Origin of the sequence: Comamonas sediminis (assembly GCF_041107495.1) — a bacterium.
In the GTDB taxonomy this organism is placed as follows: domain Bacteria; phylum Pseudomonadota; class Gammaproteobacteria; order Burkholderiales; family Burkholderiaceae_C; genus Comamonas; species Comamonas sediminis.
This window is the reverse complement of the sequence record NZ_JBGBDC010000008.1, coordinates 223,587-281,137: the sequence shown is the minus strand read 5'-3', so window position 1 is coordinate 281,137 and position 57,551 is coordinate 223,587. Positions and strand designations below refer to the sequence as shown.

Below are 57,551 nucleotides of genomic sequence, written 5' to 3'. Positions count from 1 at the left end.
CCGGTGCGGTCGGCCAGGATGCGGTTCATCTGCTCCTTGGTGCGGATGATGTCGCGGGCATGGATTTCGATGTCCGTCGCCTGGCCACGGGCGCCGCCGAGTACCTGGTGGATCATGATCTTGGAGTTGGGCAGCGAGTAGCGCTTGCCCTTCTCGCCAGCGGCCAGCAGGAAAGCACCCATGCTCGCGGCAAAGCCCAGGCACATCGTCGAGACCTGTGGCTTGATGAACTGCATGGTGTCGTAAATGGCCATGCCGGCCGTCACACTGCCGCCAGGCGAGTTGATGTAGAGCGAAATCTCCTTGTCGGGGTTTTCACTTTCCAGGAACAGCATCTGGGCGACCACCAGGTTGGCGGTCTGGTCGTTGACTTCACCGACCAGGAAAATCACGCGGTCCTTGAGCAGGCGCGAGTAAATGTCAAACGAGCGCTCACCACGGCCCGATTGCTCGATCACCATCGGGATCAAACCCAAGTTCTGAATATCTTGTGCGCTCATTACATCTCCGTTCAGGATAGGTGGAAGCTAGCGTCAATGCACTGTGACTGCGCTAACTGTACCCCAATAAAATGGGGCCTGCGCCCAAAAGCACAAGCCCCTGTTTTCAGCTGGCCGCCGCGCTGGCGGCCATGGCCGCCCCGCGCGCTTATCAGCCTTGCTGGCCCATCAGTTCGTCGAAGGACACGGTCTTGTTGCTGACCTTGGCCTTGCCCAGCACGAATTCAGTCACGTTGTTTTCGATCACAACGGCTTCGACTTCGGCCAGACGCTGGCGGTCACCAAAGTACCAACGCACGACGTCTTCCGGCTTCTCGTAGCTCGATGCCAGCTCGTCGATGTGGGCCTTGATCTGCTCAGGCGTGGCTTCCAGCTTGTTGGCCTTGACCAGTTCGGCCACCACCAGGCCCAGACGCACGCGGCGCTCGGCTTGGGGCAGGAACACGTCAGCAGGGATTTCCGCCTTTTCAGCGTCCTTGATGCCGCGTTGCTTCAGCTCTTCACGGGCGCCTTCCAGCAGACGGCCGACTTCGGCGTCAATGCTGGCCTTGGGCAGGTCCAGCTCAGCCTTGGACACCAGGGCTTCCATCACGGCTTGCTTGTTGCGCGACTGAACGCGGAACTTGACTTCACGCTCCAGGTTCTTCTTGATGTCGGCGCGCAGGCCTTCGACGGAGCCGTCAGCAATGCCCAGGGACTTGGCCAGTGCTTCGTTCACTTCGGGCAGGTTGGCGGCTTCCACCTTCTTGACGGTCACCAGGAAGTCGGCGGTCTTGCCAGCCACTTCCTTGCCGTGGTAGTCCTCAGGGAATGCCAGCGGGAAAGTCTTGGATTCGCCGGTCTTCATGCCGCGCACTGCGTCTTCGAATTCCTTGAGCATCTGGCCTTCGCCGATCAGGAACTGGAATGCTTCAGCCTTGCCGCCAGCGAAGGGTTCGCCGTCGATCTTGCCTTCGAAGTCCACGGTCACGCGGTCGCCATCAATGGCAGCCGTATCGGCTGGGCGCTGGGCGAAGGTGCGACGCTGCTTGCGCAGGATGTCGATGGTCTTCTCGATGGCAGCGTCGTCCACGTCGGCAGCCAGCTTCTCGACTTCCGCGGAAGCCAGGTCACCGATCTTGACTTCGGGGAACACTTCGAACACGGCATCAAATGCCAGCTCACCCTCAGGTGCGCCTTCTTTTTCAGTGATCTTGGGCTGACCGGCCACGCGCAGTTCGGCTTCGTTGGCGGCCTTGGCAAACGCCTCGCCGACCTTCTCGTTGAGCACTTCGTACTGAACGGAATAGCCATAGCGCTGTGCCACCACGTTCATCGGCACCTTGCCGGGACGGAAGCCGTCCATCTTCACGGTGCGGGCCAGGCGCTTCAGGCGGCTGTCCACTTCGGTTTGCACGGATGCGAGAGGCAAGCTCAGCGAAATTTTGCGCTCGAGCTTTTCAAGGGTTTCAACATTCACTGCCATGGTTAATCCTAGTTAGGCACGAACCCTTCCGGCCACGGTGTGCAAACGCCATTCAAGCCAGCCTGCAAGCGGCAAAGCTTGCGTCCGATGCGAGGACTGTCCGTGTCACATCGGGGATGGCATCAACGGGGATTGGCACCGTTTTACAACCTGGGGTCCCAGTAGATAGGCGACTGGCCCTAAGCCCAGCACACCCAAAAATCAAACGATGACAGCGCATTCAGTAGCAAGCAACACCTGGCGTGACCCGGCAAAAACCACCGTTGTCACGAAAGCGGTGCAGCGCAAGGCGCCATCGACCGAAACCGAACATTATATATAAAGCCAGCTCTTTTCCTGGATGCCAATACCGCCATGGCGCAGGGTCAGACCCTGATACCGGCAGCCGCTGGCGCAAAACGCCAAGAAAAAAGCCGAATCTCCTGTTGGAAATTCGGCTCATATGCACTGCAACAGCAGATGGTGCTTGCACCTTCTGCTATCAAATTTTGGTGCGCGGGGCGGGACTCGAACCCGCACACCATTGCTGGCGTCAGGACCTAAACCTGGTGCGTCTACCAATTTCGCCACCCGCGCGGTTACAGCTGCAGCCGGCTTGCCAGCCAACTGCCTGCTTTTAGGTCAATCCACGATTCTAATGCAAGCCATTGCTGCCTTGGGCAAACCTCGGCAAAAACTCGCTAAGGGACCCTCTGCATAACTCCCTGCCGTGGTCTGAACGCGGTCTCGGGCGATCTGCTGCGTTGTCTTCCTTGTCAATAGCTCGCTATTGACTGCAAAAGACGCCTTGCATCTCATCCCGATCCGCGTCCATCCCGCTTGGCGAGGGTTATGCCGAGGGTCCCTGGCAAGCCACTCAAACGGCAGCCGACAGTGGCACGTCGCTGTGCTCCTTTTTCACGCGGAACCAGGCCGCATACATCGCCGGCAGCGCCAGCAAGGTCAGCACCGTGGCAACGACCAGGCCGCCCATGATGGCGACGGCCATCGGCCCCCAGAAGATGCTGCGCGACAGCGGAATCATCGCCAGCACGGCGGCTGCAGCGGTCAGCGCAATCGGGCGCAAGCGGTGGGTGGCCGCTTCGACAATCGCATCCCAGGTCGACAGGCCGGCGGCATGGTTGGCCTCGATCTGGTCGATCAGGATCACCGAGTTGCGCTGGATCATGCCCATCAGTGCGATGACGCCCAGCAAGGCGACAAAGCCAAAGGGCCGGTTCAGCAGCAGCAGGGCCGCAGTCACGCCTGCAATGCCCAGGAAGCCGGTGATATAGACCAGCACCGAGCGGCTGAAGCTGTGCAGCTGCAGCATCAGCAAGGTGAACACGATGAACACCATGATCGGCATGCCCGCCATGATGGAGTCCGAGCCCTTGGCGCTTTCCTCCACCGCACCGGCAATCTCGATGCGGTACTGGTTCAGGCCCTTGTCGGCCCAGCCCTGCTGCAGCTTCTGCAGATCAGGCCAGAGCTTTTGTGTCACCGTCGGGCCTTGCAGGCCGGCGGCCACATCGCCTTGCACGGTAATCGCATACTCCCGCCCCTGGCGCCACAGAATGCCCGGCTCCCAGACAAAGCTGGGCTTGGCAATCTGCGACAGCAGGATGGCCTGGCCGCTGCTCGATGCCACATAGGCATTGCCCACATCGGTGACGGCCTGGCGCTCATCCACCGGCTGGCGCAGCACCATGTCGATCAGCTTGTCGCCTTCGCGGTACTGGCCAATGGTGTTGCCCGACAGCTGGGTGCGCGTGGCCTGGGCAATGCTCTGGTTGCTCACGCCCAGCGCGCGGGCCTTGCTCTGGTCCACTTCCAGGCGCAGCACCTTGATGGACTCGTTCCAGTTGTCATTGACGCCCCGCATATCGGACGAGGCCTCCAGCTTGGCACGCACCTCGCTGGCCAGCGCACGCAGCAGCTGGGGGTCCTGGCCCATCACGCGGAACTGCACCGGGTACGGCACCGGCGGGCCGCTGGGCAGCAGCTTGACGCGGGCCCGCACCTCCGGAAACTCCTGCGCCAGCAAGGTCGGCAGGCGCTTCATCAGGCTGTCGCGGTCGGCCAGGCTGTGGGGCAGCAGGATCAGCTGCGACACATTGGACTGCGGGAAGATCTGGTCCAGCGGCAGGTAGAAGCGCGGCACGCCCGAGCCGATCCAGGACGTGACGGACTCGATGCCGTCCTGCGCCTGCATGCGCTGCTCGATGCGCCGCGTCACCTCTTCGTTGGCAGCCATGCTCGACCCCTCGGGCAGCCAGACATCCATCAGGATCTCGGTGCGGTTGGAATCGGGGAAGAACTGCTGCTGCACCTTGCCCATGCCAAACAGGCCCAGCGCAAACACCAGCACCGTGGCGCCAATCGTCAGCCAGCGGTGCTCCACGCACCACGAGACAGTGCGGCGGAAGCGGTTGTAGAAAGGCGTGTCGAACATCGCATGCTCGCCACCTTCACCACCTTCACGCTCTTGGGGCGCATGCTTGGGCCTCTTCAGGAACACCGTGCCGAGGTAGGGCACAAAGTAGACCGAGGCCACCCAGCTGATGACCAGTGCAATCACCGTCACCGCAAAGATCGCAAAGGTGTACTCACCGGTCGTGGACTTGGCAATGCCGATCGGCATGAAGCCTGCTGCCGTGATCAGGGTGCCCGTCAGCATCGGCTTGGCAGTGATGTCATAGGCCGCGGTGGCCGCGCTCAGCTTGTCATAGCCCTCTTCCATCTTGCGCACCATCATCTCGACGGCAATGATGGCGTCGTCCACCAAGAGGCCCAGCGCAATGATCAGCGAGCCCAGCGAGACCTTGTGCAGGCCAATGCCCCAGTACCACATCGCCAGGAACGTGGCGCACAGCACCAGCGGAATGGTGATGCCCACCACCAGCCCCGGGCGCGGGTCCAAGGTGATGCGGCGCCACAACGGATCCTTGCCTTTGCGGATGTGCATGCCCAGGCTCAAAAAGCTCACGGCCAGCACAATCACCACCGCCTCGATCAGCACACGCACAAACTCGTTGACCGACGTGGACACGGCCTTGGGCTGGTCCTGCACGTTCTCCAGGCTCAAGCCGGCGGGCAGAGTGGGCACAATCTTGTCCACCGCCTCATGCAGGTGCTTGCCCAGTGCAATCACATCGCCGCCCTTGCGCATCGAGATACCCAGCGCCACGGTCGGCTGGCCCTGGTAATGCACCTTGGTCTTGGCCGGGTCCAGGTAGCTGCGGTAGATGTCGGCGATATCGCCCAGCTTGAGCTGGTTGCCATTGGGCCCACGGATCGGCATGGCCTTGACGTCGTCGAGCTGGCGGAACTCGCCTGTGACCTCGACCTGCACCCGGTCGGCACCGGCCTGCACCTCGCCCCCGCTTTGCACGGCGTTTTGCTGGCCGAGCTGGGCAATGACCTGGTTCATGTCCAGCCCCAACTGGGCCAGCTTGCTGCGCGAGATCTCGATATAGAGCTTCTCGTCCTGCACACCAAAGAGTTCGACCTTGGCGACATCCTTGACCCGCAGCAGGCTCTGGCGCACGCTGTCGGCATACTCCTTGAGCTCGGCGTAGCTGTACCCCTCGCCCTGCAGCGCATAGATGACGCCATAGACATCGCCGAAGTCATCATTGTAGAAGGGCCCCAGCACGCCCTGGGGCAAGGTGGCGCGCATATCGCCCACCTTCTTGCGCACCGCCAGCCAGGTCTGCGGCACATCCTGCGGGCGCGTGTCTTCGCGCAGGTTCAGGATGACCAGCATCTCGCCGGGCTTGGAGTAGCTGACGATCTTGTCGGCATTGGGCACGTCCTGCAACGTGCGCTCGACCTTGTCGGTGACCTGCTCGGCCATCTGCTGGGCCGTGGCGCCTGGCCATGCGGCCGAGACCACCATCGCACGGAAGGTGAACGGCGGGTCCTCATCCTGGCCCAGCTGAAAATACGCGCCAATGCCCAGCACCAGCAGCATGATGAGCAGATAGCGTGTGAGCGGCACATGCTGCAACGCCCAGCGCGAGAGGTTGAAGCCCTTGCTGCTGCTGTGCTTCTCGCCATCGGGACCGGGGGCCGGCGAGGACGGACCAGCGTCTTGCGGCGTGTTCTGAGGTGTTTGCATGGTCACCTCTTATTGCTTGGGCGCAGCTGCGGCCGCACCTGCCGCAGCAGGCGCATTCACCACCGGTGCATCGGCCTGGGTCTGCGCAGGCGCGGAGGCTGCGTACTTGGACTGGAACACCGTCACCTTCTGGCCGGCATTGAGCACATGCACGCCGGCTACCACCACCTTCTGCCCAGCCTGCAGACCGCTTTGGATCACGGCGTCATTGCCATCCATGCGCGCCACCGCCACCGCCTGGGGGTTGACGGTAGAACTGGCAGGGTCAAACACCCAGACCTGGGTGCTGCCGGCCTTGTCCCAGAGCGCCGACAAAGGCAGCTTGATCGCCTCGGCCGCCTTGTCAGCGCCAGCGGCGCGCTCGGGCGGCAGCACGGTCACCGTGGCGCCCAGCTTGGGCAGCACCTCATTGGGCGCCGCATCCAGCGAGGCCTTGACCTGGTAGGTGCGGGTGGCGGCATCGGCGCTGGCTGCCACTTCGCGGATATGCGCGCCCAGCAACTGTTCCTCAGGCCAGACCTTGACCTGCACCGGCTGGCCGGGCTTGAGCTGCGCAATGCGGTCTTCGGGCACCGCAAACACCGCATCACGCGCACCATCCTTGGCCACACGCAGCACCGGCGTGCCGGCAGACACCACCTGGCCAGGCTCCACATTCACCGCAGTCACCACACCGGCCACCTCGGACACCAGGCGGGTATAGGCCGTCTGGTTGCTTTGGCTGGCCGCGTTGGCCTTGGCCTGGTCCAGCTGTGCCTGGGCCGATTTCAGCGCCGCCGCATGGCGCTCCATCTCGGCCGCGCTGATGAAGTTCTTGTCGCGCAGCTCCTTGAAGCGGCGGTAGTTGGCCGCTTCCAGGTCACGCTGCGTGGTGGCGGCCTGCACTTGCGCCTGCGCCCCCTGGGCCGCCAGCGCGTAGTCAGCACCATCGAGCTGGGCCAGCAGCTGCCCAGGCTTGATGGCCTGGCCCAGCTCCACGTTGCGGCTGAGCACCTTGCCCGCCACCCGGAAACCCAGTTGCGCCTCGGTACGGGCACGGATATCGCCGGCGAACGCCGACTGCGCCTGCAGCGGCGCGGCGCCCACGGTTTGCAGCTTGACCGCACGAATCGGCTCGGGCGGGGACTCCTGGCGTGAACAGGCCGTCAAGCTGGCCAATGCCGCCATTGACAGCAGCAGCACTGCGGCACGCGCGCTGGGCGCTCGAAGAGGTAGGAACATGGTGTGCATGCGGGCGGTGAGAGGCCAAGAAGACCCTGGCCCGGCAGAAGAAAAAGAGGGAAATGCACCAAGGACCCTCTGCCCAACACCCGGACGCGCGCTGTGCAGAGGGCCCTTAATGACCAAACGGTCACTAATTTAGACAGTTCGCTCCCGCCTGTCAATGCTTGGCAGCCACACTGTGCGGGATGCGCTAGCATCGGCGCTGTGAAAGATTCCACGCCCTCCTCTTCTGCGGCTGCCGCCACGCCCGTCACCCACTACGAGAATTTTCCGGTGGCCTCCTGGCTGTGTCCGCCGGCACTGCGCCCTCCCATCGCCGCTATCTACCACTTTGCGCGCACAGCCGATGACATTGCCGACGAGGGCGACGCCGATGCCCCCGCCCGCCTGGCCGAGCTGCAGGCCTACCGCGATGCGCTGGCCCATATTGCTGATGGAAAGCCGCCACAGGCGCGCTGGCAGGCCGTGTTTGCGCCGCTCCAGGCCGCCATCGTACAGTGGCAGTTGCCGGTCGCCTTGCTGGATGATTTGATCAGCGCCTTCATGCAGGACATCGACAAGACCGCCCGAAGCGCGCGCTATGCCGACCGCGCCGAGCTGCTCGACTACTGCCGCCGCTCGGCCAACCCGGTGGGGCGCTTGCTGCTGCATCTGTATGGCGTGAACGACGTCGCGTCGCTGGCCCAGAGCGATGCGATCTGCAGCGCGCTGCAGCTGATCAACTTCTGGCAGGACCTGGGGGTCGATATTCCGCGTGGCCGCTACTACCTCAATGATGCCGACTGCCAGGCCGCCGGCATCACCGCCGCCGCGATGCAGCAGCGCCAGGACAGCCCGGCGCTGCGCCAGCTGGTGATGGACCAGGCCGCCTGGGCCCGCCGCCTGATGGAAGAAGGCGCGCCGCTGGTGCACCGCGTGCCGGGCCGCGCCGGCTGGGAGCTGCGCCTGGTGGTGCAAGGGGGCTTGCGCATTCTGGACAAGGTCGAGGCGCTGCAAGGCCAGAGCCTGTGGCAGCGCCGCACCATTGGCAAGGGCGATGTGCCGCTGATGCTGTGGCGCGCCTGGCGCATGTAAGCCGCTATCTGCCCGCTATTCGCCCGCTGCCGTCCCCACAAAAAAAGGCCGAATCCTGCGATCCGGCCTAAAGGGGTTATGGGAACCCCCGAGGAGAGTGTTTACGGGCCTTGCGGCCAGGCGGCTCAGTGCTCAGCCGTCCTTTGCCCAAGTGGGGAATGTGTTTGACATGGTCTAACCTTTCTTAACCCAGTTGCACGGGTACAAAAATCTTCTGGCCATTGCGCTCGATCAGCAGCGCCACCGACTTGTCGGACTGGGCGATCTGCTTGCGGAGATCCTCAATCCCGTTCACCGCCGCGCCGTTGACGGACAGCACCACATCGCCGGGTTGCACGCCGGCCAGCGCTGCAGGCCCGGCCGCTTGCTCGACGATCAAGCCCTGCTGGCTGCCGCTGGCCTGCTTTTCCTGGGGCGTCAGCTCGCGCAGCGCCAGGCCCAGCTTGCCCTTGCCGACCTTCTCATTGCCGGCCACCTGCTCGCCCTTGCTGACATTGCCGCCCAAGGTGGCTTGCAAGGTCGTGGCCTTGCCGCCGCGCCAGACTTGCAGCTCGGCCTTGGTGCCGGGCCGCGCCGTGGCAATGGCCGCAGGCAGGTCGTTGGACGAGACAATCGCCTGGCCGTTGTAGCCGGTGATCACATCGCCAGGCTGCAGGCCGGCCTTGTCGGCGGGGCCGCCTTTTTCCACACTGGCCACCAATGCGCCTTCGGGCTTGGGCAGCTTGAAGGAATCGGCAAAGGCCTGGTTGACCTCCTGGATCACGACGCCGAGGCGGGCATGGTCGACCTTGCCGTGCGAGACGATCTGGTCCTTGATGTTGACCGCCAGGTCGATCGGGATCGCAAAGGACAGGCCTTGGTAGCCGCCGCTCTTGCTGTAGATCTGCGAGTTGATGCCGACCACCTCGCCCCGGGCATTGATCAGCGGGCCACCGGAATTGCCGGGGTTGATCGCCACATCGGTCTGGATGAACGGCACCGAACTGTCATCGGGCAGCGCACGGCCCTTGGCGCTGACCACACCGGCAGTCACCGAGTTCTCGAAGCCAAACGGCGAGCCAATGGCCAGCACCCATTCACCTTGCTGGATGGCCTTGGAGTCACCAATCTTGGCAACGGGCAAATCCTTGGCATCGATCTTGATCACCGCGATATCGGTCTTGGGGTCCGAGCCCAGTACCTTGGCCTTGAACTCGCGCCGGTCGGTCAGCTTGACCGTCACCGTCTTGGCGCCCTTGACCACGTGGGCATTGGTCAGGATCGTGCCATCGGGGCTGATGATGAAGCCCGAGCCCTCACCGGCCATCGGCACCTCTTGCGGCACCTGGCGGCCAAACCCGCGCGGCATGCCTTGCTGCGGCACGCCAAAGCCGAACTGGCGGAAGAACTGCAGCATCGGGTCATTGGGGTCGATCTGCTGGCCCCGGTTGGCCGAGGGCGCGGCGTCGGCATCGTCGCCGTCATCCTCATCGTCCGAGACCTTGCGCGTGCCGCGCACACTGATGTTGACCACCGCAGGCCCGGCCTGCTGGGTGATGGTGCTGAAATTGGGCAGGCTGACCATCGGCGCCGCAGCCGGGGCCGCTTGCGCCACCACCGCAGGCGCGCCTTGTGCATGGGCGCTCCACTGCACATGCTGCAGTGCCGAAGCACCCACGCCGCCCAACACACCTGCCGTCAGCAAAGCAGCTACCAGTTTGCGCGAACCGAGTTGAAAAGAAGGAACAGACATTTTTTGTACTCCCAAATACCACTTGCATGGTGTCGATGGGGCTAATGTGCCTGCCCAGACTTAGAAGAAACTTAGACGCAAGGGCCTCAGGATTTTTGGTACGGAAAATAAGGCGGCGCCTCACCGATGGCCAGCATGTCCACTTCCAGAATCGCCAGCCCGGGCGCGCCCGCCAGCTGCGCCACCGCCTCTGCCAGGCCATCGGCCCGGTCGAGCTTGCGGTAGGCCATGCCGGCCGATTGGGCGAGCAGCGCAAAGTCCGGCGGTGCCAGATCGCCGTAGACGCGCCGGCCGCCAAAGTTGGCATCCTGCATGTGCTTGATCACGCCGTAGCCCGCGTCGTTCATGACGATGAGCAGCATGTCCAGCTGCTCCTGCATGGCGGTCCAGAGCTCGCAGACATTCATCATGAAGCCGGCATCGCCGCTCAGCACCACGGTCTTGGCGCCCCTGGCCGCAAAGGCGGCACCTATGCCCAGCGGCAGGCCCTGTCCAATGCCAGCGCCCACCGGGTGCATGGCGTCGCGGGGGCCATAGACCTCGAACAGGCGGTTGCCCCAGGTGGAGTTGGCGACGGTGATATCGCGCGCCCATACCGCATTGCGCGGCAGCTGGCTTCTGAGCTGCTCGGCAAAACCGGCATAGGGGCCCAGGGTGCCGGCAAACGCCTGGCGGGCGCGCTGCTTCATATTGGCAAACTGCTCGCGGTAGCCGGGCTCGGCCTGGTAGTTGCCCAGCGCCGCCACCAGGCGTTCGAGCACATCGCGGGCATCGCCACAGACAAACTGCGCGCAGTCATAGCTGCGGCCTTCGGCGGCGGGGTCCAGGTCGATCTGCACACGCTGGCTGGGCAAGGCCAGGCTTTGGTCCACGGTCTCCTGGCCTCGCAGCCGCGAGCCCACTACCACCATCAGATCCACACTCTCGTAGAAGGCGATCACCTCGGGCGCGCCGGTGCCGTTGAGGCCGCCCAGGTTGCAGGCATGGTCCTCGGGCACAATGCCGCGCCCGGCCCAGCTCGATGCCATGCCAAAGCCCCTGTCCAGCAGCTGCTGCAAGGGCGCACCGCAATCGATGGCACCGCGCCCCACCCAAAGCATGGGCCGCCGCGCCGCACGCACGCGTTCGGCCAGCTGCGCGATGTCGGCATCGCTGGCCCGGGGGCGCGCGGGCATGGGCGGCAGCGCCAGGCTTGCGCCCGCATCGCTTTGCGGGATGGGCTGCTTTTGCACATCGATCGGAATCTCGATGCTGACCGGCCCCATCGGCGCCGCCAGCGCCTCGGTGGCCGCCTGCTGCAAGATGCGCAGTGCGTCTTCGGCCCGCTCAATGCGGTAGCTGGCCTTGCAGACCGATTGCAGCATGCCGAGCTGGTCGCGCACATTGTGGGTGGCGCCGGTATCGCGCCCCAGAAACTTGCGCGGCACCTGGCCGGTGATATGCAGCAGCGGCGTGGAGGCAAACGATGCCTCCAGCAAGCCCGACACTGTATTGGCCGCGCCCGGCCCGGTGCTGGAGACCAGCACACCCAGCTTGCCGCTGCGCCGGGCATAGCCATCGGCCATGTGCGCTGCGCCCATCTCGCCGCGCGTCATCACCACGCGGATACCGCCCTGGCGGGCAATGCCATCCATGATCGGGATGTTGTGCACGGAGATGATGCCGAAGACCAGCTCGGTATCGATCGCATGCAGGAACTGGGCGACCAGGTCGCCGATATTGAAAGTGTGTGACATGGTGGTTTACTCGCTGGCCTGAACGTCCGGGGCCAATTGCTTGAAGAAGTGGTAGTCGCTGGCAATGCGTTTTTTCAGATCGGTGGTACTGACCGGGTCGATCGCATAGCCCGAGCGCTCCATGTCGGCAACAAAGCGGGCATCGGCCAGAATTTTCTGGTTGACCTGGGCCAGCGCCTCGACCACCTCGGGTGCGGTCCTGGCCGGCGCCAGCAGGCCGATCCAGCCTTCGAAATTGAAGTCGGGGTAGCCGGACTCCACCATCGTCGGCGCAAGGGGAAGCTGCGGGTTGCGCAGCGGCGATGTCAGCGCCAGCGCGCGCACGCTGCCACTTTGCACCTGCGTGACCGCCGTCGTGTTCAGGTCAAACAACATCGACACGCGGTTGGCCATCAGCTCGGCCATGGCCGGTGCATTGCCCTTGAAAGGCACATGCGTCATCGTGATGCCCGCGTACTTGGCCAGCAGCACGCCCGAGAGGTGGTTGGACGAGCCATTGCCCGCCGAGGCATAGGTCAGCTGGCCGGGCTGGGCCTTGCCAAAGGCCACCAGCTCCTGCAGCGACTTGAACGGCGACTGCGCGCCCACCAGCAGCACATTGGTGTACTTGACCACCGAGCCGATCGGAGAGAAATCGGCCACCGGGTCAAAGCTGGTGCTCGTCACCGCCGGGGTGATGCTGATCGTGGGGCTGGCGACAAAGTACAGCGTGTAGCCATTGGGCGTGGCGTTCTTCACCGCATTGGCGGCCAGAGTACCGCTGGCGCCGGCCTTGTTCTCGACAATCACGCTCTGGCCCAGCAGCTCGGAGAGCTTGTGCCCGTACTGCCGCGCCACGATATCGACCGAGCCGCCCGGTGAATACCCGACCACCAGCTTGATGGGCTGCTGAGGAAAAGCCTTGGGCTGGGCCTGCGCTGCAGCGCCCCACACCCCCAACAGCGCTGCACTGAGCGCGATGGTCCACGGGTTCATGCCGGTCTCCTGAGGTTCTTGTGCGCTCCTTTATCCCTTAGGTACCGACAGCCCCCTCCCCCTGCTAACCCTAGAAGTTCGCAGATTGAATAAGCTGATATTTACAACGAATCAGCTTGCGCCATTTGCGCTCAGAGCCGCTAAGACGACCCAGCAAACCACAGGTTTGCGGTTGAGACTAGACGCAAAGCCGCAGGCAGTACAGTAGTACGGCAAGGCTTTGCAACGACGTATCAAGGGTCGTATTAGTGGCTCTTAGAAGATGACCCGCACGCGCAGACCGCCTAGCTCTTCCGACGCATCCAGCAGCAGTTGCGCGCCGTGCTGGCGTGCCACTGCACTGACAATCGCCAGCCCCAGCCCGCTGCCATGCGCGCTGGTGCCGGGCACGCGGTAGAAGCGGTCCAGCACCCGCTCGCGCTCCTCGGGGACGATGCCGGGCCCGCTGTCCTCGACGCTGAGCACGCGCTGCCCTTGCGCATCGCGGTACCAACGGCACAGCACCTGGCCACCGGTGGGGGTGTAGCGCAGTGCGTTTTCCAGCAGATTGCGCAGCAACAGGCCCAGCGCATCGGCCTGGCCCTGCACGGGCTCGAGGGTGTCATCCAGCTGGTGCTGCAAGGCCAAGCCCGCCTGCTGGGCCAGCGGTTGCAGCTCATCCACCGCCATCTCGCACAGCGCGGCCACGGCGACCGGCTGCGCAGGCGCCGCCTGCATCTGCCCGGCCTCCTGGCGGGCCAGATGCAGCAATTGTTCGACCATGCGCGTGGCCCGGTCGATGCCCGCCATCACCCGCTCGCTGGCCACACGCCGCGCAGCATCATCGGGCGCGCGGGCGAGCCCCTGCACCTGCAGGCGCAGGGCCGCCAGCGGTGTGCGAAGCTCGTGGGCGGCATCGCCGACAAAGCGCTGCAGCGCATCAAACGCGGCCTGCAAGCGCGCCAGCAGCAGGTTCATCTCCTGCACCAGCGGCTGCACTTCCAGCGGCAGATCGGCGTCGGCCAGCGGTGACAAGTCATCGGCCTGGCGCGCCGCCAGCTGCTCGCGCGTGCGCGCCAGCGGCGCCAAGGTATGGGCCACCACCCACCAGACCACCAGCATGATCAGCGGGGCCAGCAGCAGCACCGGCACGATGGAGCGCAAGGCCACCTGGCCAGCCATCTGGCCGCGCGATGCCGCCTCCTGCGCCACCTGGATGACCTGGGTCGGCGTCTGCAGCGCATAGATGCGAAAGGCCACGCCATGGGCGCGCGCATCGCTGAAGCCCAGCACGGCAACCTGGGGCAGCAGGCGCGAATTGCTGGAGCGGTAGAGCATGATGCCGTCGGAGCGCCAGATCTGCACGATCATGTCCTGCGCCTTGGCCTGCGGATCGGCCAGCGCGTCCGAGGCCACCTCGGAGGCCAGCCCGGCCGACAGCGCCAGCGCAATGCGCTGCATCTGCACATCGAACAGTGCCTCGGTCTCCGCCCGCGCTGTGCGGTAAATGCTGACGGCCTGCAGCCCGGCGGCCACCACCACGACGGCCAGCAGCGCCCAGATCAGCCGCGCACGCAGCGAAAAAGGCCGGCCGACCCACAGCGCTGCGCTCAAGCGGCCTCCCCATTTGGAGGAGACTCGACCGGCACCAGATAACCCAGACCGCGCACATTCTGGATCAGCTCGGCGCCCAGTTTTTTGCGCACCCCGTGGATATAGACCTCGACCGCATTGCTGCTGATGTCATCGCGCCAGGAGTAGAGCTTTTCCTCCAGCTGCGCGCGGGAAAGCACGCGGCCAGGCCGGGCGATCAGGGGCTCGAGCACCGCCCATTCACGGGCCGACAGCTGCACCGGCTGCCCGGCCACAAAGGCCTCGCGCGAGGCGGGCACCAGCCGCACCTGGCCCCAGCAGTACTCGGGCTCGGCCCGGCCGCTGGCACGGCGCAGCAGCGCACGGATGCGCGCCAGCAGCTCGTCGAGGTCATAGGGTTTGATGATGTAGTCATCAGCGCCGGCATCGAGCCCCGCCACCCGCTCGGCAATGGCATCACGCGCCGTCGCCACGAGTACGGGGATGCGAACCTGGCGCGCACGCATCTCGCGCAGCACCTGCAACCCGTCCACCTTGGGCAGGCCCAGGTCCAGCAGCACCAGGTCATAGCCGGCCGTCGCCAGCGCCGTCTGCGCCATCGCCCCGTCCTTGACCCAATCCACCGCCCAGGATTCGGCACGCAGTGCATCGAGCACCACTTCGCCAATCATCTGATCATCTTCTACCAGGAGTATGCGCATGGCAGCATTATGCAAGCGCCCAATAACGTGATGGGAAGCAGGCCCAGAAGGAACACGGGCTGACCCCCTCAATGGCGATCAGCCCGCGACCCGCATGATGGTTGGCAGAGAAATAAGCGGCACACACTGCGTCAATCGCATTGTGCGCAACCTGCCTTCGCGCATACCGCCTTATCGGTGAACGTCCGGACTTGTAGTTGGCTTTGGTCCTCGCGTCCTGGCGGGATGCCCCCCCTAGTGCTCCATGGCGACCGCGATTATATGGACGGGCACATGTCAATAACCAGGCACTATTGCAACAAAAGACTTCCGGCCCCTCGGCAACGCCAGGTCTTCTGGTTCCCGCACCACCCTACCTCGATGAATTCGTTGAACAAACTTGCATGCCTTGGTATCCGCCAGCGCAGTCCGCGGGCAATGTCAACAAAGCTGTGCAAGCGCTCACCCCGTTGCCGCAGGCAGTTCAGGCTGCGGCGCCCCGCCCGAGGTACCTGCCCGGCAAGGCGCGGCAACGGCTGGAGCGCTGTCGCCGGGGTAATCGCTTCCCGGGCCTCTGGCCCATGGGACAATACGGCGCTTATGACCACGCCCCAGCAGTATGTTCAAAACAAGGCCGCAGCCTCCGGCAGCAGCTTTTACTATGCCTTCCTCTTTCTGCCCAAAGACAGGCGTGCAGCGATCACCGCCTTTTACGCCTTTTGCAGAGAGGTCGACGATGTCGTCGACGAGGTGAGCGACCCGGGCGTGGCAGCGACCAAGCTGGCCTGGTGGCAGAGCGAGGTCCGCAAAAGCTTTGCCGGCCAGCCCAGCCACCCCGTGATGCAGGCGCTGATGCCGCATGCCAGCGCCTTCTCGATCCAGGCCGAACACCTGCTGGCGGTGATCGAGGGCTGCCAGATGGACCTGGAGCAGACCCGTTATCTGGATTTTCCCGGCCTGCAGCGCTACTGCCACCTGGTGGCAGGCGTCGTCGGCGAAGTAGCAGCCCGCATCTTTGGCCAGACCAGCCCGCAAACCACGCAGTACGCCCACAAGCTGGGTCTGGCGTTCCAGCTCACCAACATCATCCGCGATGTGGGCGAAGACGCGATGCGCGGCCGCATCTACCTGCCCGTCAACGAGCTGCAGCAGTTCGATGTGAAGGCGCATGAGATTCTCAACCGCAAGTACTCGGACCGCTTCGAGGCGCTGATGCGCTTTCAGGCCCAGCGCGCCCACCAGCTCTATGACGAGGCGCTGGCCCTGCTGCCGCAGGCCGATTACCGTGCCCAGAAGCCCGGGCTGATGATGGCCAGCATCTACCGCACCCTGCTGCGCGAGATCGAGCAGGACAAGTTCCAGGTGCTGCACCAGCGCGTGAGCCTGACCCCTCTGCGCAAGCTCTGGCTGGCCTGGCGCATGCAAGCTCTGGGCCGCATGTAAGTGGCCCGCAGCCAACGCATCGCCGTGGTCGGGGGCGGCTGGGCCGGCATGGCCGCCGCCGTCGAGCTCGCCTCGGTCAGCGCCCACCAAGTGACCGTCTGGGAATCCTCAGCGCACTGGGGCGGCCGCGCGCGCGGCCTGGCCTTGGCCTTGCCCAGCGGCGAGGAGATCACCGTCGACAACGGCCAGCATATTCTGATTGGCGCCTACACCGCCTGCCGCGCACTGATGGAGCGGGTAGGCGTCAGCACCGATGCGTCGTTCATCCAACGGCCGCTGGCCATGCGCTACCCCGATGGCCGGGGCATCCGTTTTCCCGACAGCGCACCGCCCTGGGACGCGCTGATCGGCATTGCCACCGCCAAGGGCTGGTCCTTGCTGGAGCGGCTGCATCTGCTGCGCCGGGCCGCTGCCTGGCAACGCCAGGGCTTTCGCTGCGCGCCACAGGCCAGCGTGGCCGATCTCTGTGCCGGCCTGCCCCCGCGCCTGCTGGCCGAGTTCTTTGAGCCGCTGTGCATCTCCGCGCTGAACACCCCCCTGCACCAGGCCAGCGGCCAGGTCTTTCTGCGCGTGCTGCAAGACAGCCTGTTCGCGGTCGACAAAGGCTCGCACTTCTGGCTGCCGCTGGTGGACCTGGGCCAGCTGTTTCCCGTTGCCGCCGCCAGCTGGCTGCAAGCCCGGGGCCATGACTGCCACCTGGGCAGCCGGGTGCCGCAGCTGGTGCAAGCCGGTGCTGGCTGGCAGCTCCAGGGCCAGCACTATGACCAGGTCCTGCTGGCCTGCCCGGCCTGGGAGGCAGCGCGCCTGGTGCAAGCCGCCTTTGCCCATCCAACCAACGACCATGCCGAGGCCCTGGCCTGGGCCGACGACGCCGGGCGCCTGACGCATACCGCCATTGCCACGGTCTACGCCTGGAACCCGGCCCCCGACGCCCAGGGCCATAGCCTGCATGCGCCCTGGCTGGCGCTGCACAGCAGCCCCAGCCAGCCCGCACAGTTTGTGTTTGACCGTGCCCAGCTGGGCGGCCCTTCCGGCCTCTTGGCCTTTGTCATCAGCACCAGCGAAGGCGACCGCGCCGAGATCGAGCAGCAGGTCATCGCCCAGGCACAAGCCCAACTGGGCCTGGCCTTGCAGCCCCTTAAAACCGTGGTGGAAAAGCGCGCCACCTTTGCCTGCACGCCCGGCATGCAGCGCCCCGGCATGGTGATTGCGCCCGGCCTGCTGGCCTGCGGCGACTACATCGACGGGCCCTACCCCGCAACGTTGGAAGGCGCCGTGCGCAGCGGCATCGCCGCCGCCCACGCGCTGGCCTAAAGCCCCATCAAACAGCGCCCGCAGCCTGGCGCCAAGGCGCACCCTGCGCAAAATGCGCAATCACCCAGTCGCGCCAGGCGCTGGATGCGGCACTGCTCCATTGGCTGGAAGGCCGCACCAGGTAGATGCCGGCATCGGCCTGCAGCTGCCACTGCGGCAACACCTCCTGCAAATGGCCGGCCGCCACTTCGGGGCCCAGCAGCCAGTCGCCGCCCGCAATGATGCCCAGGCCCTGGCGTGCGGCCACCAGCAGGGCCTCGTTGTCATTGCTGACCATGCTGGCGCGGATGCTGACCAGGCAGGATTCGGCCCCGCGCGAGAACTGCCAATGCGGATAACTGCGCAGCCCGGTAAAGCCCAGGCAGCGGTGCCGGGCCAGATCTTGCGGCATATGCGGCCAGCCCTGCTCCGCCAAATAGCTGGGTGCAGCGCAGACCAGGCGCCGGTGGTCGCACAGCCGGGTCGCCACCAGGCTGCTGTCGGCCAGCGAACCGATGCGGATCGCGGCATCAAAATGCTCACCGATGATGTCGACAAAGCGCTCGGCATATTCCACATCCATCACCACCTGCGGATGGGCCTTGGCAAACCCCGCCACCATGGGGCTGAGCCAGCGCCGCCCCATGCTGGTCGGCAGGGACAGCCGCAGCGACCCGCGCACGACGGCCGCTGCCTCGCTGGCCTGGCGCTGCGCCTGGTCCAGCAAGGCCATGGCTTCGCGCACCTGGGCCACAAAATGCTGGCCTGCGCTGGTAAACCGCAGCTGGCGCGTGGACCGCTCCAGCAAGCGAATCCCCAACCGTGCCTCCAGCGCACTCAGCCGGCGCGACAGCACCGTTGGGTGGCGCTGCAGCTGCGCGGCCGCCGCGACAAAGGACCCGGCATCGAACACCGCCAGCAAGGCGCTGAGTTCATCGGCGTGTTGGCTGTCGAGCAGGGGCATGGTGGTGGGGCGGAGTGGCTGGTGTCCGCACTATAGGCCAAGACACGGTGGACGATGCGGCGATGCCGCCGCCGCAGCGGCTTGGCATCAAGGCAGCAGCACCACCGCCCCCTGGGTCTGCCCCGCCTCCAGATCGGCATGCGCGGCAGCCACTTCCTCCAGTGCATAGCGGCGCCCAATGGCTGGTTGGATGATGCCCTGCTCCACCGCCTGCAGCACGGCGCTGGCGCGCTGCTGGTACTCGGCCGCGGTCGCGGTATGCGCGGCCAGCGAGGGGCGGGTGATGTAGAGCGAGCCCTTGGCGTTGAGCGTGGCCATGTCGATGGCGGGCGGTGCACCGGTGGTCGCGCCAAAGGACACCATCAGGCCGCGGGGTCGCAGGCAGTCCAGCGATGCGGCAAACGACAGCTTGCCCAGGCCGTCATAGACCACATCGGCCATGCGGCCGCCGGTGGCATCGCGCAGCTGCGCGGCCAGGGTCTGGGGATCGAACACCAGTGCCTGGTCGCAACCGGCGGCCAGCGCCCGTGCCTGGCTTTGCGGTTTCGAGACGACGCCAATGACGGTGGCGCCCCAATGCTTGGCCCAGGAGGCCATCAACTGCCCCACTCCGCCCGATGCGCCATAGAGCAGCACGATAGTGCCGGGGCCGACGGCATAGGTGCTCGTCAGCAGGTACTGCGCGGTAATGCCTTTGAACAGCACGGCGGCGGCCTGCTCGGCACTGATGCCATCGGGCAGCTTGACCAGGCGCTCGGCCGGGTAGAGGCGTTCATTGGCATAGGCGCCCAGCGGGCCGGTGGCATAGGCCACCCGGTCGCCGACGGCAAACTGGCTCACGCCGGCGCCGAGCGCCAGCACGGTGCCTGCGCCTTCCAGTCCCAGGCTCGAGGGCAGCGGGATGGGCGCAATACCTTTGCGCTGCAGCACATCGAGCGGGTTCACACCGACTGCCTGCTGCGCCAGCAAGACCTCACCCGGGCCGGGTGCGGCCACTTCCCACTGCTGCATTTGCATGCATTCCGGGCCACCGGCCGCTGCCAAACGAATCACTTGCGCCATGCATCACTCCTTGCGGTTTTGTCGATGGCGCCAGCTTAGAGCCTGCACGGCTACTGATAAATAGCGCACCATACAGTTGATAGCTGCAGTGGGTGCAGCAATCAGCGCGCTGGCGATGCCGGTCTGTCAGTCAGTGGGCCGCCCCAGCAGCTCACACAACTCGGTCAGATTGCGCACCAGCGCCTGGGGCGGGGGGCTGCTCAACGGCCAGCGCAAGGCCAGGCCTGCCTCGGTGCGCTGGTGGTGGTCCAGCTCCTGGCGCTGCACCCAGGCGGCCTGCATGCCGCAGGCCAAGGCGCCTTGCACATCCAGCTCGGCGTCATCGCCCACATGCAAGAAGGCGGGCAGATCGATACCGGCGCGCTCGGAAGCGGCTGTAAAAATGCGCGGGTCGGGCTTGGCCACGCCCACCTCACGCGCGCTGGTGCTGGCCACAAACCAGGGCGACAGACCCACCAGGTCCAGCTGGGCATTGCCGTTGGAGACGGCGACCAGCGGGTAGCGCGAGGACAGCCAGGCCAGCGCGTCTTCGACCTCGGCAAACCAGGTCACCCGGTTGCGGGCGGCAAAGAACTGGGCAAATACGGCCTCGACCAGCGCCTCATCGCCACCGCTTTGCTGCAGCGCGCGGCGGATGAACTGCTGGCGGAAATGCGTCATGTCATGCGACAGGTGCACAAAGTCATCGCGCACCGACTGGCGGATGCGCTGGGCCTCGGCCGCGTCCTGCAGCAAGGCAGCGGTCGCCGGTGCATGGGCCAGCAAAAATGCGTGCTGCGCGGCTTCGGCCGCCTTCAGGGTCGGCAGCACCGGCCAGAGGGTGTCATCCAGATCAAGGCTGATGGCACGGATTCGGGAGAGATCGAGCATGGCGCCAAGCATAGCGGATCGCTGCGGGCCAGCGCGCCCCAGCGGTCCGGTGTCGGACAAAGGCGCGCAGGCCCGCTGCGGCCAGGGGTATGCGCCGGGGCCTGCTGCCAAGCTGCGACAATCCCAGCCATGGTTTCACGCTTCCGACCCGAGCCTCTTGGCCAATCCCTTCCTGACAGAACCGGCATCCTGCTGTGCAACCTGGGCACACCGGATGCGCCCACCACGGCAGCCACGCGCCGCTACCTGGCCGAGTTCCTGAGCGACCAGCGCGTCGTCGAGATTCCGCCGCTGGTCTGGAAGCCGCTGCTGCACGGGGTGATCCTGCGCACCCGCCCGGCCAAGTCGGCCGCCAAGTACCGCAGCGTCTGGATGCCCGAGGGCTCGCCGCTGGCCGTCTGGACGGAGAAGCAGGCCAAGCTGCTGCGCGGCACCCTCGGCGAAGCGGGCCACCAGGTGCTGGTGCGGCCAGCGATGCGCTACGGCAACCCCTCGATCGCGAGCCAGCTCGATGCCTTCAAGGCCGAAGGCGTGCGCCGCGTGCTGGTGCTGCCGCTGTACCCGCAGTACTCGGCCACCACCACCGCCAGCGTCGTCGATGCAGTCAATGCGTGGTGCGCCAGCGCGCGCGACATCCCCGAGATCCGCTTTGTGCGCAGCTACCACCGCGATCCCGGCTATATCCAGGCACTGGCCCAGAGCGTGCGCAAGCAGTGGCAGCTGGACGGCCGCGCGCCCAAGCTGGTGATGAGCTTTCACGGCATCCCCGAGCGCAATGTACGCCTGGGCGACCCTTACCAGCAGCACTCGCAGGAGACGGCCCGCCTGCTGGCCGCCGAGCTGGGCCTAGCCGATAGCGAGTACATGCTTACCTTTCAGTCGCGCTTTGGCAAGGCCAAATGGCTGGAGCCCTATACCGAGCCGAGCCTGATCGCGCTGGCCCAGCAAGGCCTGCGCCATGTGCAGGTCATGTGCCCGGGCTTTCCCGCCGATTGCCTGGAAACGCTCGAAGAGATCAACCAGGAGGTGCGCGAAGCCTTCGTGCATGCAGGCGGCCAGCAGTTCGACTACATTGCCTGTTTGAACGACCAGCCCCGCTGGATCCAGGCGCTGCGCGAACTGGCCCTGCAGCACCTGCAAGGCTGGGACACCGGCACGGCGCCATCCCAGCCCCGCTGAGCCGCCCCCGCACCACGCTGCCAGAGACCGCACCACGATGACCCTCCTCTCCCCTTACCGGCCCGAGCAGCGCGAGCGCGTGCTGGGCCTGTCGCTGCACGAGGCGCAGCGGCCCTTTGTCGCCCCGATCGCGCAGACCCTGGCCGAGCTGCATCCCCGGCTCGGCGCCCATCTGATTGGCGATGACGGGCAGATCGCCGGCTTTTTCCTGATCGACCAGGACTATGCGCAGCACTACCCCTTTGCGCCGGCGGACAGCGTGGGCCTGCGCAGCTTCTTCATCGACCAGCGTTTTCAGGGCAAGGGCCTGGCCAAGCGCAGCCTGCAGGCGCTGCCCGACTACCTGCGGGCGCAAGGCCTGGCCGCCGCTGCGGTGTTCCTGACGGTGAACTGCAAGAATGCCGCCGCGATACCGCTGTACCGCCAGTGCGGCTTTGAAGACACCGGCGAGCTGTACCTGGATGGCGGCTACGGCCCGCAGCACATCATGCGGCTGGCGCTCTAGCCCCGCTTGCGCTTTGCCCAGGCACCCCTCGACCCACCCACAAGGCCCCGGGCGCCCCGCGCGCCTGAGACCCTCCAGAAAAATATCCCCTTGTCCGACACGCCATTGACCCCTTCCCCACCTGCCAACCCGCTGCTGTGCGCCGAGCTGCTGCAGGCCGACCAACTGCGCCTGCGCATTGACCCGGCCCAACTGGGCTTTGCCAGCACCGCCGAGCTGGTGCACGAGCCCTTCTCCTGGATCGGCCAGCAACGCGCGCAGGCGGCGGCCGAGTTTGGCCTGGCGATGGACCCGCCCGACTACCACCTGTTTGTGCTGGGCGAGGAAGGCAGCGGCCGCACATCGCTGCTGCGCCAAGCCATGCAGGCCGAGGCGCAACGCCGCCCCGCTGCGCAAGATATCGCCTTTGTGCACAACTTCGCCGTGCCCGAGCGCCCCCAGGCGCTGCGCCTGCCCGCCGGCCAGGGCCGCAGCCTGCGCCGCCGCATCGAGGCCATGGTGGACAAGCTGCCCGAGCAGCTCGACAAAGCCGTGCAGCAAGCGCAGCACCGCAGCCAGATCGAGCAGCTGTACAACCAGGCCCGCCAGGCGGAAGAAGCCGCGTTTGGCACGCTGCACGACTGGGCGCAGGGCGCCGGCCTGCGCATTCGCCGCGAGGAAGGCCAGCTGGTGGTGGACAGCCAGGACAACGCGCCTGGCGACCCCACCGGCCCGGATGCCGGCCCGCCTGCGGCGGGTGTGCAGCAAGGGCAGCCGCCTGTGCTGGAAAATGCCACCCCGCCCCAGGCAGATACCGAGGCCGACCCTGCACTGCTGCTGGCGCCCGGAGAAGGCGAGGACGCCGCAGAGGCCCCCGGCACTGCAGCACCCGCCGAAGACCTGGAATACCAGCTGCGCGTGCAGCTGGCACAGTTCCGGGGCCAGGTGCGGCAGGCACAGATGGCGCGCGATGCGGCGCTGAACCTGTTCTACCAATCCTTGGCCACGCCGCTGTGGCAAGCCGCATCGGCGCAGGTGCTCGATGGCCTGACCCCCAGCGCCGAGCATGCAGCCACGTTGCAGCGCTGGCTGTCGCAGATGCAGGCCGAGTGGCTCAAGAACATGGCGCTGTGGGTGCCGGGCAGCATTGCGCAGGATGCCGATGCGCTGCTCGACCAGACCGACAGCATCGAGGGCGAAGGCGAAAGCCAGGATGCGCGTGACGATGCCCGCGCCTTGCTGGAGGCCAAGCGCAAGGCGCTGCGCGCGCTCAGCCAGCTCAACCTGATCGTCGACCACCATGGCGAGGCCCATGCCCCCGTGGTGCTGGAGGACCAGCCCAGCCTGCGCAACCTGTTTGGCACCATCGACCCGCCCGAGGAGGACGAGCGCCGCAGCGATTTCTCCTGCATCCGCGCGGGCAGCGTGCTGCGTGCCGATGGCGGCTTTTTGATGCTGCACCTGCGCGACCTGCTGGGCGACGAGGACAGCTGGCAGGCGCTGCGCCGGGTGCTGCGCACGCGCCAGCTGCGCATCGAGGATGCCCATGCCGCGCAAGGCCCCAGCAGCAGTGGCGCGATGCTGCCCGAGCTGCTGCCGCTGAACTTCAAGCTGGTGCTGGTTGGCTCCGAAGAGGCCTACTACCAGCTGCAGGAGAGCGACCCCGACATGGCGCGGCGCTTTCGGGTCAAGGTCGATTTTGCCGAGCAGTTCAAGGCCTCGGCCGCCACCTACCGCGCCACCGCCGCACTGATGGCGCAGCGCTGCAAGCTCTACCAGATGCCGCATTGCGATGCCGGCGCGGTCGCCCGGCTGCTGGAGCAATCCCACCGCGAGGCCGATGACCAGCAGCGCCAAAGCGGCCGCTTGAACCAGCTCGAAGCCTTGCTGCTGGAGAGCGCGCAGCGCGCCCGGCGCTCAGGGCAGGACCGTCTGGTGCAGGCTGCCGATGTGGAAGCCGCGCTGGCCGCGCAGCGGCTGCGCCACAACGCGATGGAGCAGGACCTGCATGCGGCGGTCAGCGACGGCGAGCACCTGATCTCCTTTGCCGGCAGCCAGGTCGGCCAGATCAATGGCATGTCGCAGATCGACACCGGCGACCACCGTTTTGGCCTGCCGGTGCGCATCAGTGCACGCACCCATGCCGGCCAGGAAGGCGTGATGAACATCGAGCGCGAGGTGGCCATGTCCGGCCCCATCCACGACAAGGGCGTGCTGATTTTGCAAGGCTATCTGACGGCCCTGTTTGGCCATCTGGCGCCACTCGCGCTCAATGCCTCGGTCGTGTTCGAGCAGGAATACAGTGGTGTCGAAGGTGACTCGGCCAGCTGCGCCGAGCTCTATGCGCTGCTGTCATCGCTGTCGGGCCTGCCGCTGCGCCAGAGCATTGCCGTCACCGGCGCGCTCAACCAGCATGGCGAGGTACTGCCCGTGGGCGGCCTCAATGAAAAGATCGAAGGCTGGTTTGACCTGTGTGCCGAGCAGGGCCTGGATGGCAGCCACGGCGTGCTGATCCCCGCGCGCAACCAGCGCCATCTGATGCTGGCCGAGCGGGTGGTACAGGCGGTGGAGGCCGGGCAGTTCCATGTCTACACGGCCGCGCATGTGGGCCAGGGCCTGGCGCTGTTGATGGACCAGTGCGACCTGCCCGCGAGCGCCCCGCACCCGATGCCCGAGGCACAGCGCCTGCCGCTTGCGCTGGTGCAGGCGGCCGAGGCCAGCCTGCTGCAATACCGCCTGGCCTGCCAGCGTGCCGACGCTGCGCGGCCCCGTGCGCAGCGTTCCCGCCAGCGGCTGCTGCCCAAGCCGGCCAAGCGCCCGCCGCTGGATTAAAGGCGGAGGGCGAAAGGCAGAAAGCCTCGATCAGGCCTCGTCGGGGACCGGCAGATCCTGCGACGACGCTGCCGCCAGCTGCAGGCGCAGCTGGGCGTTTTCCAGTTCCAGCTCCTGCACGCGGGCGCGCAGGTCGCTGATCTGCTGCTGGGCCTTGTCCAGCGCGGCATCCACCGCTTCGGCGCCATGCGCGGCCGAGGGTGCGCTGGCCGGTTCCTGGGCTTCGGGGGCCTCCTCCTTGGGCTTGCGCTTGGCCTCGCGCACCTGCTTGACCACCTGCTTCAAGCCATCCTTGCCGCCTTGGGCAGCGGCCTGCTGCTCGTCATGCGGCAGGCTGGCCACCACGGCAGCAGCATTGATGGAGATATCGCCGGCCTTCAAGGCCTCGACCAGCGCCGGCGCGGCGCTTTTCTGGATCTTCTCGATCTGTGCTACCTGGCTGCTCGACAGCCGGGCCGCCTTGGCGATGGCCTCGCGGGTGGCTACCTTTTCCAGCTCGGCGGCATCGACCGGCGAGAAAGCCTCGTCGGCGTTGCTGACCGCTGGCGCCTCGCCTTCGGCCGGCTGTGCAGCCACCGGGTGGGCCTTCTCCAGCTTGCGGTGCTCCAGAATCTCGCGCTTGCGCAGCGCCAATACGCCACGCTGAAAATCCGACACGCTGCGCCGCCCCAGGTGCTGGTCGATCATCCACAGGTAGACATCCTCCATCGACTGGAACTGGGTGTTCTGCACCGTGTTGAAAGGCAGGCCATGCTTTTGGCAGATGCCGTAGCGGTTGTGGCCGTCGACCAGCACATTGCCCCAGAGCACCAGCGCATCGCGGCAGCCTTCGGCCAGGATGCTGCGCTCCAGCGAGGCATGCTCGTCAGGGGTCAGCGGGTCGATGTAGGCCTTGAGTTCTTCGTTGACAACAATATCCATAATGCAGCGCGGCGGCAGGTGCCGCCGTTGGGTAATCCTTCAAAAAGCTTGCGCCGATTGTAGAAGTGCGCAAAAGTGGCAGCCGCTTGACAAGGATTTGAACGCCATGAACAAGACCGAACTGCAGGCATTGATGGCCCTGCTGCAGGCACGCTTTGAGGCCCATATGCCGCGCCACCCCCTACTGGCATGGGCACAGGTGCTGCAACGCCTGGACAGGAACACGGCCGCCCACCAAGCGCTGGCCCGGATGGAGGCCACCGGCGGCGAGCCTGACGTCATCTTGCAGGACACTGCCAGCGGCCAGCTGCTGTTTGCCGACTGCGCCGCCGAAAGCCCCAGCGGCCGGCGCAGCCTCTGCTTTGACGAGCAGGCACTGGCCGCACGCAAGGAAAACAGGCCCGCCGGCAGCGCGCAGGGCATGGCCGATGCGATGGGTGTGCAATTGCTCGACGAGCTGCAGTACCGCCATCTGCAGACCCTGGGCGCGTTTGACTGCAAGACCTCGAGCTGGCTGGCCACGCCCCAGGAGATGCGCCGCCTTGGGGGCGCGCTGTTTGGCGACCGGCGCTATGAGCGCGTGTTCAGCTACCACAATGGCGTGCAGTCCTATTACGCGGCACGCGGCTTCCGCGCCGGGCTCTGGGTATAGACAAACCAGGCAGGCAGCGCGGCCTTTATTCCCTCAGGATATATAACCTTACCGCCATATATTCAATCTGCGCACAACCTGCCCGCAGACCGCAATCGCGGGACAATAGAGCCCATTGATTTGCCTCTACAAGCTATTGCCATGACAACCTTTCGCCATCTGGCTGTGGCCAGCGCCCTGTTGGCCAGCAGCTGGCTCACGGCAGCCCATGCCGCGCAACCGCTCTTGAGCCCGGCCGAGCTGGCCAGCGCCCAGCAAGGCGCTGCTGCGCCTGTCGTCATCGATATCCGCGAGCCCAAGCTCTATGCCGAAGGCCATATCCCCGGCGCGCTCAATGCGCCCTATAGCAAGTGGCGCGGCCCTGCCACCAACCCCGGGGAGCTGCCCGATCTGCCCAAGCTCACGGCCTTGGTGCAGTCGCTGGGCTTGACCCCGGCCACGCATGCCGTGGTCGTATCCACTGGCGCCGATGCCACCGATTTTGGCGCGATGGCACGGGTCTACTGGAGCCTGAAGGTGCTGGGTCTGAAGGAGCTGTCCATCGTCAACGGGGGCATGAAGACCTGGGTGGCCGACGGCAAGCCGGTCAGCACCGAGGCGCCCCAGGTGCAGGCCAGCAGCTACCAGCCCGTGCTGGACGAGAGCCTGATCGCCACGCGCGACCAGGTGCGCTCCCATGTGGATTTGAGCAATGCCGCGCTGGTCGATTCCCGCCCCGATGCCTTCTACCAGGGCAAGACCCGGGCGCCAGCGGCCAAGCTCTCGGGCACCCTGCCCGGCGCGCAGCAGCTGGATTTCAACCAGTGGTTTGTCAAGGGCACGGCCCAGTTTGTGGACCAGGCCACCGCCCGGCAGATCGCCGAGAAGGTCAGCCGCAAGGACGGCCAGGACACCGTCGCCTTTTGCAATACCGGCCACTGGGCCGCCACCGACTGGTTTGGCCTGAGCGAGATGGCCGGCCTGCCCAACGTCAAGCTGTACGCCGGCTCGATGGTGGACTGGACCCAGCAGCCCGGTGCCCCGGCGATGGAGAACCAGCCCGGGCGCGCCGAATCGCTGGCCTATGACGCCAAGCAATGGTGGCAGCGCAAGTTCAAGTAAGCCTGACCCGGTGCTTCGGCTGCCAGCACTCCCGCAAAGGTGCTGGCAGCTTTTTGTTGTATTGACTCTCAACGGTGATCGTGATGAAACGACTTCCCCTGTCGATCCTGATGGCGGCCTTTTTTGGCTGGCTGCTGTGGTCGGTATCGCTGCGCCAGGCGGCGCTGTTCCTGGTCGGTATCGGCCTGGGTGCCATCCTGGCCGGCCAGCGCTTTGGCTTTACCACCGGCTGGCGCATGCTGGTTGAGGACAAGGACCCGCGCGGCGTATTTGGCCAGTTGCTGCTGCTGGCGCTGGCTGCCGCCATGGCCATGCCGCTGCTGGGCCACTACCCTGAGCTGACGGCCGCGCTGGGCCCGCCCAGCATCAGCCTGCTGGTGGGGGCCTTTGTGTTTGGCCTGTGCATGCAGATTGCCGATGGCTGCGGCAGCGGCACCTTGTACAAGGCGGGCATGGGCATCCCGATGAACACGGCCATCCTGCCGATGTTTGCCATCGGCAGCTTTTTGGGATCGCTGCACCTGGGCTGGTGGCTGGACCTGGGCCGCATGCCGGCCGTGGGCCTGGTCAGCACCTGGGGCTGGCTGCCTGCGCTGCTTGCCACCTTGGCGGCGCTGGCCGTCATCGGGTTTGCGGTCCAGGCCTATTGCGCCAGGGCCCATGCGGCGCAGCAGCGCAGCATGCCCGGCCTGTGGCAGCGCAAGTGGGTGATGGGCGCGATCGGCCTGGCCATCTTCGCGACCCTGAACCTGGTGATTGCCGGCCAGCCATGGGGCGTCGTCTATGGCTTTGGCCTCTGGGCCGCCAAGGTCGCCAATGGCACCGGCATCGTGGACCTGGCAGGCAACTGGTTCTGGAGCCAGCCGGGCAATGCCCAGCGTCTGCACGAGACCGTGCTGCTGGACATCACCAGCATCACCAACATCGGCATTCTGGCCGGTGCGCTGTGGATGGCTGCCGGCAAGCCCGCCGCCGCCAAGGCGCTGACCGGCACGCAATGGCTGGTGGCCCTGGCCGCTGGCCTGGTGCTGGGCTATAGCTCGCGCCTGGCCTTCGGCTGCAATGTCGGCGCGATGCTCTCGGGCATCAGCACCGGCAGCATCCATGGCTGGATCTGGGTGCCGCTGGCCTTTGCCGGCACGATCTTCGGGCTGCGCATTCGCCGCCATTTTGGTTTTTAAGCGCAGGAGCCGCATATGAACACCACCGTTTTGCGCAGCACGTTCTGGGTGCTGCTGGTCGCCTTCATCGCCTGGGATTATGTGCACAGCCAGCCCGTTGACCTGCGCTACGAGGCCCCGTTGATCGCTGCGGGCTCGGGCCAGCACGCCAGCGGCGGCCACTGCTCGATGCCCGACTGAGTGCGCCCGGGGCGCGTCATGGCTTTGTCATGAAAAAGTCACGATAGCGGCCAAAAATACCGGGTTTGGCGAGGGGCAACCGCCCGTCCCCGGAGTGCTATCTTGAACGAACCCCTGCCGCGGGAGCCCGACCCGCTCCCGCTGGTCTCCCCCCACGACAACAGCGGCCTGATCTGGGGCTATGCCTTCGACGGCCATGGCCCCGCCACCGCGCTGAATGCCGGGCAAGCGCAGGCCTGGCTGGCCGCGCCGCCCAACAGCACGGGCTTTATCTGGCTGCATTTCAACCTCTCCCATGCCCACTGCCTGCGCTGGCTGCAGCAGTATGCGGCGCTCGATGAGCAGTACTTCGAGGCGCTGCGCGATGGCCTGGCCTCGACCCGTATCGAGCGCATGGATGATGCGCTGCTCGCCGTCATCAACGACATCGATTTCGACTTCCAGTTCGAGTCCAGCGACATCCACACGATGTGGATCCAGGCCTCGCCGCAATGGGTGATATCGGCGCGCGCCCACCCGCTGCGCTCGGTCGATGCGCTGCGCCAGCAGATTCGCCAGGGCGACACGCCCGGCTCCAGCCCGCAGCTGCTGGAGCGCCTGCTGCGCGCCCAGGCCGATGTGCTGGTGCGCATCGTGCGCGATGTGACCCACCGCGTTGACCAGATCGAGGACACCATGCTGGGCGGGCGCACGCGCATGCAGCCGCGCCAGCTGGGCGCGCTGCGCCGCCTGCTGGTGCGGCTGAAGCGCCTGCTGGCGCCTGAGCCTTCGGCCATGTTCCGCCTGCTGCAGACGCCGCCGCAGTGGATGCTGGATGAAGACCTGCATGCGCTGCGTGCGGCCAGCGAGGAGTTCTCCGTCTTCCTGCGCGATATGCAGTCGCTCGAAGAGCGCATCAAGCTGTTGCAGGAAGAGATTGCCGCCGGCATCAACGAAGACACCAACCGCTCGCTCTACACCTTGACGATGATCACCGTGCTGGCCCTGCCGGTGAACATGATGGCCGGCCTGTTTGGCATGAATGTGGGCGGCATTCCGCTCAGCCAGGATCCGTTGGGCTTCTGGCTGCTGGTCGGGGTGATCGTGCTGTTCTCGTTGATCGCGGCCTGGTGGCTGCGCAGCAAGCGCCGCCACCCGCCGGCCTGAGACCGTGTTGCGCGTCTGCAAAAAGACATTGAAAACCCATAACTGATTATTTTTTTGTAAAATGGAGGGCTTGGGTGTCGTCACATAGGGTGTAGCGGCAGGTTGTGAGCGAAGGTCGGGCCGCCTCGCTGGAACCCTGTTGCCTGCACACTTTTGCCTGCGGCCGCTGCCACCCACGTGCACGCCCCGCCGCCTGCAAACGCTTGCATGCTTCGCATCGGAGCACCTTCATGTTTGCGATCGAGCACCTGGCCGCTGGCATCTTTGCCATCGCGCTGGCCCACACCTTTCTTGCCAAGCAATTCGAGCGCCTGTCACACCGCTACCCGCGCCACGCGGGTGTCTTCCATCTGCTGGGCGAGGTCGAGATCGTCTTCGGCTTCTGGGCCATGGTGCTGATCGGTGTCATGGCCTTTGCCAGCGGGCCCTCTCAGGCCATTGACTACGCCGAGTCGCGCAATTACACCGAACCCCTGTTCGTCTTTGTCGTCATGGTGATGGCGGCGTCCCGCCCCATCGTGATGACGGTGCAGCGCAGCTTGGCCGCACTGGCCAGCGCCACGCCGCTGCCCACCGCCCTGAGCCTGGCCTGGCTGGGCCTGGCCGCCGTGCCGCTGATGGGCTCGCTGATCACCGAGCCAGCAGCGATGACCATTGCCGCACTGACCCTGGCCCCGCTGGTCTTTACCCCGCGCATGCCCACCCGCCTCAAGTACCTGGCGCTGGGCGTGCTCTTCGTCAACATCTCGATTGGCGGCACGCTCACCTCTTATGCCGCCCCGCCGGTGCTGATGGTGGCGGCCACCTGGGGCTGGGACAGCGCCTTCATGCTGAGCCAGTTTGGCTGGAAAGCGGTGATTGCGGTGCTGGTCAACGCCAGCATTGCTGCCTGGTGCATGCGCGGCCATCTGGCAGCAGCACCGCCCAGCGACGATGCGCAGCCGGCCATGCCGCTGGGTGTGGTGGCCGTGCATGCGGCCCTGCTGGCGGCGGTGGTGGTGCTGGCCCACCACCCGGTGCTGTTCCTGGGCGTGTTTCTGCTGTTTCTGGGCTACACCCATGCCTATGCCAAATACCAAAGCCCGCTGATCCTCAAGGAGGCACTGCTGGTGGGCTTTTTCCTGGCCGGCCTGGTGGTGCTGGGCGGCCTGCAAAGCTGGTGGCTGCAGCCGCTGGTGGCCAGCATGGCACCGCTGGTGCTGTTCTTTGGGGCGCTGGGCCTGACCGCCATCACCGACAACGCGGCACTGACCTACCTGGGCTCGCAGATCGAAGGCATGAGCGACGCGGCCAAGTACATGCTGATGGCCGGTGCCGTCGCTGGTGGTGGCCTGACGGTGATTGCCAATGCCCCCAACCCCGCCGGTGTGGCCCTGCTCAAGCACGGCTTCAGCAATGCCACCATCAGCATTGGCGGTCTGTTGCTGGGCGCCTTGCTGCCCACGGCCATTGCAGCACTGGCTTTTCTCTGCCTGTAAAACCCGGCCTTGAAAGCTGTCACGCAGGTGCGGCGCTGCTGCCCTGCACCTGGTAGCCCGCATCGACCCAGGCATCGATACCGCCCAGCAGCGGCCGCACCCGCTGGATGCCAGCGCGGCGCAGCAGCTGGGCCATGCGGGCAGCCGATACCTCATTGGGGCAGGCGCAGTAGATGATCACCGAGGCCTCGGGGTCGATGGCCGGCAGCCGCGCGCCCTTGTCATGCGGGTCATAGGAATGCGCGCCGGGGATGTGCGATGCCTCGAACGCCGTGCCGGCACGCACATCGAGGATGACGGGCAGATCATCGCCACCGAGCATGTCATTGAGCTCATCGACGGTGAGCCGCTCCATCCGCAGCGAGCGGATCACCTGGCGGCGGCTCCACCAGCGGCGCGCAATGAAGATGGCAAACACGAGGCCCAGCAGCAGCAAACCCCACTGGCCCAGCTGCGCGAGCACGGCCAACAGGTCCTCGACCGTGGAGCTGAACAGCCCGCCCAGCAGCACTGCCGAGCCCACCCAGAGCAAGGCGCCCAGGCCATCGAACAGCACAAAGCGGCTCGGCGTGGTGCCTACGGCGCCAGCCAGCGCGCTGGCAATCGACGCAAAGCCGGGCACAAACTTGGCGATCAGCAGCGACTTGGCGCCCCAGCGGCCGTAGAGCGATTCGGTGTTCTGCACGCAGGAATCGGGCGACAGCGAAATCTTGCAGACCCGCGCCAGCACCCGCCTGCCGTAGCGCCGCCCCATCGCATACCAGACGCCATCTGCGATCAAGGCCGCCAACACCGCCACCGCGATCAGCAGCAACTGCTGCGGCAGCGAACCGCCGTGGATGGCACCGGTGACCATCAGCACCGGATATGCGGGAATGGGCGCGCCCAACTGCTCGATCAGCACATTGAGAAACACGATGCCAACACCGTATTCGCGCACCAGGGCAACAATGAAATCCATGAACGCAGGCCGTTTCCACGCTGCCTTGGCAGCACCAGTTGGTAATCTGCAAATGGTAGGCCATGGCACCGCCACTGCCTAGCCCGCAAATGGGCAATACAGTGTTGCAGCACGGGAACAACGCGCATGGCAAAGGCATAAAAAAGGCACCCCGCAGGGTGCCAAGAGAAGGACCGGTTGAGGTGCCGGGCATCAGGCCGCTGCAGCCTGCAGCGCCTTTTTGTTGCCCATCCACTTCAGAACCCGGGGGACGATCAGCACCGCCAGCACGATGATGATCAGGGTCAGCGACATCGGGCGCTGCAGGAAGATGGTCCAGCTGCCCTCGCCGATGGCGACCGCATTGCGCATCTGGGCCTCGGCCAGCGGGCCCAGGATCATGCCCACCACGACAGGGGCGGTGGGGAAGTCAAAGCGCCGCATCACCACGCCCAGCACGCCAATGCCCAGCAGCAGGAACAGATCGAAGGTGCTCTGGCGCATGCCATAGGCGCCGACAGTGGCGAAAATCAGGATGCCGGCATAGAGCTGCGGCTTGGGGATCTTCAGCAGCTTGACCCACATGCCGACCATCGGCAGGTTCAGCACCAGCAGCATCACATTGCCGATGTAGAGCGAGGCAATCAGCGCCCACACCAGCGCTGCCGAGCTGGTGAACAGCTGGGGGCCGGGGTTGATGCCGTAGTTCTGGAACGCACCCAGCAGCACCGCGGTGGTGTTGCTGGTGGGAATGCCCAGGGTCAGCAGCGGGATCAGTGCCGCCGTCACCGTCGCATTGTTGGCCGCTTCAGGGCCGGCCACGCCTTCGATGGCGCCGGTGCTGCCGAACTCGGCCTTGTCATCGCCCTTGGCCAGTTTTTTCTCGGCCGCATAGCTCAGAAAGGTCGGGATCTCGGTGCCGCCCGCAGGGATACAGCCAAACGGCGTGCCGATGACCGTGCCACGGATCCAGGCGGGTACCGAGCGCTTCCAGTCGCGGCGCGTCATGTGCACGCGGCCCATTTTGTTTTGCGTATCGCGGGTCTTGGCTTCGTAGAGCGCAAAGTACAGCACCTCGGCCACAGCAAACAGGCCCACGGCGACCAGCACAATGTCGATGCCATCGAGCAGCTCGGGCTTGCCCATCGTGTAGCGCGCGGCGCCGGTGATCTGGTCCATGCCGATGCAACCCACGGCCAGGCCCAGGAACAAGGCGGTCAATCCGCGCAGGCTGCTCTTGCCCAGCACCGCACTGACGGTGGTAAAGGCCAGCACCATCAGCATGAAGTACTCGGGCGGGCCCAGGCGCACGGCAAACTCGGCCACCGTCGGTGCGAACAAGGTCACCACCACGGTCGCAATCGTACCGGCCACAAAGGAGCCGATGGCCGAGGTCGCCAGCGCCGCACCGGCGCGCCCGCTCTTGGCCATCTTGTTGCCCTCCATCGCCGTTACCATGCTCGCCGTCTCACCGGGGGTGTTGAGCAGGATTGAGGTGGTCGAGCCGCCATACATGGCGCCGTAGTAGATGCCGGCAAAGAAGATCATCGAGGCGGTCACCTCGACCTTGGCCGTGATCGGCAGCAGCATCGCCACCGCCACCGCAGGGCCGATGCCGGGCAGCACGCCCACCGCCGTGCCCAACGCGCAGCCCACCAGGGCCCAGAGCAGGTTCACCGGCGTGGCCGCCGTCATGAAGCCTTGGATCAGTGCATTGAAAATATCCATCACAGCCACCCTGTCTCGGTCAGTCCGGGCAAGTTGATTGCCAGGAATTGGGTAAAGGCCCAGAACACGGGCGCAGAAATCAGCAGACCCGTCACCAGGTCCTTGCCCATGGTCTTGAACGAGCCCGCCTGCGTTTGGCCGGTTGCGCGGCGCAGCCCTTGCGTGGCCAGCACATAGCACAGGCTGCAGCTGAGGATGAAGCCCAACGTAGTGATCAGCGCCGCGCTGCTGATCAGCCCCGCGCAGACCCAGGTGAGCGCGCCCCAGTCACCATGCTGGGCGCCATCGGGGGCATCGAGGTGGTGGAAGCCGCCGGTCAGCGCCTCCCAGCACAGCCAGATGCCGCACAGGCCCAGCACGCTGGCAGACAGCCAGGGCAGAAAATCAGGCCCCACGCCGCTGTAGCCCGCTTGCGAGGGGATGTGCAAAGCACCCCAGGACAGCAGGCCGGCGATCACCAGGACCGCTATGCCGACCAGCAGCTGCGAGGTGGTGCGCGGCGTGTGCGCATGCTCGAAAGCCTCCGGCGCAGGCGCGGCGGCGCCGTTGGCGCCGGGCCCCGAAGAATCTGCGGTGTTGCTCATATCGAAACTCCTGAAAAGATGACGGCGCCGCCCCGCGCCACCGATCAGGCGGCAACAGCCCAGCCGGGCACCGGGCCAGGCCGGTGCCTCAGACAGATGGCAAAGGGAAGCGCAATGCGCAGCGCATGGCCGCCAGCGGCCATGCCGGCTGCGCTTAGACCATGCCAGCGCGGGTCATGGTGTCCTTGAGATTGGCGAACTCGGCGGTGACGAACTGGCTGAAGGCATCACCGGCGAGCCAGGCCGAGGTCCAGTCGTTCTTCTTCATCGACTCGGCCCAGCTGGCGCTCTTGGTGGCTTTTTCCAGCATCGCGATCAGCTGCGCGCGCTGGTCAGCCGAAATGCCGGGCGCGCCATAGACGCCGCGCCAGTTGCCGATTTCCACATCAATGCCCTGCTCCTTGAGCGTGGGCACGGTCGAGCCTTCCAGGCGCTGGGCCGAGGTAACGGCGATCGGGCGCATCTTGCCGGTGGCGATGTACTCGGCAAACTCGCTGAAGCCGCTGCCGCCGATGGTGACATTGCCACCCAGCACGGCAGCAATCGCCTCACCGCCGCCCCGGAAGGCGACATAGTTGATCTTGGCCGGGTCCACACCCACGGCACGGGCAATCATCGCCGCAGCAATGTGCTCGGTCGAGCCGCGCGAGCCGCCGCCCCACTTGATCGAGCCAGGGTCCTTCTTGAGCTGGGCGACCACTTCGGCCATGCTCTTGTAGGGCGAGTTGGCGGGCAGCACGAAGACGTTGTATTCGCTGGTCAGGCGCGCCAGCGGCGTGGCCTGGTTCAGGTCCACCGGTGGCTTGCCGGTGATGATGCCGCCCAGCATGACGGCGCCCATGACCATCATCGCGTTCGGATCGCCCTTGCTGCCATTGACGAACTGCGCCAAGCCGATGGCGCCTGCGGCGCCGCCCTTGTTGTCATAGGTCACGGTGCCAGCGACGCCGGCATCCTGCAATGCCTTGCCCAGCGCACGGCCGGTCGTGTCCCAGCCGCCACCAGGGTTGGCGGGCAGCAGCATCTTGACATTGGTGGCAGCAAAGGCCTGCATCGGCAGGCTGCCGGCAGCGGCCAGCGCAAGCATGGATTTGAGGAATGCATCACGGCGCATGGTTGTCTCCTGATCGTGTTGTTAGTGCCTGAATCATCGCGGCCCTAGCTGTCAAATGGCTGTCAGCCAGGCGGTCCAGAGCTAGGGAAAACACCGAGTCTGGAGGCGCCGAGGAATTGGTGCACACTCCCGCCATGCACCTCTTGCTGATCGAAGACGACCCCACGATGCAGACCACCTTGCAGCGCACCTTGCGCCGGCGGGGCATGGAGGTCACGCCCATTACCGATGGCGGTGCGGCGCTGCCGGCCTGGCGCAAGCTCGCGCCCGATGTGGTGGTGCTGGACCTGAGCTTGCCGACGATGGACGGGCTGGAGATCATTGCCCAGGCGCGCAGCGAAGGCCTGGCCGCCCCCACCCTGATCCTGACTGCGCGTGGCACCGTCGGCGACCGCATTCTGGGCCTGAACTCGGGTGCCGATGACTACCTGGCCAAGCCCTTTGACCTGGACGAGCTGGAAGCGCGCATCCGCGCGCTGGTGCGGCGCGCGCAGCCGTTGGTGGCCGAGCCCGCAGCACCGGCTGTGGCGCCCGGCATGGCGCTGCGCTATGACAAGGCGTCCGAATCGTTTTACTGGCGCGGCCATCTGTTTGAACTGACGCCGCGCGAAGTGGCTTTTCTGCGCGTGCTGAGCCAGCCCATGGGCCAGGCGGTGACCAAGGAGCGCTTGTTCAGCGCCGTCTTTGCGGGCGAGACCGATGTGCAGCTGGAGGCGGTCGAGGTAGTGGCCTACCGCCTGCGCAAAAAGCTGGCGCCGACAAACATGCAGCTGATGACCCTGCGCGGCCTGGGCTACCTGCTCAAGCCTGGTGCCGCCGATGGCGCCTGACAGCAGCAAGGCCCCGGGCCGGTCCCAGCCGCCGCGCATACGCTCGCTGCGCCGCAACCTGCTGCTGGGCATCTTGCTGCCCGTTGTGGTGTTCATCATCTACAACACCAGCAGCCTCTACCGGCAGTCGCTGCAGGCCATCAACACCGCTTACGACCGCAGCCTGCTGGCATCGGCCAAGGTGATTGGCGAGCAACTGACCGTCGCCGGTTACGACGACCTGGCGATTGTCGATTCGGCCGTGCCCTATTCGGCGCTGGAGGCCTTCGAGGCTGACAACCAGTCGCGGCTGTTCTACCGCGTCTCCAACATGAGCGGGGAGCTGATTGGCGGCTTTGCCGAGCTGCCGATCTGGCGCGGGCGCATCGCCCAGCAGCCACCCTACGCCGCGCTCGTTGATTTCTACAATGCCGAGTTCCGGGGCATGCCGGTGCGCATGGCCGCGCTGCTGCAGCCGGTGGCCAGCGCCACGGGCCGGGGCATGGCCTTGATCCAGGTGGCAGAGACCCTGGAGATCCGCGAATCGCTGGCCCGCGACATGCTCTGGGGCACCCTGGTGCAGCAGGCCTTGCTGTTTGGCTGCATTGCCGTTGTCGTGGTGGTGGTGGTGCGGCGTGCCACCTTGCCGATTCTGCAGCTGAGCGACCAGCTCAATGCGCGCAGCGACCATGCATTGCAGCCACTCAAAACCCCGGCTGCCACCCCTTCGGAAGTGCTGCCCCTGGTCGATGCCACCAACCGGGTGATGGCGCGGCTGTCGCACCTGGTGCAGCACCAGAAGCGCTTTGTGCGTGATGCCTCGCACCAGCTGCGCACGCCGCTGGCGGTGCTGAAGGTGCAGGTGCAGTCGGCCCAGCGCGGCGATGTGGAGCCCGAGCAGGCGCTCAGCGAGATCGCCGCCACCGTGGACCGCGCCACCTTGCTGGCCAACCAGATGCTGTCGCTCGCCAAGGTCGAGCAGTTGCACCAGTCCGAACACACGCAGACCGTCGACCTGACAGCCATCGTGCGGGACATGGTGATCGAGCTGTCTCCGCTGCTGGCCGACAAGAACCTGCAGTTCGAGCTGCAAAGCGATGAGGTGCTGCTGGCCGCCCACCCCTGGATGCTGCGCGAGCTGGTGCGCAACCTTTTGCACAATGCCATCCAGCACTCGCCACCCGATGCGCCACTGCTGCTGCAGCTGACGCAGCAAGGCCCGGCTGCCAGCTTGCGCATCAGCGACTGGGGCCCCGGGGTCAGCGCGGAGATGCAGGCGCGGCTGACCGAACCCTTTGTCACCGGCAACCTGCGCGACGGCTCGGGCCTGGGCTTGGCGATCTGTCACTCCATTGTGACGGCGCTGGGCGCGCGCCTGTCGTTGCACAACCGCCTGCACCATGGCCATATCCAAGGTTTTGATGCTGTAGTAGAGTTCAAACCGAATGTCCAACCACCTGCCGAAGATGGCCCACACTGAGACCGACCAGACACCCACGATGCGCATCGACAAATGGCTGTGGTGCGCCCGCTTTTACAAGACCCGCGCCATTGCGGTCGAGGCCATCCACAAGGGCCATGTGAAGGTCAATGGCACCGTCGCCAAACCCTCCAAGGAAGTGCGCGCGCAGGACACGGTCGAGCTGCTGCAGGCGCAGACTCCGCGCACCGTCGCCGTGCTGGGCATGGCCGCTACCCGCGGCCCCGCCCCGGTAGCCCAGCAGATGTACGAGGAGACCGCCGACAGCATCCGCCAGCGCGAAGTGCTCAGCGAGCAGCGCCGCCTGGCGCCCGAGCCTGCCAACAGCCTGCAGGCCGGCCGCCCCACGAAGAAAGACCGGCGCGACATGCAGGAGCTGCGCAGCTGGAACGACCGCTGGAGCGCGCAGTAAGCGTCTGCATCTGCAGCCTCTTCTGACCTATGCAATCCGCGCATCAGCGCCAGCATTCCGCCGTGCTGCTGCCTTGCGCCAGCTGCAGATTGCCTTGCCGCCCATCCTGCGTCAAGGTGTAGTTGCCACAGCGGTCCCGCTGCTGCGCCCCCGGTTTACGAGTTGCCACCAGCGTATAACGGGCAGCGCTGTTGCCTTCGGCAAAACCAATGGTGTAGCGCTTGTCCGGCAGGTCCTGCCAGGTCAGCGCGGCGGGCAGCTCCAGCGGATAGACACCATTGGCAGTGGCAGCGCGCTCCAGCCATTGCGCAGCCTGGAATAGACCCGTTCGTGCGTCGGTGCGGTGCCCCCGGCGCACATATTCGCTGTAGTTGGGCAAGGCCACCGCATTCAGGATGCCGATGATGGCCACGACAACCATCAGCTCCACCAGGGTCAAGCCCGCGTTGGCCGGGGAGGACCGAATCTGCATGCCGGCCCTTTTCATCGCGCCTGGCGCCAGGTGGGCCGGATCGGCACTTCGGGCAGATCACGCAGCGATTCGCCGTCGAGGCGGATGCGCTGCTGCCCCTCATCATCGCGCACGCGCAGCATCGCATGCGGGCCGGCGCCCAGCGACATGCGCGATGCCCGGCCGTCGGACTGCGCATCAAACACCCCATCGCCATCGGCATCCAGCAGCTGCAAGCGCGGCCGCGAGCCATCGATGGCATTGACCAGGCTGAAATACTGGCGTGCGGCAGTGCCTTCCACCGGCTCGCAACGCTCCGGGCCAGGGTCGCCATCACGGGCATGCGCGGGCACCTCGCTGATCACTGCCAGCAGGTTGCTGCCGCTGTAAAAACCCAAGGGCTGCAGCAGGCGCTCGCCTGCTTCGGGCAGATCAAGGTACCAGCCTCGGTGCTGGTTCCAATCCAGCGCATCGGCGCCTTCGCTTTCGTCCATCGCCCAGAACTGGCGGCGGTCACTGCTGCGGGCATTGGCGGGGTTGGGATGGATGCGCCGCTGCAGCAACTGGCTTGGCGCCACCGGGCTGGGCAGATCGGCATCGCTGCCCAGTGCCGACTGGCATTGCGCATCGGCGGCCGAGGCGCAGACCTCGACCCGCTCACCGCGCTCGCCCACCCTCTTGTAGCGGCTGGTATCGAGCACGGCATAGAGGCTTTGCACACTGTTATCCTGCGGGTCCTGGCGGCTGGCATTGCGGCCGGTGCCAAAGGCCACCATCAAGCCGCCGACGGGCACCTGGCGCTGGCCGCCCGCCTGCTGCAGCGTGCGCAGGCGGTCGTTGCTGCGCACCAGGGGCGCAGTGCTGATGGGCTGGGGCCGGCTGCGCTGCCCGGGCGCGCTGCGCGTGCCGCCCCGGGCCTGGTAGAGCGGTACGCCCGCTGTGCCCTGGTTGCTGGTCGTTGCCGCCAGCGCGCCCCACTGCGCCACACCCCAGGCAGCATCGTTGTCGGCGCTGATCAGAAACTTCCAGAGATTGCCCTGGTTGTCACCGGCGTAGACCACATCGGGCCGGCCATCGCCATTGATATCGACCAGCCTGGGCGCGGACAGGCCGTTGTCTTGCACAAAGCGGCACGCCGCCTGCGGCGCGGCCTGCTGCCTGCAGGCCTGCGCCGTGGTGGCCCCGGTCGCCACCAAACGCAGCAGCTCTTGCGCGCCGTCGAGGTACTGGATCAGCAGCACCGGCCTGCCGTTGGTGCTGTTGTAGCCATTGCCCAGCACCAGCGCCCAGCGGCCGTTGTTGAGCGGGGCGATTTGCGTCGTGCGCTGCGGGTCGATGTCGTCGCGGGAGGGGCTGGCAGTGATATGGCCGATATCGGCAAAGGCCTCGGCCAGCTGTGTGCAAGCCTGCGATGCCGCGCCCGTCTCCGCATCGCAGCGCGGTGCGGATTCCGTCGCATGCCAGCTGCGGTCCATCAGCACCAGACCGGCGGCTTGCGCCTCGGCAAACCCGGTCTCGGGCTCGGTGACATCCAGCACAAAATAGCCTTTGCCACCGGCACCCAAGGTGCCCGCCAGCAAAGTGCGCCAGCGCGGACTGCTGGTTCTGCCCAGGTTGGCATCCCCAGCCAATGGCGAGCCATCGACCCAATAGCGGTGCTGGCCATCGTAGCCTGGGCTGGTCAAAGCACGCAGACCGGGGATCACGCCCCGGGGCACATAGGCGATCTTTTCTTCGCCGCTGCGGGCCGAGAAGCCGTGCAGCATGCCGTCATTGCCACCGACATAGAGCATCGGCAAGCGGTGCTGGTGGCGCAGCACAAAGTCGAGATAGCCCGCGTCGGTATGGCGCGCAGAAGGCTTGCCCAGGTACCAGATCTGCGAATGCACGATATCGCCTTGGCGCGAATGCCGGTTGCGCAGGCGGCCGCCGTGCTGGGCCTCATGCCGGCGCTCGCCCCGCAGGTAGTTCAGCCGCTGCTCGCCGCTGGCCTGGCCCTGCTCGCCATCGGCGTGACCTTGCAGGGCCAGCTTGTGCGCCGCACTCAAGTAGCGGTCATCCGCAGCCCAGCGAAAAGGCACGCCGCGCTGCTGCACATCGCCCCAAGTCAGCACCAGGCGCTGCTGCCAGGCAATCGCATCGAGCTTGTCAGCCGTTGTCTGCCCGCCCCAGCCGGGTGCCGGCTGCAAGCGGCCATCGCTGGCCATCGCCTGGGCCTGAATGGCGCCAGCCCAGGCACGGCCCGGGTCGTAGCTGGCCGTGAACAACAGGGCATCCTGCGCAATGGCCTGGCTGGCGCTGGCAGCGCCTGTGCTGGCAGCCGCGGCGCGCTGCGCGCCGCCCGTGTTCTGGGCCTGTATCTCTGCGAAGATTCGGCGCAGCGCTGCTGCCACGTCGGGCGCCTCGGTTGCTGCATAAAATCGCCCTCGCCCATTGAGGGCCGCATGCCACAGATCCAGCGCGCGCACGCCCTCGCCTTGCGCATGCATATCGGGCCAGACGGCCTCCCCTTTGGCCAGCGCTGCAAAGCTGCCGTCATAGCCCAATGGCATGTGCTGCGCAGGTGCCAGGATGTGGGGCGCGCCGGGCCAGGTGCTGGCCTCCCGTCCAATGCCAACCGTATAGGTCTGCATATGGGGCCAGCTGGCGGGGTTGTAGCGGGGGTTCCAGTAGCGTTCCAGCTCGGCAGGCGGGCCAAGGCCATCGGCAAAACGCTCGCTGCGCGGCGCATGGCGGTAACCGGCTTCAGGCAACAGGCTGCCGCTCAGGCCTGCGCGCTGCAAAGGGTCGGCCCAGCTGTGGAAAGCCCAGTCCGCCAAGGTGCTGGGCACCGCATCGCTGTAAAGCCGGGTGGCGGCCCTTTGCGCGGCACTGCCACCGCCATAGACCTGGCCATCGGGCAGGACTTTTGCGCGGCTGTGGTCGTCTTGCGCGCCGCCGGTGGCCGGGCCATCCCAGCGGCTGCCGGCCAGCACAATGTGGTAGTTGCGGCGGCAGCCCAGGTAGCTACTGCTGGCAGCAGTGCCAGCGCCCGGTTGGCTGGACCAGGGGCCTTGCGGGCTCAGCGGCCTGCGCAGGTACGCATCGGCCTGGCCGAACAGGTGGTGCAGGTCGCTGCTGTGGCCGGTACGGAGCGAGTCGGCAAAGGCCAGAGCATGCTGGCGATGCCGGCCCTGCAGCGCCTGCATGCCATTGCTGGCCAGACGCGGGCTGTTGACCGAGCTGGCGCCAGACCGGCGGCGCTGGCCGTGCACCATGCCCGCCGGCCCGCCGCCGGGCGCTGCGCCATGGTTCCACATCGCCTGCCAGGCCAGGCGTATCGCGCCATCGTGCAGTTGCTGGTGATCGCCCAATACGTCCTTGAGCGCATGGCGCAGCACGGCGATGCGCTGCGCGCGCGTGTCCCAGATGCCTTCGCCATCGGGGGCGGTGATGCTGGCCAGACCGGGCTCGGTGCTGCCCATGCGGCGCTGCATCGCGGCCGAGTCATCGACGGAGACAATGACATTCGGTGCCACGACGGCGCTGGCGCCACCGGCAGGCTCGGTGGCCAGCTCCAATGACGCGGCCGCAGCCGGTACCAGAACCGCCCACGCCAGTGCCAGGCTCCGAGCGCTGGTGGAGTTGCGGCGTGAAACCCTGCCGGTGTGCTTGCCATTCATAGCTGCCTCTCAGTCTTTGCGCCGGGGCCGGGCGTAGCTTTGCTCCAGTACCACCAAGCTGTCCGGCTTGCGGCCAAAGGCGGCGGCGGTGATGCGGTAGACCACATGCGGAGACAGGCCCACCAGTTCGAGCTGCTGCGCAGGCGCATTGCTGATCAAACCGGGTTGGCTATCGATATAGGGGATGACCTCGATCCAGTACCAGGCACCGGCCTGTGCGTCATCCCGCTCAGCCAGAATGGGATGGGCCGGCCGGTCTGCATCGCCCAGCTGCGCGCCGGTGTACTGGCCATAGCGTGCGCCCGTGCCAGCGCGTATCAGCGCAAACAAATCCTGCTCGCCGGCTTGCCGGGCCGGCGTACCTGCGGCAGGCGCATTCCATATATCCTGGCGCCCGACGCGCTTGGCACAGAGCGCATCGATGCAGCGTTGCGGCTGGGCACTGAGTGTTGCCAAGAAGGCAGGCAGGTCGGCGTTCTCCACCGGTACCTTGGTGGTGCCCCCGCTGCGGCACACACTGGCTGCCGCCCCATGAGGCAGGCCGCCATAAGCACAGGGTCGGCCATCGGCCCGCTCTCCGCGAATATCGAGTTCGGCGTCCAACAGCAAGGCTTCTGCAGCTTCAAAGGCCCGCTGGTAATCGGCATCGTTGCCGACCACCAGTTCGCCATACCAGGCGGTCCGCGCCGCCCACAAGGCCAGCAGCATCGACAGCATGCTGAAGACCAGCACGGTCAGCAACGCGGCACCCCGTGCGTGCTGCGCAAGGCTGACAGGATGAAGGTAGTGAGGGCGTCTCATAGGCTGCCCTGGCTGCGCAACTGGAACAGGTTGCGAAAGACGCGGTGCATCCGCTGTTTGCGCGGCCCCGGCAGATCGGCGACGGCCACCCATTCGCCATCGCAACCGGTATAACCGCTGCCTGCCGGCAACGAGGTGGGCCGGCTGCCAAAGAGCACCAGGCACACTTCCACCGCCACCACCTCCGACCAGTCGCGGCCCGCCTGCTGCGCATTCACATACTGGAGCTGCGGCTGCGCCATGCCCGCTGCCTGCATGCGCAAATAGCGCAGCTCAAAGGCCGCTACGTTGTCGACCAGCGGCTGGGGCGACGCAGCGGTATCGTTGCCGCCACAACGCAGCACATGGCCGCGCAGCCTGAAGTACGATTCCAGCCGCTGATCGGCACTGGCATCCACCGGCCCGCCCAGGCAGTTGCGCGCTTGCGCAGCCAAGCCGGGCTGGGCAAAGACCGGCTCCTTGTAGCGCCGGTAGCCGGTCACCAGGCTGTTATGGCTGCCGCGCAGCGCATCCGTTTGAGGGGCATAGCCACGGGCGCTGCCTGAGGCTGGTGCCGTGGTCTCGAAAGCCGCTGGCGCCAGTGCGGCGCTGACCGATGCACCGGCGCCGGCGGGCAGGTTCAGGTTGAGGTACAAACCGCCCGCCTGGCGCAGTTGCAGCCCGATGATGCGCAACGCATAGCTGGCCTGCTGCTGCAAGTGGCTGGCATCGCTGACGGTCAGCGACAGGCTGCGGGAAGCCAGCATGGCCATGCTGGCAGCGGCGATCACCAGCAAGCCCAGCGCCATGCCCACCATCAGCTCGACCAGACTGAAGCCTTGCTGCCTGCTCTCCGTTAAGCGGCACGGCGCGGAAGTCAGCGCAAAGGCCCCGGCCGGAGGGATGTGGCGCGGCATATCAAATCCCCCCGCAGTGGTAGTGCACGTTGCTGCCCATGCGCTCCACCGCACAGCGTGCGTTCAGGGCCAGGTACTGCAAATGGCAGGTGTAGCGCAGATCACCATCGTCATCCTGGCAGACCACCTCGCCGCCGCGTTCCGCTACCGCGTCGGCGCGGGCTCCTTCGCCGACACTTCGGGTGCTATCGACCGGGTTGCGGTACGGCGCGGGGTCGGGCGAGCCCGGCATGGCATGCGAGCTCTCGGCCCAGCGGATCATCACGCCCAGTTGGCGCCGGTTGGCTGCCTGGTTTTCGCCCGGTGCCAGAAAAATCCGGGACTGCCCCAGCGGCAGGCTGCGTGCCACCTGCAGCCGCCACTGCGCCAGTTCGTGGTCCGCCAGCTCCGCAGCGCTGCAGGGCCGGGCGCTGCATGCAGAGGCCGGAGGCGCCGCCGCCGCGTCCTGCCAGTCGCTGACGTAGCGGTCCAGCTGGTCCCAGGCATGGGGGTTGGCACGTATGCGTTCACCCAGGTCTTCGATCAAGCGGAGGGCCTGCACGCGCCGGGTACTGGTCTGCGTATCTGCAAGCGTGCGCAACTGCATCCCCAGCATCGCCAACACCCCGAGGACCAGGACCACGATGGCCACCATCGACTCCAGCAAGCTGATGCCGCGCGAGAAGGAGGCTTGGGGATGGGATGGCATGAACATAGGCAGGCGCCCTTTCAGCCCCGTACAGGACAGGGCGGCCTGTCGGCAACCCGCACGCGGCCGCCTCGGCTGGTGCACAGCCCTTTGGCCGCGGCATCCTCCAGGCCTTTGCCCTGGGGGAGCAGCGAAAAGCTGAAACCCGCCACCGGCATGCCCCAGCGGTCAAAGCGGATGCCCTCCCCCAAGCTGCTGCGCTGCACCTGCAGACCTGGCGGCACCTCATAACGCTGAAGGACCAGGGCATCCGGCGCACATTGCTGCTGGCCCAGCTCATGCGCACAGACCTGCCAGCCACAGCTCCAATCGTTGGTTCGTGCGCGCGCCTGGCAGTGCGCGCTGGCGGCGATGCGCTGCAACGCGATCCGCCCACTGCGTTTGACCGCCTCGGAGCGCGCAAGATGGATCGCCGAATGCAGGGCCTCCAGAGACTGCTGCACGCGCCAGCGCTGCAGCAGGCCGCTGAAACTGGGCGCGGCCAGCCCCGCGATAATCGCCAACAGGCTGATGACGACCATCAGCTCAACAGCGGTCAGCCCCCGATGTCTGCGCAAACATCGATATCTCCATAAATTAATGAAAACTATTGAATTCATGGTTTTGATTATTTATATTTCATGCCACCGCGTAAAGCCCTCTTTCCATTGAAAAATTAAATTCGCTCGCGTTGAAAATCAGGCCATGCAGCGCTGGCGCGGTCTTGCGCCGATAATCGCCAAGCCGGCCTGCCGTTGACTGCCACGCGTCTAGGTATGGCCCCTATTGCGACAAAGCTCCATGACTGATCAATCGATGCAAACCGCGCTGGACCTGGCTGCCAGCGCCCTGTTCATTACCTCCCCCAATCCCCGCGTCGGTTGCGTGCTGGTGGCTGCCGATGGCCAGGTCATCGGCCAGGGCCACACCCAGCGTGCCGGTGGGCCCCATGCAGAAATCATGGCCTTGCGCGATGCCGCTGCCCGGGGCCACAGCAGCGTGGGTGCCACCGCCTATGTCACGTTGGAGCCCTGTGCCCACCATGGCCGCACGGGTCCTTGCTGTGAAGCGCTGGCTGCAGCCGGTATCGCCAAGGTCGTAGGTGCCATCACGGACCCGAACCCGCTGGTCGCCGGCAATGGCTTTGCCCGTTTGCGGGCTGCCGGGGTCGAGGTGGTGGTGTGTGCGCCGCAAGACGGCGGGGAGGCCTCGCGCGAGCTGAACATTGGCTTTTTCAGCCGCATGGTGCGCAGGCAACCCTGGGTGCGGCTCAAGGCGGCGATGTCGCTCGACGGTGCCACCGCGTTGCCCAATGGCAGCAGCCAGTGGATTACCGGCGAGGCCGCCCGGGCCAATGGCCACCATTGGCGGGCCAGGGCTTGCGCGATCCTGACCGGCGTCGGCACGGTGCTGGCCGATGACCCGGCGCTGGATGTGCGCTGTGTGGACACCCCGCGCCAGCCCCGGCTGGTGGTGCTCGACAGCCAGTTGCGCACGCCTGCGCAGGCCCGCATCTTTGCGGCGCAACGCGAGGTGCTGATCTACACCCGCAGCGACGACAGCGCCCGCCAGGCCGCACTGGAGGCTGCTGGCGCGACCATCGTGCGACTGCCGGGTCAAGCCTCAGCAGATTCCAACGCCCGCATCGACCTGGCGGCCTTGATGCAAGACCTGGGTAAGCGTGAAGTCAACGAACTGCATGTGGAAGCGGGTGGCATCCTGAATGGCGCGCTGCTGCAGGCGGGCCTGGTCGATGAATGCCTGTTCTACCTGGCGCCCAAGCTGGTCGGCCAGGGACTGCCCGCGTTTGCCGGCATGGCACTGCAGCAGCTGGACCAGGCGCCGGCCTTGGACATCCGCTCCATCGAGCCCTTGGGCGCCGACTGGCGCGTGCTGGCCCGTGTACAGGGCCATGGGGCTTTCTGAGTCAGGCCTGCTGCAGCGCCGCTGACTCGGCCCGGCAAACCGAAGGTTGGCGCTTGCCAAACCCCAGGCCGTCCAGGCGTGCGACCAGGCTTGGCAGCGACCTGCCACCGCTGGTGTCAGCGGGTGGTGTCAGCGGGTGGTGTCAGCGGCTGGCGTAGCCAAGGCAGGCGCCCGCATTGGGCAGCCCCTTGCATTCGCGCAGCAGGCGGCGGTCGCGCTCGGCCGGGGTTTCAGCACTGCTGCTGCGCTGGCGCTTGACCTTGACTTTGGCCGGCTTCTTGGGCGCCTGCGTTGCCTCGGTCTTTTTGGAGCGCGCTGCCCAGGCATGGGCGGGTGGCATCGCGATGGCCGCCAGCACCAGGGCGATGGTGTAAAAACGCAGTGATCGGTGCATCAGCAGCCCTCCTCTTGGCTATTGCAAATAAGATTTCTGATGTTTTCTGCAATCCTAGCGAGATGCTTGCAGAAATCACCTGGGCACAAACCCTGCTGGGGATCCACGCACCGGTACCAACACGTTGCGGCGCCACGACGCCCCAGCCGCCTGCCGCTGTACGACAGCGCCGCCAAAGCACAGCGGCGGCACCCGCAATGGCCGCCGCTCACGCACAATAGCGCCAGCCCACTGATTGAACCCTGCTGCCATGCCGATAGCTCTGCCGACCTCCACCCTGTCCCCGTCAAGTTCTGTCCCGAGTTCATCATGGCGCAAGCTGCGGTCCGGGCTGGTATGGGTGTGCACCAGCTTTCTGCTCAGCGCATGCGCCAGCAAGCTGCCGGCCCAGGTGGATCGGCCCGCGTCATCAGCCCAGCCCCCGGCGGCCAGCAGCCCGCTGGTGCAGATCAGCCAGCAGCGCCAGAAGGCGGAAAGCAAGGCAGGCGCTGGCGCCTCGGGTTTTGAGATTCTGGCCGGTGCGCAAGCGGCCTACGGCGCGCGGCTGGCCTTGGTGCAAGGCGCCAAGTACACGCTGGATGTCCAGTACTACGCGATCCACGCCGACGCCAGCACCGCGCGTTTGCTCGAAGGGGTGGTGAACGCAGCGCGCAGGGGCGTGCGCGTGCGCGTGCTGCTCGATGACTTCCACGGCACCGGGCGCAACGCCCAGGTGATGCGGCTCGCCTTCGAGCCCAATATCGAGATGCGCATGTTCAATCCGCTGCCCGGCGACCGCGACTCGCCGATCAGCCGCATGTGGAATGCAGCCACCGATTTCCAGCGCGCGCAGCAGCGCATGCACAACAAGCTGTTCCTTGCCGACAACACGATGGGCATCATGGGCGGGCGCAATCTCGGCGATGCCTATTTCGACAACGACGAAAGCTCCAATTTCCTCGACACCGATGTCCTCGTCGTGGGACAGGCGGTACAGGACCTGTCCAGCAGTTTCGACACCTACTGGAACAATGAGCGCGCCTACCCGGTGCAGTCGCTCATCAGCAAACAGGAGCTGGAGGACATGCAGAAGACCTTGTTGGCCCGGCCCAGCAAAGGCGGCGACAACGATGCAGCCGACAGCCCTTCTACGCCGGCAGCGCGCGCGGCGACCGGCGGCGCACTGCCTTCCCCGCCGGATGGCGAACCGCGCCCGGGCGGCGCCATCTCCGAAGAGCAGCGTGAACGTGCCTGGGATATGCAGCCGATGGACCTGCGCAGTGTTCCGCTGGTCTGGGCCCACTCGGTGGTGATGGCGGACGCCCCCAGCAAGATACCGTCAGTCGATTCCGATGGCCAGACCAACCCGCTGAGCGCCGCACCGGGCGTGCTGGAGAACAAGCGCCTGGCACAACTGCGCGTGCTGGCCGAAACCCGCAACCCCGGCCACAGCCCCAGCGCAGACTCGGTGGTGGATGGCCTGGTGCAGCTGCTGGGCTATGCCAAAAAGGATTTGCTGATCGTCTCGCCGTATTTCGTGCCCGGTGAAACGATGCGCCAGGCCTTCAAGGATGCGGTGCAGCGCGGCGTGCGGGTGCGCATTCTGACCAACTCGCTGTCCTCCAACGACGCGCCGATTGCACACATCGGCTATGCCCGCCACCGCGAAAACCTGCTGCGTGATGGTGTCGAGCTGTATGAACTGGTCAGCGACGAGAGTGACCTGCGCGCCGCCTTTGGCCTGGGCAGCGGGCAGAACAGCTTCCGCGAAGGGCGCCGCGTCATGCTGCACAGCAAGGTGCTGGTCCTCGATGGCCAACTGCTGGTCGTCGGATCGATGAACCTGGACCAGCGCTCGAAGTTGCAGAACACCGAGATCGCGGTGCTGGTGCGCAGCCGCAAGCTGTCTGCCCAGGCGGCAGACATGATTGAAAAAGGGCTGGAGAGCGCCGCCTGGCATGTGGTGCTGAAAGATGGCGACCTGGTGTGGCAGGCACCGCAAAACAGCCGCCTGAAGGACCAGACCACCGAGCCGGATGCCAGCCTGCCACTGCGGCTGATGCTCAAGATCATCAGCCCCTTCACGCCCGATTCCTTGCTCTAAGCAGCCACGCCCGTCGAGGCGTGCAGCTGCAAGCCTTCCAGCCAGACGGTGATCGCCGCCTGGTCCGTCATCACCCGCACATGCTGGTAGGCGTCCTCGGCTTCAGGAAAGGCCCGGCGCATCAGATTCAGCCATTGCTTCAAGCGGCCGGCGCGCTGGCGCGGCTCCAGGTCCTCGCAGACCAGGTGCCAAAAGCGCAGCAACGCCGGCAGCAGGTCCGGCCACTGCACATCGCGCAGACCGGCGGGCAGCGGCTGGCCATCACGCTCGGCAACCGCTTTGCGGATGCGCCAGGCCAGGCCCGGGTCAGCCACAATGCCACGGCCCAGCATCAGGTCCTGGCAACCGGATTCGGCCTGGCAGCGCAACGCGTCTTCCACGGTCCAGATCTCGCCATTGGCCACGACGGGGATACGCACGGCCTCGCGGATCCGGGCAATCTGGTCCCAGTAAGCAGGCGGGCGGTAGCCATCGAGCTTGGTGCGGCCATGCACGACCAGCTCGCAGGCACCCGCCTCCTGCATCGCCAAGGCGCAGTCCAGCATCAGCGCCCGGTCGTTGAAGCCCAGGCGCATCTTGGCCGACACCGGCATGGCCGCAGGCACGGCCCCGCGCACGGCGCTGACCACCGCATGGATGGCGGCCGGGTCTTGCAGCAACGCGGCACCGCCACCATGGCGGTTGACCACCTTGGCCGGACAGCCAAAATTCAGGTCAATGCCCTCGGGCGACAGCGCCGCCAGCTGCACGGCATTGGCCGCCATGCTGGCGGCATCACTGCCCAGCAGCTGGGCGCGCACCGGTGTGCCCGCAGCAGTACGGCTGCCGTTGTGCAACTCCGGCATCGTGCGCAGGTAGACCTTGTCGGGCAGCAAGCTGCCGGTAATGCGGATGAACTCCGAGACGCAGCGGTCGGCACCGCCAATGCTGGTGAGCACGTCGCGCAGCACGAAATCGAGCAGGCCCTCCATGGGCGCAAGCAACAAGCGCATGGCTGGCCCCGTTCAGCAAGCGCCCAAGGATGGGGCCACTGGCATCATCCGGCAGATCACCAGGCCACCTGCAGGCGCCACAGCGTGGTCATCTCGGCCGCCCGGGCCTGGTGCAGCGGGTTGGCGGCATCCTGGGCCTTGGGGTGGCGGGGGCGGATATGGTTTTTGCCCACCACTTGCAAGCCGGCTTGGGAGATCCAGGTGAGCAGCTCCTCGCGGCTGCGCAGGCCCAGGTGCTCGGCAAAATCGGACAGGATCAGCCAGGCCTCGCCCCCCGGCACCAGGTGTGCCGACACGCCTGCCAGAAAGCCACGCAGCATGCGGCTGCCTTCGTCATAGACCGCACGCTCGACCGGCGCGCTGGGCTTGGCGGGCACCCAAGGCGGGTTGCAGACCACGAGAGCCGCCTTGCCTTCGGGGAACAGATCGGTCTGCGCCAGCTCCACACGCGTGTCCACCCCCAGGCGTTCCAGGTTCTCCTTGGCGCAGGCCAATGCACGCGGATCAGTGTCAGTGGCCAGCACTTTCTGGATGCCTCGGCGCGCCAGGACGGCAGCGATCACGCCGGTCCCGGTGCCGATGTCATAGGCCAGCGATTGCTTGGCCAGTGCGGTCGGCAGCGGCGCCTGGGCAATCAGGTCCACATACTCCCCCCGCACCGGTGAAAACACACCATAGTGCGGATGGATGCGGTCATAGGCCTTGGGTGCCAGCTTGGCCAGCGCGGGGATTTCCACTCCCTTCTTGCGCCACTCATGGGCGCCCACCAGCGCCTGCAGTTCGCGCAAGGACACCACCTGGGCCACATCGCCCTCAGGCGCGCCCCAGGCATCAACGCATGCGGCCTGCACCTGTGGCGCTCGGCGCAGGTGGATGGTGTACTGCGGATCCAGCTCGATCAGCACCATCGACAGCACGCGGGCGCGCTGCGCCTGCAACTGGCGCTGCTGGTGGAAGGGCAATGCCAGCTGCGGCGTGGGCATGCCAGCCACCGCAGGGGCGGCAGGCTTTTTCTTGGCCTTGCGCTCACCGGTCTTGTCCAGCCGGCGTGTCAGCGACTGCAGCAGCATGCGCGCATTTTGAAAGTCACCACGCCACAACAGCCCCGTGCCTTCGCAGGCCATGCGGTAGGCCACATCGGCGGGCAGGGTGTCATCGGCCAGCACCACGCGGGTGGCAGCGGCAGCGCCCCGCTCGCTGCGCCAGCGCGCGCTGCGGGACTCGCCGCCTTCCTCCCAGTGGATGGTGGGAAAACTCTCTGGCTGGGCAGTGGTCATACAAATGCTTTCTGGGGCAGACCAGCGCGGCGCCAGCTGCCAAGGGGGAAAAAACAAAGAGGCCGTCCAGGACGGCCTCTTGAGAGCGAGGCATCACCGCCCTGCCAACGCAGCGCCGGTGCATGCCTGGCCAGCAAGGATCAGCGGTTCATCAACGAGCGCTGCATGCGCACTTCTTCGATCTTGATGGCACCGACGGTCGCCGTCTTGGCGGTCGACATCTCGCGCTTGAAACCGGCAGACTCATGGAAACGCAGCGCGCGCTCGTTGCGCAGCGGCACCCAGGCGGTCACCGAGGTGCAGCCTTCTTCGGACAGGCCATCACGCGCCGCATCCCACAGCGCCACGCCCACACCCTGGTCCCAGTGGGTGGGGGCTGCATAGATCGCCCAGATCTCACCAGTGGTGGGACGGGTCTTGGCATCGCGCGAACGGTCAAAACCGATGAAACCGACGATCTTGTCGTTTTCAACGGCCACTTGCACCTGCGGCTCGCAGTATTCGATGGCTTCGCGCCAGTAAGCCTGGCGCTTTTCGACGGAAGAGATGGACTTCAGCTGGTCATCGGGCAAAACGCCGCGATAGCTCTCCACCGAAGCGGCGGCATGGATTTGGGCAATGGCTTTGGCATCACGGAGAGTTGCGGGACGAACCTGGATAGTTTCAGACATGGATAACCGAAAACAAAAATCAATGAATTAACCAAAAAGCACGCATATCTCGTCGTACACTGCGACCATCACGCCCGGCCGGGTGTCAAGTGGGGATGGAGCACCCTGAGGCTCAACATCCTCCCACCTGCAACACACCATGGCTCACGCAGCATCAGCAGGCAACAAGGCACTGCTGAGGGCTTTTTTAAGGGCATATGGAAGAGTCAGCGCGTGAACAGCGCGCTGCAGAGATATGGTGCGCGAAAGCCCGCCATTGTCTCACTCCTGACATCATTTGGGTAGCCCCACAACCCGCTTGTAGGTCAATTTGTGCAGGGGTTTGCAAATGGCTGCATTTGCGCTAGGCGTTTACCCGAACCTCAACACCCCATATCCATCAACGGCTTAGCGCATAAAGCTGCGGCTCAGCCAACGCACCAGCAGATCAAAGCGCCTGCCATAAGGCGGGTACAGCCAGGCAGCGGCCGACCAGCCGCCTTGACGCAAGACAGGTTTGGCATGCGAAAAGCGCATGAATCCATGGTAGCCATGCAGTGCACCCCAACCGCTCCTGCCCCATCCGCCAAACGGCAGCCCGCCATGGGCAAACTGCAGCAGGCAGTCGTTCATGCACATGCCAGCGGCGCGCACGCGCTGGGCCACCTCCCGGCCCTGGCGGCGGTCCTGGCCAAACCAGTACAGCGCCAGCGGTATCTCGCCCTGGTTGATCGCGGCCACTGCTTCCTCGCGGTCGTCGTACTGCAGCACCGGCAGCACCGGCCCAAAGATCTCCTCCTGCATCAGCTGCATCTGCGCGCTGACGCCCAGCACCAGTGACGGCACCAGCTGGCGGCTGATGCCATCGCCGATGCGGCTTTGGGAGACCTCTGCTCCGCCACTTTCGAGCCGGATCACCTGGGCACCCGCCTGCTCGGCTTGGGCCAGCATGCCCAACAAGCGGCTTGCATGGGCGGCATGGATGACCGAGGTGTAATCGGGATTGCCTTGCTGCTGCGGGTACATGTGCTGCACCGCCTGGGCATAGGCCTCGACAAAGGCGGCAGAGCTGCCGCGCGGCAGCAACACATAATCTGGCGCAATGCAGGTCTGGCCGGCATTGAGCAGCTTGGCATGGGCAATCTTGCGCGCCGCATCCTGGATATCGCAGCTTTGCTCCAGCAGGCAGGGCGATTTGCCGCCCAACTCCAAGGTCGTGGGCACCAGCTGGTTGGCGGCGGCCAGCGCCACCTTGCGGCCGGTAGCGGCCGAGCCGGTAAACAGCAGGTGGTCCAGCGGCAACGCAGCCAGCTCGGCGGAGGCCCCGGCATCCCCCGCGAGCAAGGCCACCTCGTCATCGGCAAAATAGCTGGGCACCAGCTCGGCGAGCAGGTGCATGGTCTCCGGGGTGTACTCGCTGGGCTTGAGGATCACGCGGTTGCCGGCCGCCAGCGCGCTCACCAGCGGGCCCAACGACAGCAGCAACGGGTAGTTCCAAGGGGCAATCACCCCCACAACCCCCAGCGGCATGGCCTGCACCCAGGCGCGCGCGGGCCAGAAATGCCAGGGCGTGGCCTCGGGCCGGGGCGCGGCCCAGCGCCGCAGTGCGCCCACTGCCTGCCGCAACTGGCTGTGCAGCGGCAGCAGCTCCGTCAACGTGGTCACCCGGGCCGAGCGCTGGCCAAAATCGGCCTGCACACTGGCGCACAGCCTCGCTTCGTTGTCCTGCAACAGCTTTTGCAGGCGCAGCAAGCGCTCGCGCCGCAGCAGCAGCGGCGTATCGGCCTGCGCGCGGCTGGCCGCACGCATGGCCTCAAAGCGGCTGTGCAACTCGCTCACATCCATAGCTTGGCCCCATAAAAAAACCCGGTCTGCATCAGGCACAACCGGGCTTTGCACACCAGCAGGCCAACACCTGCATCAGGTCAGTCAGTGCTGTGAACGGATTTCGCGGGGCTCCACGTCCGTGACATCGATCACGGAAGCGCGCATGCCCGCAGGGCTGGCAGCGGGCTCAGCGGCGCGCGCGCCCTTGTTGGCCGACCAGCGCGCCGTGCTGCGGTAGACCGTGGTCCAGCCCGAGGCGGGGTTCATCTTGAACGCGAACGGCACCACAGGCTTGCCGGTGACCTTGGCCCACAGCAGGCGCACGGCCCACAGCATGGCGGCGATCGCGGCCACCACCATCAGACTGGCAAAAAACACCAGACCCGCCAGCACCATCGCAATTCGCAAAGTCCAGCTCACCACAGTTGCCAACAACTCGTTCAACGCACTTCCTTTCATCGCCGTATGACAGCGCATGCTATCCATGTTATGCCGATGCCGGGCTTTTTCAAGCCCGCCGCACTGTCAACAAGCATATCGCAGCGTAAAGATGCTGGGCCATGCATGGTTATGCATGGTTATGCATGGCCCCTCACTCAGCACATTACTGCACTTGCGCCTTGCCAAAATGGAACTCGCCAGGTGCCTGCACCGGATCCACGGTCACCGGGATATTGCTCTTGGGCGGGTAAACCCCTTCGAGCAGCAGCCGGGACAACGGATTCTCGATGCGCTGCTGGATCGCCCGCTTGAGCGGCCGGGCACCAAACACCGGATCGAAGCCCACCTTGGCCAGTTCCGCCATCGCCGCATCGGAGACCTGCAGATGCAGGTCCATCTTCGCCAGGCGATTTTCGAGTTGCTTCAGCTGGATGCGTGCAATCGACTCGATGTGCTGGGCGTCGAGGCCATGGAACACCACGGTCTCATCGATGCGGTTGAGGAATTCGGGACGGAAATGGTTTTTCAGTTCCCCCCAGACCGCGTCTTTTACATCCTCATACGATTCGCCGACCATCGCCTGGATCAGTTGCGAGCCGATATTGCTGGTCATCACGATGACGGTGTTCTTGAAGTCCACCGTGCGGCCCTGGCCATCGGTCAGGCGGCCGTCGTCCAGCACCTGCAGCAGGATATTGAACACATCCGGATGGGCCTTTTCCACCTCGTCGAGCAAGATCACGCTGTAAGGCTTGCGGCGCACGGCCTCGGTCAGGTAACCGCCTTCGTCATAGCCCACATACCCCGGAGGCGCGCCGATGAGGCGCGAGACCGAGTGCTTTTCCATGAACTCGCTCATGTCGATGCGGATCAGGTGGTCTTCGCTGTCAAACAGGAAGCCCGCCAGCGCCTTGCACAGCTCGGTCTTGCCCACGCCGGTGGGGCCCAGGAAGAGGAAGGAGCCGGTGGGGCGGTTCGGATCGGACAGGCCAGAGCGCGAACGGCGGATCGCGTTGGAGACGGCGGAGATCGCCTCGTCCTGGCCCACCACGCGCTCATGGAGCTTGTCTTCCATGCGCAGCAGCTTGTCACGCTCGCCCTGCATCATCTTCGACACAGGAATCCCCGTGGCGCGGCTGACCACTTCGGCAATCTCTTCGGCACCCACCTGCGTGCGCAGCAGCTTGTGGCCCTTGTCCTTGGCCCCTTCGCTCTTCTCATCGGCCTGTACTTCAGCCAGCTGCTTTTCCAGCGCGGGCAGCTTGCCGTATTGCAACTCGGCGACCTTGTTGAAGTCACCGCTGCGGGTGGCTTCCTGAATCTGGAAACGCACTTGGTCCAGCTCCTTGCGCAGCTGCTCCGAGCCCATCGCGTCGGCCTTCTCGGCTTTCCAGATCTCTTCCATGTCGGCGTATTCGCGCTCGATCTTGGACAAGTCCTCTTCGATCAGCGACAGGCGCTTTTGCGAGGCCTCGTCCTTTTCCTTCTTCATCGCCTCACGCTCGATCTTGAGCTGGATCATGCGGCGCTCGAGCTTGTCCATGACCTCGGGCTTGGAGTCGATCTCGATCTTGATCTTGGCCGCAGCCTCGTCGATCAGGTCGATCGCCTTGTCGGGCAGGAAGCGGTCGGTGATATAACGTGCAGACAGCTCGGCCGCCGCCACGATGGCCGGGTCGGTGATGTCCACACCATGGTGGGCCTCGTACTTTTCCTGCAGGCCGCGCAGGATCGCAATGGTGTCTTCCACCGAGGGCTCATTGACCAGCACCTTCTGGAAGCGCCGCTCCAGCGCCGCATCCTTCTCGATGTATTTGCGGTACTCGTCCAGGGTGGTGGCGCCAATGCAGTGCAGCTCGCCACGCGACAGCGCAGGCTTGAGCATATTGCCCGCATCCATCGCGCCATCGGCCTTGCCGGCGCCCACCATCGTGTGGATCTCGTCGATGAAGAGAATCACCCGGCCCTCTTCCTGCGCGACTTCCTTGAGCACGGATTTGAGGCGCTCTTCGAAATCGCCCCGGTACTTGGCACCGGCCAGCAGACCGGCCATGTCCAGCACCAGCACCTTCTTGTCGCGCAAGGTGTCCGGCACTTCACCGGCCACAATGCGCTGGGCCAGGCCTTCGACGATGGCCGTCTTGCCCACGCCAGGCTCACCGATCAGCACCGGATTGTTCTTGCTGCGGCGCTGCAGCACCTGGATGGTGCGGCGGATCTCGTCATCGCGGCCAATGACCGGGTCGAGCTTGCCCAGCTTGGCGCGCTCGGTCAGGTCCAAGGTGTATTTCTTCAGGGCTTCGCGCTGGCTCTCGCCATCGGCGCTGTCCATGGCCTGGCCGCCGCGCACGGCGTCGATCGCCGCTTCCAGCGCCTTGCGGCTCAGGCCCCCTTCCTTGACGATGCGGCCCGCCTCCCCCTTGTCATCGGTGAGCGCGAGCAAAAACAGCTCGCTGGCATAGAACTGGTCGCCACGCTTGATGGCCTCCTTCTCGGTGGCCTGCAGCACGCGCTGCAGATCGGGACCCACGGTGACCTGGTCCTGGCCTTGCACCTGCGGCAGGCGCTTGA

The 57,551-nt window shown here is 65.8% G+C and carries 47 protein-coding genes and 1 tRNA gene (2 of these 48 cut by a window edge); 17 read left to right on the top strand and 31 right to left on the bottom strand.

The annotated features are described in order from the left end of the window. The 5 genes from clpP to AB7A72_RS19090 all read right to left on the bottom strand — a co-directional run. Nucleotides 1-500: the 5' portion of an ATP-dependent Clp endopeptidase proteolytic subunit ClpP gene (gene clpP / locus AB7A72_RS19110; RefSeq protein WP_239809109.1), read on the bottom strand. The gene continues 109 nt to the left of window position 1, outside the view; 500 of the gene's 609 nt are visible here — the first part of the coding sequence; its start codon is at nt 498-500; its stop codon lies off the left edge, out of view. A 151-nt stretch (nt 501-651) separates the two neighbouring features. Further along, nucleotides 652-1,965 (bottom strand): trigger factor, encoded by a 1,314-nt coding sequence (tig, locus tag AB7A72_RS19105; RefSeq protein ID WP_313333554.1) that lies wholly within the window; start codon nt 1,963-1,965, stop codon nt 652-654. 489 nt (nt 1,966-2,454) lie between these two features. Beyond that, nucleotides 2,455-2,541: transfer RNA gene (locus tag AB7A72_RS19100), tRNA-Leu, on the bottom strand. A 280-nt stretch (nt 2,542-2,821) separates the two neighbouring features. Continuing rightward, nucleotides 2,822-6,067: an efflux RND transporter permease subunit gene (locus AB7A72_RS19095; RefSeq protein ID WP_369460840.1), complete on the bottom strand. Its 3,246-nt coding sequence runs from the start codon at nt 6,065-6,067 to the stop codon at nt 2,822-2,824. 9 nt (nt 6,068-6,076) lie between these two features. Next, nucleotides 6,077-7,288 (bottom strand): efflux RND transporter periplasmic adaptor subunit, encoded by a 1,212-nt coding sequence (locus tag AB7A72_RS19090; protein WP_369460839.1) that lies wholly within the window; start codon nt 7,286-7,288, stop codon nt 6,077-6,079. A 198-nt stretch (nt 7,289-7,486) separates the two neighbouring features. On the opposite strand from AB7A72_RS19090, the gene hpnC reads away from it, so the two are divergent. Beyond that, entirely contained in the window at nt 7,487-8,365 is an 879-nt protein-coding gene (hpnC, locus tag AB7A72_RS19085; protein ID WP_407064999.1) for a squalene synthase HpnC, read from the top strand. 184 nt (nt 8,366-8,549) lie between these two features. On the opposite strand, the gene AB7A72_RS19080 is transcribed toward hpnC, so the two are convergent. The 5 genes from AB7A72_RS19080 to AB7A72_RS19060 form a co-directional block, all read right to left on the bottom strand. Continuing rightward, nucleotides 8,550-10,097 (bottom strand): DegQ family serine endoprotease, encoded by a 1,548-nt coding sequence (locus AB7A72_RS19080; RefSeq protein ID WP_369460837.1) that lies wholly within the window; start codon nt 10,095-10,097, stop codon nt 8,550-8,552. A gap of 86 nt (nt 10,098-10,183) precedes the next feature. Next, nucleotides 10,184-11,833: a thiamine pyrophosphate-binding protein gene (locus AB7A72_RS19075; RefSeq protein ID WP_369460836.1), complete on the bottom strand. Its 1,650-nt coding sequence runs from the start codon at nt 11,831-11,833 to the stop codon at nt 10,184-10,186. A 6-nt stretch (nt 11,834-11,839) separates the two neighbouring features. After that, nucleotides 11,840-12,808, bottom strand: a complete 969-nt coding sequence (locus AB7A72_RS19070; protein ID WP_369460835.1) for a Bug family tripartite tricarboxylate transporter substrate binding protein — start codon at nt 12,806-12,808, stop codon at nt 11,840-11,842. 255 nt (nt 12,809-13,063) lie between these two features. Further along, nucleotides 13,064-14,401, bottom strand: a complete 1,338-nt coding sequence (locus AB7A72_RS19065) for an ATP-binding protein (protein ID WP_369460834.1) — start codon at nt 14,399-14,401, stop codon at nt 13,064-13,066. After that, entirely contained in the window at nt 14,398-15,081 is a 684-nt protein-coding gene (locus tag AB7A72_RS19060; RefSeq protein WP_369460833.1) for a response regulator, read from the bottom strand. Before AB7A72_RS19060 ends, AB7A72_RS19065 begins: the two co-directional genes overlap by 4 nt. 579 nt (nt 15,082-15,660) lie before the next feature. Between AB7A72_RS19060 and hpnD the strand changes: the two genes are divergently transcribed. Together hpnD and hpnE are read left to right on the top strand one after the other, a co-directional pair. After that, nucleotides 15,661-16,503, top strand: a complete 843-nt coding sequence (gene hpnD, locus AB7A72_RS19055) for a presqualene diphosphate synthase HpnD (protein ID WP_133855478.1) — start codon at nt 15,661-15,663, stop codon at nt 16,501-16,503. After that, entirely contained in the window at nt 16,504-17,817 is a 1,314-nt protein-coding gene (hpnE, locus tag AB7A72_RS19050; RefSeq protein WP_369460832.1) for a hydroxysqualene dehydroxylase HpnE, read from the top strand. 7 nt (nt 17,818-17,824) lie between these two features. Here hpnE and AB7A72_RS19045 read toward each other — a convergent pair whose 3' ends face one another. The 3 genes from AB7A72_RS19045 to AB7A72_RS19035 all read right to left on the bottom strand — a co-directional run bounded on the left by AB7A72_RS19045 (nt 17,825) and on the right by AB7A72_RS19035 (nt 20,692). After that, nucleotides 17,825-18,760: a LysR family transcriptional regulator gene (locus AB7A72_RS19045; RefSeq protein WP_369460831.1), complete on the bottom strand. Its 936-nt coding sequence runs from the start codon at nt 18,758-18,760 to the stop codon at nt 17,825-17,827. 87 nt (nt 18,761-18,847) lie between these two features. Beyond that, nucleotides 18,848-19,822: a quinone oxidoreductase family protein gene (locus tag AB7A72_RS19040; RefSeq protein ID WP_369460830.1), complete on the bottom strand. Its 975-nt coding sequence runs from the start codon at nt 19,820-19,822 to the stop codon at nt 18,848-18,850. 126 nt (nt 19,823-19,948) lie between these two features. Further along, a complete protein-coding gene (locus AB7A72_RS19035) occupies nt 19,949-20,692 on the bottom strand; it encodes an HAD-IA family hydrolase (protein ID WP_312527773.1) in 744 nt (247 codons plus the stop codon). 129 nt (nt 20,693-20,821) lie between these two features. Here AB7A72_RS19035 and hemH point away from each other — a divergent pair, with 129 nt between their 5' ends. From hemH to AB7A72_RS19020, 3 genes are all read left to right on the top strand, one after another. Further along, on the top strand, nt 20,822-21,871 hold the full coding sequence (hemH, locus tag AB7A72_RS19030; protein ID WP_369460829.1) for a ferrochelatase: 1,050 nt from the start codon (nt 20,822-20,824) through the stop codon (nt 21,869-21,871). Between the two features lie 37 nt (nt 21,872-21,908). Continuing rightward, nucleotides 21,909-22,376, top strand: coding sequence for a GNAT family N-acetyltransferase (locus AB7A72_RS19025; RefSeq protein ID WP_369460828.1), 468 nt, complete (start codon nt 21,909-21,911; stop codon nt 22,374-22,376). Nucleotides 22,377-22,466: 90 nt separating this feature from the next. After that, nucleotides 22,467-25,187, top strand: coding sequence for an AAA family ATPase (locus AB7A72_RS19020; protein ID WP_369460827.1), 2,721 nt, complete (start codon nt 22,467-22,469; stop codon nt 25,185-25,187). Nucleotides 25,188-25,217: 30 nt separating this feature from the next. Here AB7A72_RS19020 and AB7A72_RS19015 read toward each other — a convergent pair whose 3' ends face one another. Next, entirely contained in the window at nt 25,218-26,108 is an 891-nt protein-coding gene (locus tag AB7A72_RS19015; protein WP_239809125.1) for a plasmid replication/partition related protein, read from the bottom strand. A 106-nt stretch (nt 26,109-26,214) separates the two neighbouring features. On the opposite strand from AB7A72_RS19015, the gene AB7A72_RS19010 reads away from it, so the two are divergent. The 6 genes from AB7A72_RS19010 to AB7A72_RS18985 all read left to right on the top strand — a co-directional run bounded on the left by AB7A72_RS19010 (nt 26,215) and on the right by AB7A72_RS18985 (nt 31,846). Continuing rightward, complete coding sequence (locus AB7A72_RS19010; RefSeq protein WP_369460826.1) at nt 26,215-26,760, top strand: DUF4256 domain-containing protein; 546 nt, start codon at nt 26,215-26,217, stop codon at nt 26,758-26,760. 141 nt (nt 26,761-26,901) lie between these two features. Then, nucleotides 26,902-27,861 carry a rhodanese-like domain-containing protein gene (locus AB7A72_RS19005; RefSeq protein WP_369460825.1) on the top strand — a complete coding sequence of 320 codons (960 nt, stop codon included), beginning with the start codon at nt 26,902-26,904 and terminating at the stop codon, nt 27,859-27,861. Nucleotides 27,862-27,944: 83 nt separating this feature from the next. Continuing rightward, nucleotides 27,945-29,042 carry a YeeE/YedE thiosulfate transporter family protein gene (locus AB7A72_RS19000; protein ID WP_239809128.1) on the top strand — a complete coding sequence of 366 codons (1,098 nt, stop codon included), beginning with the start codon at nt 27,945-27,947 and terminating at the stop codon, nt 29,040-29,042. Nucleotides 29,043-29,057: 15 nt separating this feature from the next. Beyond that, complete coding sequence (locus AB7A72_RS18995; RefSeq protein ID WP_239809129.1) at nt 29,058-29,222, top strand: hypothetical protein; 165 nt, start codon at nt 29,058-29,060, stop codon at nt 29,220-29,222. A gap of 102 nt (nt 29,223-29,324) precedes the next feature. Further along, nucleotides 29,325-30,368 carry a transporter gene (locus tag AB7A72_RS18990; protein WP_313335390.1) on the top strand — a complete coding sequence of 348 codons (1,044 nt, stop codon included), beginning with the start codon at nt 29,325-29,327 and terminating at the stop codon, nt 30,366-30,368. Nucleotides 30,369-30,598: 230 nt separating this feature from the next. Continuing rightward, nucleotides 30,599-31,846 (top strand): putative Na+/H+ antiporter, encoded by a 1,248-nt coding sequence (locus AB7A72_RS18985; protein ID WP_312527756.1) that lies wholly within the window; start codon nt 30,599-30,601, stop codon nt 31,844-31,846. A 19-nt stretch (nt 31,847-31,865) separates the two neighbouring features. Here the strand turns inward: AB7A72_RS18985 and AB7A72_RS18980 are convergent, their stop codons facing one another. From AB7A72_RS18980 to AB7A72_RS18965, 4 genes are all read right to left on the bottom strand, one after another. Further along, nucleotides 31,866-32,807 (bottom strand): DedA family protein/thiosulfate sulfurtransferase GlpE, encoded by a 942-nt coding sequence (locus tag AB7A72_RS18980; protein ID WP_313335386.1) that lies wholly within the window; start codon nt 32,805-32,807, stop codon nt 31,866-31,868. Between the two features lie 192 nt (nt 32,808-32,999). After that, nucleotides 33,000-34,514 (bottom strand): tripartite tricarboxylate transporter permease, encoded by a 1,515-nt coding sequence (locus AB7A72_RS18975; RefSeq protein ID WP_369460824.1) that lies wholly within the window; start codon nt 34,512-34,514, stop codon nt 33,000-33,002. Continuing rightward, nucleotides 34,514-35,098, bottom strand: a complete 585-nt coding sequence (locus AB7A72_RS18970) for a tripartite tricarboxylate transporter TctB family protein (protein ID WP_239809134.1) — start codon at nt 35,096-35,098, stop codon at nt 34,514-34,516. The genes AB7A72_RS18975 and AB7A72_RS18970 overlap by 1 nt, the downstream gene beginning before the upstream one ends. 154 nt (nt 35,099-35,252) lie before the next feature. Further along, nucleotides 35,253-36,212: a Bug family tripartite tricarboxylate transporter substrate binding protein gene (locus AB7A72_RS18965; protein WP_369460823.1), complete on the bottom strand. Its 960-nt coding sequence runs from the start codon at nt 36,210-36,212 to the stop codon at nt 35,253-35,255. Nucleotides 36,213-36,346: 134 nt separating this feature from the next. Here AB7A72_RS18965 and AB7A72_RS18960 point away from each other — a divergent pair, with 134 nt between their 5' ends. Genes AB7A72_RS18960 through AB7A72_RS18950 form a run of 3 tightly spaced genes read left to right on the top strand, consistent with a single transcriptional unit; the run spans nt 36,347 to nt 38,913 of the window. Then, nucleotides 36,347-37,042 (top strand): response regulator transcription factor, encoded by a 696-nt coding sequence (locus AB7A72_RS18960; protein ID WP_369460822.1) that lies wholly within the window; start codon nt 36,347-36,349, stop codon nt 37,040-37,042. Beyond that, nucleotides 37,032-38,501, top strand: a complete 1,470-nt coding sequence (locus AB7A72_RS18955; protein WP_239809137.1) for a sensor histidine kinase — start codon at nt 37,032-37,034, stop codon at nt 38,499-38,501. The genes AB7A72_RS18960 and AB7A72_RS18955 overlap by 11 nt, the downstream gene beginning before the upstream one ends. Next, a complete protein-coding gene (locus tag AB7A72_RS18950; RefSeq protein WP_239809138.1) occupies nt 38,488-38,913 on the top strand; it encodes an RNA-binding S4 domain-containing protein in 426 nt (141 codons plus the stop codon). Before AB7A72_RS18955 ends, AB7A72_RS18950 begins: the two co-directional genes overlap by 14 nt. A gap of 43 nt (nt 38,914-38,956) precedes the next feature. Here AB7A72_RS18950 and AB7A72_RS18945 read toward each other — a convergent pair whose 3' ends face one another. Genes AB7A72_RS18945 through AB7A72_RS18920 form a run of 6 tightly spaced genes read right to left on the bottom strand, consistent with a single transcriptional unit; the run spans nt 38,957 to nt 45,968 of the window. Further along, nucleotides 38,957-39,385 carry a type IV pilin protein gene (locus AB7A72_RS18945; protein WP_369460821.1) on the bottom strand — a complete coding sequence of 143 codons (429 nt, stop codon included), beginning with the start codon at nt 39,383-39,385 and terminating at the stop codon, nt 38,957-38,959. An 11-nt stretch (nt 39,386-39,396) separates the two neighbouring features. Continuing rightward, entirely contained in the window at nt 39,397-43,026 is a 3,630-nt protein-coding gene (locus AB7A72_RS18940) for a pilus assembly protein (protein ID WP_369460820.1), read from the bottom strand. 9 nt (nt 43,027-43,035) lie between these two features. After that, on the bottom strand, nt 43,036-43,827 hold the full coding sequence (locus AB7A72_RS18935; RefSeq protein WP_369460819.1) for a pilus assembly PilX family protein: 792 nt from the start codon (nt 43,825-43,827) through the stop codon (nt 43,036-43,038). Next, on the bottom strand, nt 43,824-44,723 hold the full coding sequence (locus AB7A72_RS18930; protein ID WP_369460818.1) for a PilW family protein: 900 nt from the start codon (nt 44,721-44,723) through the stop codon (nt 43,824-43,826). The genes AB7A72_RS18935 and AB7A72_RS18930 overlap by 4 nt, the downstream gene beginning before the upstream one ends. 1 nt (nt 44,724) lies before the next feature. Beyond that, nucleotides 44,725-45,417 carry a type IV pilus modification protein PilV gene (pilV, locus tag AB7A72_RS18925; RefSeq protein ID WP_369460817.1) on the bottom strand — a complete coding sequence of 231 codons (693 nt, stop codon included), beginning with the start codon at nt 45,415-45,417 and terminating at the stop codon, nt 44,725-44,727. Between the two features lie 14 nt (nt 45,418-45,431). Continuing rightward, nucleotides 45,432-45,968 carry a GspH/FimT family pseudopilin gene (locus tag AB7A72_RS18920; RefSeq protein WP_369460816.1) on the bottom strand — a complete coding sequence of 179 codons (537 nt, stop codon included), beginning with the start codon at nt 45,966-45,968 and terminating at the stop codon, nt 45,432-45,434. 223 nt (nt 45,969-46,191) lie between these two features. Between AB7A72_RS18920 and ribD the strand changes: the two genes are divergently transcribed. Then, nucleotides 46,192-47,316, top strand: a complete 1,125-nt coding sequence (ribD, locus tag AB7A72_RS18915) for a bifunctional diaminohydroxyphosphoribosylaminopyrimidine deaminase/5-amino-6-(5-phosphoribosylamino)uracil reductase RibD (RefSeq protein WP_369460815.1) — start codon at nt 46,192-46,194, stop codon at nt 47,314-47,316. A gap of 142 nt (nt 47,317-47,458) precedes the next feature. Here the strand turns inward: ribD and AB7A72_RS18910 are convergent, their stop codons facing one another. Continuing rightward, nucleotides 47,459-47,710 (bottom strand): hypothetical protein, encoded by a 252-nt coding sequence (locus tag AB7A72_RS18910; RefSeq protein WP_369460814.1) that lies wholly within the window; start codon nt 47,708-47,710, stop codon nt 47,459-47,461. Nucleotides 47,711-47,960: 250 nt separating this feature from the next. Between AB7A72_RS18910 and AB7A72_RS18905 the strand changes: the two genes are divergently transcribed. Continuing rightward, nucleotides 47,961-49,793, top strand: coding sequence for a phospholipase D-like domain-containing protein (locus tag AB7A72_RS18905; RefSeq protein WP_239809147.1), 1,833 nt, complete (start codon nt 47,961-47,963; stop codon nt 49,791-49,793). Here AB7A72_RS18905 and AB7A72_RS18900 read toward each other — a convergent pair. From AB7A72_RS18900 to clpB, 6 genes are all read right to left on the bottom strand, one after another. Next, nucleotides 49,790-50,785, bottom strand: coding sequence for a tRNA dihydrouridine synthase (locus AB7A72_RS18900; RefSeq protein WP_369460813.1), 996 nt, complete (start codon nt 50,783-50,785; stop codon nt 49,790-49,792). The two genes, AB7A72_RS18905 and AB7A72_RS18900, sit on opposite strands and share 4 nt — an antisense overlap. A gap of 56 nt (nt 50,786-50,841) precedes the next feature. After that, nucleotides 50,842-52,062: a class I SAM-dependent methyltransferase gene (locus AB7A72_RS18895; protein ID WP_312461989.1), complete on the bottom strand. Its 1,221-nt coding sequence runs from the start codon at nt 52,060-52,062 to the stop codon at nt 50,842-50,844. A 140-nt stretch (nt 52,063-52,202) separates the two neighbouring features. Next, complete coding sequence (locus tag AB7A72_RS18890) at nt 52,203-52,733, bottom strand: GNAT family N-acetyltransferase (protein ID WP_021025922.1); 531 nt, start codon at nt 52,731-52,733, stop codon at nt 52,203-52,205. Nucleotides 52,734-53,120: 387 nt separating this feature from the next. Continuing rightward, nucleotides 53,121-54,596 (bottom strand): aldehyde dehydrogenase family protein, encoded by a 1,476-nt coding sequence (locus tag AB7A72_RS18885; RefSeq protein ID WP_369460812.1) that lies wholly within the window; start codon nt 54,594-54,596, stop codon nt 53,121-53,123. A 45-nt stretch (nt 54,597-54,641) separates the two neighbouring features. After that, the gene (locus tag AB7A72_RS18880) at nt 54,642-54,983 is read right to left on the bottom strand and encodes a hypothetical protein (protein ID WP_239809151.1); all 342 of its coding nucleotides are present in this window, start codon (nt 54,981-54,983) and stop codon (nt 54,642-54,644) included. A 160-nt stretch (nt 54,984-55,143) separates the two neighbouring features. Continuing rightward, nucleotides 55,144-57,551, bottom strand: partial view of an ATP-dependent chaperone ClpB gene (gene clpB, locus AB7A72_RS18875; protein ID WP_239809152.1) — the 3' portion only. Its footprint extends 199 nt past the window's final position; the window shows 2,408 of its 2,607 coding nt (coding positions 200-2,607); the start codon falls outside the window, past its right edge; the stop codon is at nt 55,144-55,146.

Excerpts from the sequence above, each read along its gene's own strand:
- tig (WP_313333554.1), bottom strand. The coding sequence starts at position 1,965 with ATGGCAGTGAATGTTGAAACCCTTGAAAAGCTCGAGCGCAAAATTTCG.
- AB7A72_RS19095 (WP_369460840.1), bottom strand. The coding sequence starts at position 6,067 with ATGCAAACACCTCAGAACACGCCGCAAGACGCTGGTCCGTCCTCGCCG.
- AB7A72_RS19090 (WP_369460839.1), bottom strand. The coding sequence starts at position 7,288 with ATGTTCCTACCTCTTCGAGCGCCCAGCGCGCGTGCCGCAGTGCTGCTG.
- AB7A72_RS19080 (WP_369460837.1), bottom strand. The coding sequence starts at position 10,097 with ATGTCTGTTCCTTCTTTTCAACTCGGTTCGCGCAAACTGGTAGCTGCT.
- AB7A72_RS19075 (WP_369460836.1), bottom strand. The coding sequence starts at position 11,833 with ATGTCACACACTTTCAATATCGGCGACCTGGTCGCCCAGTTCCTGCAT.
- AB7A72_RS19070 (WP_369460835.1), bottom strand. The coding sequence starts at position 12,808 with ATGAACCCGTGGACCATCGCGCTCAGTGCAGCGCTGTTGGGGGTGTGG.
- AB7A72_RS19060 (WP_369460833.1), bottom strand. The coding sequence starts at position 15,081 with ATGCGCATACTCCTGGTAGAAGATGATCAGATGATTGGCGAAGTGGTG.
- hpnD (WP_133855478.1), top strand. The coding sequence starts at position 15,661 with ATGACCACGCCCCAGCAGTATGTTCAAAACAAGGCCGCAGCCTCCGGC.
- AB7A72_RS19045 (WP_369460831.1), bottom strand. The coding sequence starts at position 18,760 with ATGCCCCTGCTCGACAGCCAACACGCCGATGAACTCAGCGCCTTGCTG.
- AB7A72_RS19040 (WP_369460830.1), bottom strand. The coding sequence starts at position 19,822 with ATGGCGCAAGTGATTCGTTTGGCAGCGGCCGGTGGCCCGGAATGCATG.
- AB7A72_RS19035 (WP_312527773.1), bottom strand. The coding sequence starts at position 20,692 with ATGCTCGATCTCTCCCGAATCCGTGCCATCAGCCTTGATCTGGATGAC.
- hemH (WP_369460829.1), top strand. The coding sequence starts at position 20,822 with ATGGTTTCACGCTTCCGACCCGAGCCTCTTGGCCAATCCCTTCCTGAC.
- AB7A72_RS19025 (WP_369460828.1), top strand. The coding sequence starts at position 21,909 with ATGACCCTCCTCTCCCCTTACCGGCCCGAGCAGCGCGAGCGCGTGCTG.
- AB7A72_RS19015 (WP_239809125.1), bottom strand. The coding sequence starts at position 26,108 with ATGGATATTGTTGTCAACGAAGAACTCAAGGCCTACATCGACCCGCTG.
- AB7A72_RS19010 (WP_369460826.1), top strand. The coding sequence starts at position 26,215 with ATGAACAAGACCGAACTGCAGGCATTGATGGCCCTGCTGCAGGCACGC.
- AB7A72_RS19005 (WP_369460825.1), top strand. The coding sequence starts at position 26,902 with ATGACAACCTTTCGCCATCTGGCTGTGGCCAGCGCCCTGTTGGCCAGC.
- AB7A72_RS19000 (WP_239809128.1), top strand. The coding sequence starts at position 27,945 with ATGAAACGACTTCCCCTGTCGATCCTGATGGCGGCCTTTTTTGGCTGG.
- AB7A72_RS18995 (WP_239809129.1), top strand. The coding sequence starts at position 29,058 with ATGAACACCACCGTTTTGCGCAGCACGTTCTGGGTGCTGCTGGTCGCC.
- AB7A72_RS18985 (WP_312527756.1), top strand. The coding sequence starts at position 30,599 with ATGTTTGCGATCGAGCACCTGGCCGCTGGCATCTTTGCCATCGCGCTG.
- AB7A72_RS18980 (WP_313335386.1), bottom strand. The coding sequence starts at position 32,807 with ATGGATTTCATTGTTGCCCTGGTGCGCGAATACGGTGTTGGCATCGTG.
- AB7A72_RS18975 (WP_369460824.1), bottom strand. The coding sequence starts at position 34,514 with ATGGATATTTTCAATGCACTGATCCAAGGCTTCATGACGGCGGCCACG.
- AB7A72_RS18970 (WP_239809134.1), bottom strand. The coding sequence starts at position 35,098 with ATGAGCAACACCGCAGATTCTTCGGGGCCCGGCGCCAACGGCGCCGCC.
- AB7A72_RS18965 (WP_369460823.1), bottom strand. The coding sequence starts at position 36,212 with ATGCGCCGTGATGCATTCCTCAAATCCATGCTTGCGCTGGCCGCTGCC.
- AB7A72_RS18960 (WP_369460822.1), top strand. The coding sequence starts at position 36,347 with ATGCACCTCTTGCTGATCGAAGACGACCCCACGATGCAGACCACCTTG.
- AB7A72_RS18955 (WP_239809137.1), top strand. The coding sequence starts at position 37,032 with ATGGCGCCTGACAGCAGCAAGGCCCCGGGCCGGTCCCAGCCGCCGCGC.
- AB7A72_RS18950 (WP_239809138.1), top strand. The coding sequence starts at position 38,488 with ATGGCCCACACTGAGACCGACCAGACACCCACGATGCGCATCGACAAA.
- AB7A72_RS18945 (WP_369460821.1), bottom strand. The coding sequence starts at position 39,385 with ATGCAGATTCGGTCCTCCCCGGCCAACGCGGGCTTGACCCTGGTGGAG.
- AB7A72_RS18940 (WP_369460820.1), bottom strand. The coding sequence starts at position 43,026 with ATGAATGGCAAGCACACCGGCAGGGTTTCACGCCGCAACTCCACCAGC.
- AB7A72_RS18935 (WP_369460819.1), bottom strand. The coding sequence starts at position 43,827 with ATGAGACGCCCTCACTACCTTCATCCTGTCAGCCTTGCGCAGCACGCA.
- AB7A72_RS18930 (WP_369460818.1), bottom strand. The coding sequence starts at position 44,723 with ATGCCGCGCCACATCCCTCCGGCCGGGGCCTTTGCGCTGACTTCCGCG.
- pilV (WP_369460817.1), bottom strand. The coding sequence starts at position 45,417 with ATGTTCATGCCATCCCATCCCCAAGCCTCCTTCTCGCGCGGCATCAGC.
- ribD (WP_369460815.1), top strand. The coding sequence starts at position 46,192 with ATGACTGATCAATCGATGCAAACCGCGCTGGACCTGGCTGCCAGCGCC.
- AB7A72_RS18910 (WP_369460814.1), bottom strand. The coding sequence starts at position 47,710 with ATGCACCGATCACTGCGTTTTTACACCATCGCCCTGGTGCTGGCGGCC.
- AB7A72_RS18905 (WP_239809147.1), top strand. The coding sequence starts at position 47,961 with ATGCCGATAGCTCTGCCGACCTCCACCCTGTCCCCGTCAAGTTCTGTC.
- AB7A72_RS18900 (WP_369460813.1), bottom strand. The coding sequence starts at position 50,785 with ATGCGCTTGTTGCTTGCGCCCATGGAGGGCCTGCTCGATTTCGTGCTG.
- AB7A72_RS18895 (WP_312461989.1), bottom strand. The coding sequence starts at position 52,062 with ATGACCACTGCCCAGCCAGAGAGTTTTCCCACCATCCACTGGGAGGAA.
- AB7A72_RS18890 (WP_021025922.1), bottom strand. The coding sequence starts at position 52,733 with ATGTCTGAAACTATCCAGGTTCGTCCCGCAACTCTCCGTGATGCCAAA.